This is a genomic window from Streptomyces sp. NPDC003035 (genome assembly GCF_042888285.1).
Lineage (GTDB): Bacteria > Actinomycetota > Actinomycetes > Streptomycetales > Streptomycetaceae > Streptomyces.
In genome coordinates, this window is the sequence record NZ_JBIAPJ010000001.1 from 273,501 (window position 1) to 328,374 (window position 54,874).

General features: G+C 72.6%; 54 protein-coding genes and 1 pseudogene (2 of these 55 only partly in view). 33 read left to right on the forward strand and 22 right to left on the reverse strand.

The genetic code is table 11. The annotated features are described in order from the left end of the window. The 3 genes from ACFYV5_RS01135 to ACFYV5_RS01145 form a co-directional block, all read right to left on the reverse strand. A protein-coding gene (locus ACFYV5_RS01135; protein ID WP_389162843.1) for a DUF692 family multinuclear iron-containing protein crosses the window boundary here: on the reverse strand, positions 1-491 show its start. Its footprint begins 1,096 nt before the window's first position; the window shows 491 of its 1,587 coding nt (coding positions 1-491); it begins with the start codon at positions 489-491; its stop codon lies off the left edge, out of view. Between the two features lie 110 nt (positions 492-601). Beyond that, on the reverse strand, positions 602-1,387 hold the full coding sequence (locus tag ACFYV5_RS01140) for a DUF4142 domain-containing protein (protein WP_389162846.1): 786 nt from the start codon (positions 1,385-1,387) through the stop codon (positions 602-604). 79 nt (positions 1,388-1,466) lie between these two features. After that, on the reverse strand, positions 1,467-2,180 hold the full coding sequence (locus tag ACFYV5_RS01145; RefSeq protein WP_389162849.1) for a peptidyl-tRNA hydrolase: 714 nt from the start codon (positions 2,178-2,180) through the stop codon (positions 1,467-1,469). An 82-nt stretch (positions 2,181-2,262) separates the two neighbouring features. Between ACFYV5_RS01145 and ACFYV5_RS01150 the strand changes: the two genes are divergently transcribed. Genes ACFYV5_RS01150 through ACFYV5_RS01165 form a run of 4 tightly spaced genes read left to right on the forward strand, consistent with a single transcriptional unit; the run spans position 2,263 to position 4,668 of the window. Further along, complete coding sequence (locus tag ACFYV5_RS01150) at positions 2,263-2,940, forward strand: AIM24 family protein (protein ID WP_355106413.1); 678 nt, start codon at positions 2,263-2,265, stop codon at positions 2,938-2,940. An 8-nt stretch (positions 2,941-2,948) separates the two neighbouring features. After that, a complete protein-coding gene (locus ACFYV5_RS01155) occupies positions 2,949-3,824 on the forward strand; it encodes an ATP-binding cassette domain-containing protein (protein WP_389162853.1) in 876 nt (291 codons plus the stop codon). Beyond that, on the forward strand, positions 3,821-4,471 hold the full coding sequence (locus ACFYV5_RS01160) for an ABC transporter (RefSeq protein WP_389162855.1): 651 nt from the start codon (positions 3,821-3,823) through the stop codon (positions 4,469-4,471). The genes ACFYV5_RS01155 and ACFYV5_RS01160 overlap by 4 nt, the downstream gene beginning before the upstream one ends. 14 nt (positions 4,472-4,485) lie before the next feature. Then, on the forward strand, positions 4,486-4,668 hold the full coding sequence (locus ACFYV5_RS01165; protein WP_355106419.1) for a hypothetical protein: 183 nt from the start codon (positions 4,486-4,488) through the stop codon (positions 4,666-4,668). A gap of 12 nt (positions 4,669-4,680) precedes the next feature. Here the strand turns inward: ACFYV5_RS01165 and ACFYV5_RS01170 are convergent, their stop codons facing one another. From ACFYV5_RS01170 to zapE, 5 genes are all read right to left on the reverse strand, one after another. Beyond that, positions 4,681-5,553 (reverse strand): polysaccharide deacetylase family protein, encoded by an 873-nt coding sequence (locus ACFYV5_RS01170; protein WP_389164996.1) that lies wholly within the window; start codon positions 5,551-5,553, stop codon positions 4,681-4,683. Positions 5,554-5,591: 38 nt separating this feature from the next. Next, positions 5,592-6,500 carry a PPK2 family polyphosphate kinase gene (locus ACFYV5_RS01175; protein ID WP_389162858.1) on the reverse strand — a complete coding sequence of 303 codons (909 nt, stop codon included), beginning with the start codon at positions 6,498-6,500 and terminating at the stop codon, positions 5,592-5,594. An 87-nt stretch (positions 6,501-6,587) separates the two neighbouring features. Beyond that, positions 6,588-7,946, reverse strand: coding sequence for an alkaline phosphatase PhoX (locus tag ACFYV5_RS01180; RefSeq protein WP_355106423.1), 1,359 nt, complete (start codon positions 7,944-7,946; stop codon positions 6,588-6,590). Positions 7,947-8,075: 129 nt separating this feature from the next. Then, a complete protein-coding gene (locus tag ACFYV5_RS01185; RefSeq protein WP_355106425.1) occupies positions 8,076-8,504 on the reverse strand; it encodes an OsmC family protein in 429 nt (142 codons plus the stop codon). 34 nt (positions 8,505-8,538) lie between these two features. Then, positions 8,539-9,621 (reverse strand): cell division protein ZapE, encoded by a 1,083-nt coding sequence (zapE, locus tag ACFYV5_RS01190; RefSeq protein WP_355106427.1) that lies wholly within the window; start codon positions 9,619-9,621, stop codon positions 8,539-8,541. Between the two features lie 78 nt (positions 9,622-9,699). On the opposite strand from zapE, the gene ACFYV5_RS01195 reads away from it, so the two are divergent. The 6 genes from ACFYV5_RS01195 to ACFYV5_RS01220 all read left to right on the forward strand — a co-directional run bounded on the left by ACFYV5_RS01195 (position 9,700) and on the right by ACFYV5_RS01220 (position 14,561). Continuing rightward, positions 9,700-10,479, forward strand: a complete 780-nt coding sequence (locus tag ACFYV5_RS01195) for a pyrimidine reductase family protein (RefSeq protein WP_355106429.1) — start codon at positions 9,700-9,702, stop codon at positions 10,477-10,479. Between the two features lie 106 nt (positions 10,480-10,585). Beyond that, on the forward strand, positions 10,586-11,056 hold the full coding sequence (locus tag ACFYV5_RS01200; protein WP_355106431.1) for an indole-3-glycerol phosphate synthase: 471 nt from the start codon (positions 10,586-10,588) through the stop codon (positions 11,054-11,056). Between the two features lie 158 nt (positions 11,057-11,214). After that, positions 11,215-12,606 (forward strand): UDP-N-acetylmuramate--L-alanine ligase, encoded by a 1,392-nt coding sequence (gene murC / locus ACFYV5_RS01205; protein WP_389162862.1) that lies wholly within the window; start codon positions 11,215-11,217, stop codon positions 12,604-12,606. A gap of 25 nt (positions 12,607-12,631) precedes the next feature. Next, positions 12,632-13,063 carry a peptide-methionine (R)-S-oxide reductase MsrB gene (gene msrB / locus ACFYV5_RS01210; RefSeq protein WP_389162865.1) on the forward strand — a complete coding sequence of 144 codons (432 nt, stop codon included), beginning with the start codon at positions 12,632-12,634 and terminating at the stop codon, positions 13,061-13,063. 104 nt (positions 13,064-13,167) lie between these two features. Further along, positions 13,168-13,980, forward strand: coding sequence for an alpha/beta fold hydrolase (locus tag ACFYV5_RS01215; protein WP_389162867.1), 813 nt, complete (start codon positions 13,168-13,170; stop codon positions 13,978-13,980). Further along, positions 13,977-14,561: an NAD(P)H-dependent oxidoreductase gene (locus ACFYV5_RS01220; RefSeq protein ID WP_389162870.1), complete on the forward strand. Its 585-nt coding sequence runs from the start codon at positions 13,977-13,979 to the stop codon at positions 14,559-14,561. Before ACFYV5_RS01215 ends, ACFYV5_RS01220 begins: the two co-directional genes overlap by 4 nt. Positions 14,562-14,564: 3 nt before the next feature. Here the strand turns inward: ACFYV5_RS01220 and ACFYV5_RS01225 are convergent, their stop codons facing one another. Further along, positions 14,565-15,806 carry a benzoate/H(+) symporter BenE family transporter gene (locus tag ACFYV5_RS01225; RefSeq protein WP_389162873.1) on the reverse strand — a complete coding sequence of 414 codons (1,242 nt, stop codon included), beginning with the start codon at positions 15,804-15,806 and terminating at the stop codon, positions 14,565-14,567. A gap of 88 nt (positions 15,807-15,894) precedes the next feature. Between ACFYV5_RS01225 and ACFYV5_RS01230 the strand changes: the two genes are divergently transcribed. The 5 genes from ACFYV5_RS01230 (at position 15,895) to ACFYV5_RS01250 (ending at position 21,334) form a co-directional block, all read left to right on the forward strand. Further along, on the forward strand, positions 15,895-17,202 hold the full coding sequence (locus tag ACFYV5_RS01230) for a TerD family protein (protein WP_389162876.1): 1,308 nt from the start codon (positions 15,895-15,897) through the stop codon (positions 17,200-17,202). 410 nt (positions 17,203-17,612) lie between these two features. Continuing rightward, positions 17,613-19,925 (forward strand): nitrate- and nitrite sensing domain-containing protein, encoded by a 2,313-nt coding sequence (locus tag ACFYV5_RS01235; RefSeq protein WP_389162879.1) that lies wholly within the window; start codon positions 17,613-17,615, stop codon positions 19,923-19,925. Next, complete coding sequence (locus ACFYV5_RS01240) at positions 19,922-20,341, forward strand: roadblock/LC7 domain-containing protein (protein WP_389162882.1); 420 nt, start codon at positions 19,922-19,924, stop codon at positions 20,339-20,341. Before ACFYV5_RS01235 ends, ACFYV5_RS01240 begins: the two co-directional genes overlap by 4 nt. Beyond that, complete coding sequence (locus ACFYV5_RS01245) at positions 20,341-20,751, forward strand: DUF742 domain-containing protein (RefSeq protein WP_389162885.1); 411 nt, start codon at positions 20,341-20,343, stop codon at positions 20,749-20,751. Before ACFYV5_RS01240 ends, ACFYV5_RS01245 begins: the two co-directional genes overlap by 1 nt. Then, positions 20,738-21,334: an ATP/GTP-binding protein gene (locus ACFYV5_RS01250; protein WP_355106451.1), complete on the forward strand. Its 597-nt coding sequence runs from the start codon at positions 20,738-20,740 to the stop codon at positions 21,332-21,334. Before ACFYV5_RS01245 ends, ACFYV5_RS01250 begins: the two co-directional genes overlap by 14 nt. A gap of 9 nt (positions 21,335-21,343) precedes the next feature. Here ACFYV5_RS01250 and ACFYV5_RS01255 read toward each other — a convergent pair whose 3' ends face one another. Together ACFYV5_RS01255 and ACFYV5_RS01260 are read right to left on the reverse strand one after the other, a co-directional pair. Continuing rightward, on the reverse strand, positions 21,344-21,589 hold the full coding sequence (locus ACFYV5_RS01255) for a DUF397 domain-containing protein (RefSeq protein ID WP_389162888.1): 246 nt from the start codon (positions 21,587-21,589) through the stop codon (positions 21,344-21,346). Then, positions 21,586-22,425 (reverse strand): Scr1 family TA system antitoxin-like transcriptional regulator, encoded by an 840-nt coding sequence (locus ACFYV5_RS01260; RefSeq protein WP_389162892.1) that lies wholly within the window; start codon positions 22,423-22,425, stop codon positions 21,586-21,588. The genes ACFYV5_RS01255 and ACFYV5_RS01260 overlap by 4 nt, the downstream gene beginning before the upstream one ends. A gap of 146 nt (positions 22,426-22,571) precedes the next feature. Here ACFYV5_RS01260 and ACFYV5_RS01265 point away from each other — a divergent pair, with 146 nt between their 5' ends. Further along, positions 22,572-23,066 carry an ATP-binding protein gene (locus ACFYV5_RS01265; RefSeq protein WP_389162895.1) on the forward strand — a complete coding sequence of 165 codons (495 nt, stop codon included), beginning with the start codon at positions 22,572-22,574 and terminating at the stop codon, positions 23,064-23,066. An 18-nt stretch (positions 23,067-23,084) separates the two neighbouring features. Here ACFYV5_RS01265 and ACFYV5_RS01270 read toward each other — a convergent pair whose 3' ends face one another. Then, positions 23,085-23,477: a VOC family protein gene (locus ACFYV5_RS01270; protein ID WP_389162898.1), complete on the reverse strand. Its 393-nt coding sequence runs from the start codon at positions 23,475-23,477 to the stop codon at positions 23,085-23,087. 48 nt (positions 23,478-23,525) lie between these two features. Between ACFYV5_RS01270 and ACFYV5_RS01275 the strand changes: the two genes are divergently transcribed. The 3 genes from ACFYV5_RS01275 (at position 23,526) to ACFYV5_RS01285 (ending at position 26,794) form a co-directional block, all read left to right on the forward strand. Next, positions 23,526-24,161, forward strand: a complete 636-nt coding sequence (locus tag ACFYV5_RS01275; protein WP_389162901.1) for a nucleoside/nucleotide kinase family protein — start codon at positions 23,526-23,528, stop codon at positions 24,159-24,161. A 63-nt stretch (positions 24,162-24,224) separates the two neighbouring features. After that, entirely contained in the window at positions 24,225-25,130 is a 906-nt protein-coding gene (locus ACFYV5_RS01280; protein WP_389162904.1) for a poly-gamma-glutamate hydrolase family protein, read from the forward strand. Positions 25,131-25,270: 140 nt separating this feature from the next. Further along, complete coding sequence (locus ACFYV5_RS01285; RefSeq protein ID WP_389162907.1) at positions 25,271-26,794, forward strand: serine/threonine-protein kinase; 1,524 nt, start codon at positions 25,271-25,273, stop codon at positions 26,792-26,794. Positions 26,795-26,837: 43 nt separating this feature from the next. Here ACFYV5_RS01285 and ACFYV5_RS01290 read toward each other — a convergent pair whose 3' ends face one another. Further along, positions 26,838-27,425 carry a hypothetical protein gene (locus ACFYV5_RS01290; RefSeq protein WP_355106466.1) on the reverse strand — a complete coding sequence of 196 codons (588 nt, stop codon included), beginning with the start codon at positions 27,423-27,425 and terminating at the stop codon, positions 26,838-26,840. Between the two features lie 310 nt (positions 27,426-27,735). Further along, positions 27,736-28,440, reverse strand: coding sequence for a hypothetical protein (locus ACFYV5_RS01295; RefSeq protein ID WP_389162910.1), 705 nt, complete (start codon positions 28,438-28,440; stop codon positions 27,736-27,738). A 76-nt stretch (positions 28,441-28,516) separates the two neighbouring features. On the opposite strand from ACFYV5_RS01295, the gene ACFYV5_RS01300 reads away from it, so the two are divergent. The 3 genes from ACFYV5_RS01300 to ACFYV5_RS01310 are packed head-to-tail and all read left to right on the forward strand — an operon-like array spanning position 28,517 to position 31,568. Continuing rightward, entirely contained in the window at positions 28,517-29,389 is an 873-nt protein-coding gene (locus tag ACFYV5_RS01300) for a LysR family transcriptional regulator (RefSeq protein WP_389162913.1), read from the forward strand. A 46-nt stretch (positions 29,390-29,435) separates the two neighbouring features. Continuing rightward, the gene (locus ACFYV5_RS01305; RefSeq protein WP_389162916.1) at positions 29,436-30,395 is read left to right on the forward strand and encodes a hypothetical protein; all 960 of its coding nucleotides are present in this window, start codon (positions 29,436-29,438) and stop codon (positions 30,393-30,395) included. A 39-nt stretch (positions 30,396-30,434) separates the two neighbouring features. Next, positions 30,435-31,568 (forward strand): aminopeptidase P family protein, encoded by a 1,134-nt coding sequence (locus tag ACFYV5_RS01310; RefSeq protein WP_389162919.1) that lies wholly within the window; start codon positions 30,435-30,437, stop codon positions 31,566-31,568. A gap of 27 nt (positions 31,569-31,595) precedes the next feature. On the opposite strand, the gene ACFYV5_RS01315 is transcribed toward ACFYV5_RS01310, so the two are convergent. The 4 genes and pseudogenes from ACFYV5_RS01315 to ACFYV5_RS01330 form a co-directional block, all read right to left on the reverse strand. Further along, positions 31,596-32,411, reverse strand: a complete 816-nt coding sequence (locus ACFYV5_RS01315) for a hypothetical protein (protein ID WP_355106476.1) — start codon at positions 32,409-32,411, stop codon at positions 31,596-31,598. Between the two features lie 164 nt (positions 32,412-32,575). Next, a complete protein-coding gene (gene treZ, locus ACFYV5_RS01320) occupies positions 32,576-34,327 on the reverse strand; it encodes a malto-oligosyltrehalose trehalohydrolase (protein WP_389162922.1) in 1,752 nt (583 codons plus the stop codon). 63 nt (positions 34,328-34,390) lie between these two features. Further along, a pseudogene (locus ACFYV5_RS01325) lies at positions 34,391-35,040 on the reverse strand (GNAT family N-acetyltransferase); the annotation flags it as partial. 73 nt (positions 35,041-35,113) lie between these two features. Next, entirely contained in the window at positions 35,114-35,860 is a 747-nt protein-coding gene (locus ACFYV5_RS01330) for an NADPH-dependent F420 reductase (RefSeq protein ID WP_389162924.1), read from the reverse strand. 133 nt (positions 35,861-35,993) lie between these two features. Between ACFYV5_RS01330 and ACFYV5_RS01335 the strand changes: the two genes are divergently transcribed. Next, entirely contained in the window at positions 35,994-36,827 is an 834-nt protein-coding gene (locus ACFYV5_RS01335) for a helix-turn-helix domain-containing protein (protein WP_389162926.1), read from the forward strand. Positions 36,828-36,864: 37 nt separating this feature from the next. On the opposite strand, the gene ACFYV5_RS01340 is transcribed toward ACFYV5_RS01335, so the two are convergent. After that, the gene (locus tag ACFYV5_RS01340; RefSeq protein WP_389162928.1) at positions 36,865-37,236 is read right to left on the reverse strand and encodes a DUF6223 family protein; all 372 of its coding nucleotides are present in this window, start codon (positions 37,234-37,236) and stop codon (positions 36,865-36,867) included. A 211-nt stretch (positions 37,237-37,447) separates the two neighbouring features. Here ACFYV5_RS01340 and ACFYV5_RS01345 point away from each other — a divergent pair, with 211 nt between their 5' ends. The 5 genes from ACFYV5_RS01345 (at position 37,448) to ACFYV5_RS01365 (ending at position 43,618) form a co-directional block, all read left to right on the forward strand. After that, positions 37,448-38,575 carry a sensor histidine kinase gene (locus ACFYV5_RS01345; protein WP_389162930.1) on the forward strand — a complete coding sequence of 376 codons (1,128 nt, stop codon included), beginning with the start codon at positions 37,448-37,450 and terminating at the stop codon, positions 38,573-38,575. Then, positions 38,572-39,246, forward strand: coding sequence for a response regulator (locus tag ACFYV5_RS01350; RefSeq protein WP_389162933.1), 675 nt, complete (start codon positions 38,572-38,574; stop codon positions 39,244-39,246). The genes ACFYV5_RS01345 and ACFYV5_RS01350 overlap by 4 nt, the downstream gene beginning before the upstream one ends. A 68-nt stretch (positions 39,247-39,314) precedes the next feature. Continuing rightward, positions 39,315-39,863: a DUF1707 and FHA domain-containing protein gene (locus ACFYV5_RS01355; RefSeq protein WP_355106490.1), complete on the forward strand. Its 549-nt coding sequence runs from the start codon at positions 39,315-39,317 to the stop codon at positions 39,861-39,863. A 108-nt stretch (positions 39,864-39,971) separates the two neighbouring features. Then, positions 39,972-42,248, forward strand: a complete 2,277-nt coding sequence (locus ACFYV5_RS01360; protein ID WP_389162937.1) for an MMPL family transporter — start codon at positions 39,972-39,974, stop codon at positions 42,246-42,248. Between the two features lie 302 nt (positions 42,249-42,550). Next, complete coding sequence (locus ACFYV5_RS01365) at positions 42,551-43,618, forward strand: cytochrome P450 (protein WP_355106494.1); 1,068 nt, start codon at positions 42,551-42,553, stop codon at positions 43,616-43,618. Here ACFYV5_RS01365 and treY read toward each other — a convergent pair. Continuing rightward, entirely contained in the window at positions 43,575-45,947 is a 2,373-nt protein-coding gene (gene treY / locus ACFYV5_RS01370) for a malto-oligosyltrehalose synthase (protein WP_355106496.1), read from the reverse strand. The genes ACFYV5_RS01365 and treY overlap by 44 nt on opposite strands. Positions 45,948-46,037: 90 nt before the next feature. On the opposite strand from treY, the gene ACFYV5_RS01375 reads away from it, so the two are divergent. Next, complete coding sequence (locus tag ACFYV5_RS01375; protein WP_389164999.1) at positions 46,038-47,240, forward strand: MFS transporter; 1,203 nt, start codon at positions 46,038-46,040, stop codon at positions 47,238-47,240. Positions 47,241-47,665: 425 nt separating this feature from the next. On the opposite strand, the gene glgX is transcribed toward ACFYV5_RS01375, so the two are convergent. Further along, a complete protein-coding gene (gene glgX, locus ACFYV5_RS01380) occupies positions 47,666-49,786 on the reverse strand; it encodes a glycogen debranching protein GlgX (RefSeq protein ID WP_355106498.1) in 2,121 nt (706 codons plus the stop codon). 136 nt (positions 49,787-49,922) lie between these two features. Between glgX and ACFYV5_RS01385 the strand changes: the two genes are divergently transcribed. The 4 genes from ACFYV5_RS01385 to ACFYV5_RS01400 all read left to right on the forward strand — a co-directional run bounded on the left by ACFYV5_RS01385 (position 49,923) and on the right by ACFYV5_RS01400 (position 54,243). Further along, the gene (locus tag ACFYV5_RS01385) at positions 49,923-50,738 is read left to right on the forward strand and encodes a Tat pathway signal sequence domain protein (RefSeq protein WP_389162944.1); all 816 of its coding nucleotides are present in this window, start codon (positions 49,923-49,925) and stop codon (positions 50,736-50,738) included. A 33-nt stretch (positions 50,739-50,771) separates the two neighbouring features. Further along, positions 50,772-52,073: a copper amine oxidase gene (locus ACFYV5_RS01390; RefSeq protein WP_355106502.1), complete on the forward strand. Its 1,302-nt coding sequence runs from the start codon at positions 50,772-50,774 to the stop codon at positions 52,071-52,073. 109 nt (positions 52,074-52,182) lie between these two features. Further along, complete coding sequence (locus ACFYV5_RS01395) at positions 52,183-53,433, forward strand: SAV2148 family HEPN domain-containing protein (protein WP_355106504.1); 1,251 nt, start codon at positions 52,183-52,185, stop codon at positions 53,431-53,433. A gap of 87 nt (positions 53,434-53,520) precedes the next feature. Then, positions 53,521-54,243: a 3'-5' exonuclease gene (locus ACFYV5_RS01400; protein WP_389162948.1), complete on the forward strand. Its 723-nt coding sequence runs from the start codon at positions 53,521-53,523 to the stop codon at positions 54,241-54,243. 31 nt (positions 54,244-54,274) lie between these two features. Here ACFYV5_RS01400 and ACFYV5_RS01405 read toward each other — a convergent pair whose 3' ends face one another. Continuing rightward, positions 54,275-54,874: the 3' portion of an alpha/beta fold hydrolase gene (locus ACFYV5_RS01405; RefSeq protein ID WP_389162951.1), read on the reverse strand. The gene runs 231 nt beyond the window's last position; the window shows 600 of its 831 coding nt (coding positions 232-831); its start codon lies beyond the right edge, outside the window; it ends in the stop codon at positions 54,275-54,277.

A 54,874-nucleotide genomic window follows, 5' to 3' on the forward strand; every position in this document is an offset into this window, starting at 1 on the left:
TGGCCCTCCGTCAGCTCCTCACCAGGCCAGGAGATCAGCGCCGCGATGTTCTCCAGGGCCAGCGGAACCGGCAGCGCGTCCTGCGCGATCCGGACGTTCTCGCACAGCACGTCCAGCGCGTCCCACGTCCGCGGCACCGGCAGCAGGTGCCCCGCCTCCAGGACCGGCGTCGCGGTCAGCTCGCCCCCGGCCCGTACGAACGCGATGTGTTCCGTGACCAGCGGCGCCCCCAGCGCCTCCGCCGTCGCCGCCAGCTCCGCCAGCCGCCCCGCGTCCGGCCGGTCCGCGCCGCCGAGGCCCAGCGAGACCCCGTGCGGCACGACCGTCACCCCGCGCGCCCGCAGCCGCCGCAGCGACTCCGGGAGGTGGCCCGCGCACACGTTCTCCGCGACGACCTCCACCCAGTCGACGCCGGGCAGCGCCTCCACCGCTTCCGCGATCTCCGGCCGCCAGCCGATGCCGATCCCGAGTCTCGTCTCCCGTGCCGTCATCCCGTCCCCCTCCTTCAGTCCCAGACGTGATGGCCCGGCCGGATGCGTTCGAATCCCGTCGGGGGGACGTTCAGAGGTTGATTTGAGGTTCCCGCGCGCGGACGAGCAGGCTACGGCTGGGAATGCGGCGTCACGATCCCCGCCTCCGGCACCGGCCGCGACGTGAACGACTGGTCCGTCCCCGACGGCCGCACCGGCGAGGGCACGGCGGGCGAGGGCACCACCGGCGGCCCGGTCGGCGGCGCCGTCTTCCGGCCCGCCGCCTCGTTCGCCAACGCGTCGTGGTCGACCATCCCGGTCGCCTCCAGCATGGTGATGTGGTCAAGGACCGTCTGGTTCGCGTCGCTCGCCAGCTGCCGGATCAGCGTGTTGCGCGTGGTGTGCCGGACCTCCGCGATGAGCGCGAACACCTTGCCGTGCGCGTTGCGCAGCAGGTTCGCGAACTTCCGCTCGTACTCCTCCCCGCGCGCCGCCGTCAGCTCCCGCAGCCACCCCTGCTGCTGCTCGGTCGGCTGGTTCGGCAGCTCGACGCCGAGCTTCGCCGCCACGTCCCGGGCCCGCCGGTCCAGGTCCGTGTGGCCGACGACGAGGTGGTCGCCGCACTCCACCATCGCCCGGCTCGGGGCGCGTTCGATGGCCTGCTGGCCGGCCGGGAGCTCCCAGAGGCCGGCCAGCCGCACCTTGACCAGGAAGTCCCGGTCGGTGGCCGACAGCGGCCCCCACTGCGTGGCCACGCTCGACGCGTTCAGATTCGCCTGGCCGGTTCCTGAGCGGTCGGCGTAGGACCAGACGGGGAAGGCGATCGCGCCGACCGTCGCGACGAGCGCCGCGATGATGAGTGCCGTCCCGTTGACACGTAGCGACAAGGTGTCTCCCGTACGTTCGATGTCGGTCATCGCAGACTGAACCGCCAACGGGGCAGCGGTTCAACCCACTTGGCGGTATCGGGAGATACGTACGGTGGGACGGTCGTGTTCAGTCGCCGAGCCGGTCGATCCGGTCGAGCCGGCCGAGTTCGGGGAACGCGGACACGACCGTGCACGAACCGGGCGCGATCTCCGTGAACCCGGCGTCCCGCACCACGGGCAGCCCGCTCGTGGTCAGCTCCGCCCAGCGCGCCGGATCGGCGGTCCGCACGGCCAGCGGGAAGCCGGCCTCACGCCACGCCTTGCGGTCCGCCTCCGGCATCGCCCACCACAGCAGCTGCGCCCCGTGCCCCGCCTGCGCCATCGCCTTGCCCGCGGACATGTCCAGGTCCGGGTTGAGCCACAGCAGCGCCGCCCCGGGCCGCGGGGCGGCGGGCGCGGCCGGGTCCTCCAGGTCGGTGCCCGACACCTGGAGCTTCGCCAGCTCCTTGGGCCAGCCGTCCAGCGGGACCGGCGGGAACACCCGTACCTCCGCGGCCGCGCCCGTCACCGTGATCCCCGGGAGCGCCTCCGCGCGCCGCCACTCCCCGCCGCGCGCCCGGCGCACGACCTTGCGGATCCGGGCGTCCTGCCAGTCGGTCATCACCTGCGCCCACTCCCCGTCGCCGTGTGCGCGGTCGTCGGCGAGGATCTCCAGGACGGCGCGGGCGGCCGTCTCGAGGGCGTCGGTACGGGCCGGGGGCTCGGCCCGCTCAATCCGTACCACCAGCGGCAGGACGAACTGGGGCTTCTCGTCACGGATGTTGGTCTCGTTGCTGCTCACCCGGCAAGTCTGCCACCGGCCGGACGAAGGCCCGGAAAGCGATTCTTGTAGGAATCGGAGGTTCCGGGACAGGATGCACCCCATGAAGAGCGATCTTTTTGCCGGCGAACACCTCGCCGAGGCCGCGACGTTCCCGGGCATGAGCCTGCAGAACGCCAAGTGCGTCAAGTACGCCGTCAACGGCGAGATGCAGGCCAGACAGGGCTCCATGATCGCCTTCCGGGGTGACCTCCAGTTCGAGCGCAAGGGCCAGGGCATCGGCGGCATGCTCAAGCGCGCCGTCACCGGCGAGGGCCTGGCGCTGATGGCCGTCCGTGGCCAGGGCGAGGCCTGGTTCGCGCACGAGGCGCAGAACTGCTTCATCGTCGAGATCGAGCAGAACGACGCGTTCACCGTGAACGGCCGCAACGTGCTCTGCTTCGACTCCACCCTCAGTTACGAGATCAAGACGGTGAAGGGCGCCGGCATGACCGGCGGCGGCCTCTTCAACAGCGTGTTCACCGGCTACGGCAAGCTCGCCCTGATCTGTGAGGGCACCCCGATCGTCATCCCCGTCACGCCGCAGGCGCCCGTGTGCGTCGACACCGACGCCGTCGTCGGCTGGAGCGACCGGCTCCAGACCTCGCTGCACCGCTCGCAGTCCGTCGGCTCGATGATCCGCGGCGGCTCCGGCGAGGCCGTCCAGCTGAGGCTGGACGGCGAGGGCTTCGTCATCGTGCGGCCCAGCGAGCTGACCCCGCAGAAGACGTCGTCCAGCTGAGCCCGGTGGTGCGGTTCGACGGAGTGGGGCGTCGTTACGGCCTGCGCGGGCCGTGGGTCCTGCGCGAGGTCGCGCTCGCCCTGCCCGCCGGCGCCCTCGTCCGGATCACCGGCACCAACGGCACGGGCAAGTCGACGCTGCTCCGCCTGATCGCGGGGATCGACGCGCCGACGGAGGGCAGGATCACCGGCCGGCCGCGCCGAACGGCGTACGTCCCCGAGCGGTTCCCGGCCGCCCTGCCCCTCACCGCACGCGGCTATCTGGTCCATCTCGGACGCGTCCAGGGACTCGGCCGGGAGGAGGCGGCGGCCGCGGCGGGGGAGTGGCTGGAGCGCTTCGGCGCGGGCGCCTTCGCCGGCACGCCGCTCGCCGAGCTCTCCAAGGGCACCAGCCAGAAGGTCGCCGTCGCCCAGGCCCTGCTCGCCGGTCCGGACCTCCTGGTCCTCGACGAGGCGTGGACCGGCCTGGACACGGGCGCGCGGCGGGAACTGGACCGCGCCGTCCGGGAGCGGGTCGCGGCCGGAGGAACGGTCGTCTTCGTCGACCACGACCCGCGGCGGCTCGCGGAGGAGGCCGGCACCGCGTTCACGGTGGAGGCGGGGCGGGTACGGCCCGGCCCTCGGCCGGACGCGGGCGTACGGCCCCGCGTACGGATCGTGGTCTCCGGCGGGGCCGGGCTCCCCGACGGGCTGCCGGGTTCGCCCGCGTACGAGCCGGTGTACGAGGCCGCGTACGAGGCTGGGTCCGGGCACGGCTCCGAGACCGGGCCCGACGGCGCCATGGCCGTCACCGTCGACGCGGCGCACTCCGACGGGCTGCTCCGGGCCCTGCTCGAAGCCTCCTGGCACATCCACGAGCTGCGGACCGAAGGCGCCCGGGTATGACCGCACTGCTCCGTTATCAGACCGACCTGCTCCTGCGCTCCCAGCGCTGGCTGGCACCGCTCCTGCTGTACGCGGTCTTCCTCGGCGTCGGCGTGCGCGCGGGGGAGCCCGTGCTCGGCGCCCTCGGCTACACGGCCGCCGCGCTGCTCCCCGTCACCGCGTGGGTCGTACGGATCTGCCTCGGCCAGGAACCGCCCGCCGCGCGCGGCGTGGTGGCCGCCGCGGCCGGACGGGAACGGGCGCACCTGGCGGCGGTCCTGGCCGCCGTGGCCTGCGCGGCGCTCCTGGGCGTCGTCGCCGTCCTCGGGGTGACGGCGGTGAGCGACCTCCGCGGGGTCGACCCGGTCCGGGCCGGGGCCGCGGGGCTCCTCGCCACCGCGGTCTGCGTCCTGACGGGCGCCGCCGTGGGCGTCCTCACCACCCGGCCGCTCGTCCGGTCCCGCGGCTGGTCGCTCGCGGCGCTCGTCCTCGGTTCGCTCCTGGCACTGGTGACGACCGGATCACCAGCGGCGTACGCGGTGACGGGCCTGGTCGGCGCCGCGCGCACGGCGACCGTCGGCATGCCCTGGCTCGCCCTCGCGGGAGCCCTGGCGCTCGCCGCCGCAGCGGTGGCGGTGAGCACCGGAGCCACCGCCCGGCGGGAGTGAGTACGCTCGAAAGCATGGACGAGGACACGTCGTACCGCGAGCAGGTGACTCCGGCGGCGACGCCGGCTGCCGAGGGACCGTACGCTGAGTGCGTGCTGTGCCGGAAGCCGACCGAGTACCCCGAGTCGACCAGGGGGATCACCCTCTGCCCGGTCTGCGAGTGGCAGGAGGCCGAGCGAACCGCCTGCTCGGGCTAGGGGGTGTCGTGCCTAGGTCGTGGCCGCCATCAGTTCGGAGACCTTGACGAAGCGGTAGCCCCTCGCGCGCAGTTCGGGGACGATCCGGCGGATCGCGTGCTCCGTGACGGGCGCGGCGCTGCGCGTGCAGTGCAGGACCACGAGCGAGCCGGGTTTCACTCCGTCGAGGACCTGCCGCGCGACCGCGTCGCCGTCCTTGGCGAAGGCGTCGCCGCTGACCACGTCCCACTGCACCGCCGTGACCTTCGCCGGGGCGAGCGCGCGCAGCGCCTCGTCGTCGTAGCAGCCGCCGGGGAAGCGGAAGTACGGCACGACATTGCGTGCCCCGGCCTTGCGGAACGCCTCGAAGGCGCGCCGTACGTCCCCGGCCATGTCCTGCTTCGCCACCGTCGGCAGGCCGTAGCAGGGTGAGGCGAAGGCGTAGTGGCTGTAGGAGTGGTTGGCGATCTCGAATCGGGGATCGGTGCCGATGGAGCGGGCCTGGTCCGGGTACTCCTCGGCCCAGCGGCCGGTCATGAAGACGGTCGAGTCGACCTTCAGCCGCCGCAGGGTCTCGATCAGCCGCGGGTTGTCGAAGCGCTCCCCGCCCGCCGCGCGTGGCCCCTGGTCGGCCGTCATGTCGGCGTCGAAGGTGAGCGCGACGACCTTCTCCCCGCCCGTGCGCCCCCGCTCGAAGACCGGCGTGAGACCCGCCGGGCCGGGTGCCATGGTGGGCGGCGCCTTGCGCACGGTCGCCGGTCCGGGCGCGGCGCTCGCGCTCGCGGGCGAGGACGGGGACGCGCTGGTGCCCGGCGCGGTGGGCGGGGCCTCAGGAGGTGTCGCGGTGTCGGCCGTGCCCCCGCCGCAGCCGACGAGAACGGCGCCCAGCAGAGCGAGCGCCGACATTCTTCGTACAGAAATGGTCACTCACGGAAACTAGCCGATCAAGAAGCGAGCAACCGCTTCCGGCACTCGGCCACGTCGAAGTCACCCTTCGGGTACTGCGGATCCAGGGCCTCCAGATGCTCCAGGAGCAGCGTGCTGATGGCCCAGTTGCGGTACCACTTACGGTCGGCCGGGACCAGGTACCACGGCGCCTCCGGTGTCGAGCACCGCTCCAGCGCCAGCTCGTACGCCCGCTGGTACGCGGGCCACAGCTCCCGCTCCTCGATGTCGCCCGGGTCGAACTTCCAGTGCTTGTCCGGGTTGTCGAGCCGCTTCAGGAGCCGGGCGCGCTGCTCCTCGTACGAGAGGTGCAGGAAGACCTTGACGATCGTGACGCCGTCGTCGGCGAGGGACTTCTCCCAGCTGTTGATCCGGTCGTAGCGGGGGCCGATCTCGCGGCGGGGCACCAGCTCGCGGACGCGGGCGATCAGCACGTCCTCGTAGTGCGAGCGATCGAAGATGCCGATCTCGCCCGGAACCGGCAGGGCCCGGGTGATCCTCCAGAGGAAGGGGTGGCTCCGCTCCTCCGCCGTGGGTGCCTTGAAGGACCGGACCCGGCAGCCGGCCGGGTTGAAGTAGCCGATCACGTGTTTGAACGTGCCACCCTTCCCGCTGGTGTCCATGCCCTGGAGGACGAGCAGCAGCCGGCGCCGGTCGCCGGCCGTGCTCGCCGCGTACAGACGCTCCTGGAGGGCGGCGAGACGCGGGGCCAGGAGCGTCGCGGCCGCGGCCCCCGACTCCTTGTCGGGCGGGCCGGCCGGAATCCGCGAGGAGGAGTACGAGGAGAGGTCGACCGGCTCACCGACGGGGAGGCGCAGCACGTCACGCAGGGCCGGGGGCCGCGTCGGCGAGGACCGCGGCGGCTCTTTCCCCGACGCCTCGCCCGTCTTCCCGCCCTGCTCCACCATGCTGCGCCCCTTCGGTCCGTGACCCGCCTTCCCCCGATCCTGCGACGGAATCGGCGGGCCCGCGAACCCGGCGCCGGTGCGCCTACGTCAGCACCACGGGCCCGTCACGGCGAACGTCGTGCCGGGGGAGTAGCAGTTGACGTACATCGTCTGCCCGTCCGGGGAGAACGTGACGCCCGCGAACTCGCCCCACTCCGGGGCGTCCGGTGTCCCGATGTTCTGCGCCCCGCGTGCCACCGGGTACACCTCGCCCTTCCGGCTCACGCCGTACACGTGCTGCGCGCCGTCGCCGTCCTCGGAGACCATCAGGCCGCCGCTCGGGGCGAGGCAGATGTTGTCCGGCGACTCGCCGGGCAGCTGGATGTCCGTGCTCGGGCCGAAGACCACGACGAGCGTGAGGCGGCGCCGGTGCGGCTCGTACTTCCACACCTGGCCGAAGTGGGTCGCCGCGGACCCGTCCTTCGCGCGGGCGAAGCTGGAGACGAAGTACACCGCGCCCCCACCCCAGTAACAGCCCTCCAGCTTCTGCGCGTGCGTGATTCCCTTCGGCCCGAAGTCCTGGAGCCGGATCGGGGTTTCGACCGCCAGCGGATCCGGTACGGGCACCCATTCGACGCCGTCGAAGCGCGCGCCGGTCTCCTGGATCACGGAGAGGTCGGGCACGCCCGGCACCCGCATGGCCTCCAGGGCCCCGCCCGCGCGCAGCGAACCGTGGCCGCCCAGCGGCTTCTCCGGCAGGAAGCGGTAGAAGAGCCCGAAGGGCTTCTGGAACGCGTCCTCCGTCTCGTACACGATCCCGCTGCGCGGGTCGACGGCGATCGCCTCGTGCTGGAAGCGGCCCATGGCGGTGAGGGGTACGGCTCCGGTGCGGCGCGGGTCGGCGCCGTCGACCTCGAAGATGAAGCCGTGGTCCTTGGTGTAGCCGTTGGTCCCGGCCTTGTCCTCGGTCTCCTCGCAGGTCAGCCAGGTGCCCCAAGGGGTGTGCCCGCCCGCGCAGTTCACGGCGGTGCCGGCGATGGCGACGCGCTCGCCGAGGACGTTGTTGCGACCGTCGAGCTCGAGCGCCGTACAACCGCCCTTGGCGGCGGGGTCGTACGTCAGCCCCTCGACGGTCGGGACGCCTATCTTCCCGGTGACCCGGTTCTCGTGGTTACGGACGAGGTGCACGCGCCCGCGGCGGCCGGCGAAGGCGCCCATGCCGTCGTGGTTGCTGGGGACCGGGCCTTCGCCGGAGCGCAGGGGACCGCCCTGGCGGGAGAGGACCTTGTAGCGGAAGCCCTCGGGAAGGTCGAGGAGCCCGGCGGGGTCGGGGATCAGCGGGCCGTAACCGGCTCGCTCGCTCGCCGCGGCGCTTCCCGCGAAGAGTTCGCCGAGCGCGCCCGAGAAGGCGATACCGGCGACGGACGCGCCGGTGCGGGACAGGATCTGACGTCGTGTTGCGGACATGAGGCAACAGCTCCCCTGTTGGCGGACAGGCAGATGTGACGTGTGACCCGCATGTGTGTATCACGCACTGTGGTGACACGTGAACCATGCGGGTCGACACGGCCTCATGGGACGTGAGGGATCAGACGATCAGACGAGCTCGGCGGTGAGCGTGATCGTCGTTCCCGCCAAGGCCTGGCTCACCGGACAGTTCTTCTTGGCGTCCTCGGCGAGCTCCAGGAACTTCTCCTTGTCGAGGCCCGGGACGTTGCCGCTGACGGTGAGATGGCTGCCCGTGATGCCCTGGCCGGGCACGAACGTGACATCGGCCTTGGTCTCCAGGCTGGCCGGCGGGTTGCCGGCCTTGGCCAGGATGTTGGAGAACGCCATGTTGAAGCAGGAGGAGTGCGCGGCGGCGATCAGCTCCTCGGGGCTGGTCCTGCCGTTCGCCTGCTCGTCGGTGCGGGCCGGCCAGGACACCGGGTACGAGCCGATGCCGGAGGAGTCGAGGGTGACGACGCCCTTGCCGTTGAGGAGGTCGCCCTCCCAGACGGCGTGGGCGGAACGGGTTGCGGCCATGATGAATCCCTTTCGATCGGGTATGGCCCCCAACCTACTGGTCCACCAGTCCCTTTGCGTCGCGAGCGAGTGCGGTGAGCCGGGAGATCGCCCGGAAGTATTTCTTCCGGTACCCGCCCTTCAGCATCTCTTCACTGAACAGCCGGTCGAAGGGGAGGCCGGAGGCGAGCACCGGGACCTCGCGGTCGTACAGCCGGTCGGCGAGGACGACGAGCCGCAGCGCCGTCGACTGGTCCGGGACCGCCTGCACGTCCGTGAGGCAGACCGCGCTCAGCCCGTCGGTGAGCGCGCCGTACCGGCTGGGGTGGACCCTGGCCAGGTGGTCGAGCAGATGCGGGAAGTCGTCGAGCGAGGAGCCCGGCGTCGCGTACGCCGCCTTCGTCACCTGCTCGTCGGAGTACGGCGCCGGCGCCTCGGGCAGCCCGCGGTGGCGGTAGTCCTCGCCGTCGATCCGCAGCGGGCGGAAGTGGGCGGAGAGGCCCTGGATCTCGCGCAGGAAGTCGGCGGCGGCGAACCGGCCCTCGCCCAGCTTGCCCGGCAGCGTGTTGGAGGTCGCGGCCAGCGCCACGCCGGCCTCGACGAGCCGGCTGAGCAAGGAGGAGACGAGGACCGTGTCGCCCGGGTCGTCCAGCTCGAACTCGTCGATGCAGAGAAGCCGGTGTCCGCTGAGCGTCCGCACGGTCTGCTGGAAGCCCAGCGCGCCCACCAGGTTCGTCAGCTCCACGAACGTGCCGAAGGCCTTCAGCTCCGGCGCGGCGGGCGTGGCGTGCCAGAGGGAGGCCAGCAGGTGGGTCTTGCCGACGCCGTACCCGCCGTCGAGGTAGATCCCGCGCGGGCCGGTGGGGGCGGTGGCCTTCTTCGCGAACCAGCGGCTCAGCACCGGACGCTTGCCGGCGCCGGTGGCGTGCGCGCCGCCGAGGCCCTCGGCGAAGGAGCTCAGGGCCTTGACCGCGTCCGTCTGGCTCGGCTGGTTCGGGTCCGGTATGTACGTGTCGAAGCGCACCGAGTCGAAGCGCGGCGGCGGGACCATCTCGGCGACGAGACGGTCGGCGGGGACGTGGGGCTCCCGCGCGCAGAGGGAGACCGGGGCCGCTTCGGTGGAGGCGGCTTCGGTCATGACGCGCGGGGCGCGGGGGGCATGAGAGGCACGGGTCGACACAGTTCCCCACTGTAAGCGCCGTGTCAGACTGCGAGGATGCGACGCCTGTTCCCTGTGACGGACATGACAGCCGACGACGCCTCCGCCCCGGACCGGGAGTGGTCCCTCGACGAGCTGGCCGACCTCTACCCGTACCCGGAGCTGCCCCCGGACGGCCGCTGGCTGCGCGCCAACATGGTCTCCTCCCTCGACGGGGCCGGTCAGCACGACGGCCGCTCCCAGCCCCTCTCCTCCGACACCGACATGCGGATCTTCGGGACGCTGCGCGGCCTCGCCGACGTGATCGTGGTGGGGGCGCAGACCGTACGTCAGGAGGGGTACCGGCCGGCCCGCGCGCGGGACGCGTTCGCGGCCCGCCGGGCGGCCGCCGGACAGGGCCCGGCGCCGGTGATCGCCGTGGTGAGCGCCTCCCTGGACCTGGACTTCTCCGCTCCGCTCTTCACCGAGCCGCTGGTGCCGACGCTGGTCCTGACGGGCGCCGCGGCGCCCGCCGAGCGGGTGGAAGCGGCCGTGAGGGCGGGCGCGGAGGTGGTGATCGCGGGCGACGGCCCCGGGGTGGAACCGGCCCGCGCGGTGGAGGCGCTCGCGGAGCGCGGGCTGCGGCGCCAGCTGACCGAGGGCGGGCCCCGGCTGCTCGGCCAGTTCGTGGCGGCGGGCGTGCTCGACGAGCTGTGTCTGACGGTGTCGCCGACGATGACGGCGGGCACCGCGCAGCGGATCGCGGGAGGCCCGCCGGTGGACGTCCCGAAACGGTTCGCCGTGGCGTCGGTGCTGGAGGAGGCCGGGTTCCTCTTCACCCGCTACCGTCGGATCTGACAAACGGCGGAATTTGTCGTTCCGGTTAGCTTCCGCTGGGCACACTTACCCCCGTAGACCCCGTGCGGGCACGGGGAAGGATGGTTTCCGCAGAAGGGCTCCTGAGGTGTTCACAAGCGTTCTGATGATCGAGAAGCCCCTCACGTCCGTCGACGTGGAATTCGTCACCACCCTGCACGGCGACGAGGGCGTGTCCTTCATCGTGCTGATGCAGCCCCGTGGTGACCAGGCCGATGTACTGCTGCGTGCCATCGACGACGTCGCCCTGGGCGAGCTGAAGGAAGCGGCCCGCGAGGGCGAGGAACCGGAAGGAAAGGCGGCGCGCGTCCCCGCGGAGGCGGCCCTGGAGCACTCCCTGCAGGCCCTTCGGCAGGCCGGCTGCGAGGCGGTCGGACAAGTGGTCGAGGACCACCCCCTGGACAAGATGAAGGCCGTCGTCGACGAGTCGGCGGCCGACGAGGTGATCGTGCTGACCGCCCCGCACTACGTGGAGGAGTTCTTCCACCGGGACTGGGCCTCCCGGGCACGCCACAAGGTCGGGGTCCCGGTCCTGAAGCTGTTCGCGCACAGCGAGTGACGTACGGCGCGTGACGCACGCCGGGTGACCTGACGTGCCGTGACGTACCGCGAGTGACGGAGGCCGCCCGGACGGCCCTGGGCACGGTGCCCGGGGCCGTCCGGGCGAAGCACTAGGCTGGGGCCCTCCTGTACGTCGCACCCCGGGGAGAGATCCGCATGGCACCCGCCATCCCTGCCGCCATGGAACGGCCGCACTTCATCGGCATCGGCGGTGCCGGAATGTCGGGCATCGCGAAGATCCTCGCCCAGCGCGGGGCCAAGGTGGCCGGCAGCGACGCGAAGGAGTCCGCGACCGCCGAGGCGCTGCGCGCCCTCGGCGCCACCGTGCACATCGGGCACGCCGCCGCCCACCTCGCCGACGACACCAGCGCCGTCGTGGTCTCCAGCGCCATCCGCGCCGACAACCCCGAGCTGGCCCGCGCCGCCGAACTCGGCATCCCGGTCGTGCACCGCTCCGACGCGCTCGCCTCCCTCATGGACGGCCTGCGCGCGATCGCCGTCGCCGGTACGCACGGCAAGACCACGACCACCTCCATGCTGGCCGTCGCGCTCACCGAGCTCGGCCTGGACCCCTCGTACGCCATCGGTGGCGACCTCGCGGGCCCCGGCACCAACGCCCGGCACGGTGACGGAGCGGTCTTCGTGGCCGAGGCGGACGAAAGCGACCGGAGCTTCCAGAAGTACGACCCCGAGGTCGCGATCGTCCTCAACGTCGAGCTGGACCACCACGCGAACTACGCGTCGATGGACGAGATCTACGAGTCCTTCGAGGCGTTCACCGCCAAGATCCGCCCCGGTGGCACCCTCGTCGTCGGCGAGCACGCGGGCGCCCGCGAGCTGGCCGGCCGCGTCACCGGCCGCCGTGACCTCCACATCGTCACGGTCGGCGAGTCCGAGACCTCCGACGCGTGGATCCGGAAGATCGTCCCGAACGGCATGACCAGCGAGGTCACCGTCGTCATGGACGGCGTCGAGTACGTCTTCACCGTCTCCGTCCCCGGCCGCCACTACGCCCACAACGCGGCGGCCGCCCTCGCCGCCGGTGCCCGCGTGGGCATCGACCCGGCGGAGCTGGCCCGCGCCCTCACCGCGTACACCGGTGTCGGCCGGCGCCTCCAGCTCAAGGGCGAGGCGGCGGGCGTCCAGGTCATCGACTCGTACGCGCACCACCCCACCGAGATGACCGCCGACCTGGAGGCCATGCGCGGCGCCGCCGGAGGCTCCCGTCTGCTGGTCGTCTTCCAGCCGCACCTCTTCTCCCGCACCCAGGAGCTGGGCAAGGAGATGGGCGACGCGCTCGCCCTCGCCGACGCGTCCGTCGTCCTCGACATCTACCCGGCGCGCGAGGACCCGATCCCCGGCATCACCAGCGAGCTGATCATCTCGGCGGCCCGTGCGGCCGGCGCCGACGTGACGGCGGTCCATGACAAGGCGACCGTCCCGGACGTCGTCGCGGGAATGGCCGGGCCCGGTGATCTCGTTCTGACGATGGGCGCGGGCGACGTCACGGACCTCGGCCCGCGGATCCTCGCCCACCTGTCGAAGTAGAGGTCGAGATAGAGGGAGTGAGCCGATGTCGTACGACGTCGAGAAGCCGGACGAGCAGTGGCGCGCGGAGCTGAGCCCGGCGGAGTACCAGGTACTGCGCCAGGCGGGCACGGAGCCCGCGTTCCGGGGCGAGTACACCGACACCACGACCAAGGGCGTCTACTCCTGTCGGGCGTGCGGCGCGGAGCTCTTCACCTCGACCGAGAAGTTCGCGTCGCACTGCGGATGGCCGTCGTTCTACGACCCGAAGGACAGCGACGCCGTCGAACTGATCGAGGACCGCTCGTACGGAATGGTCCGCACCGAGGTGCGGTGCGCGCGCTGCGGCTCGCATCTGGGCCATGTCTTCGAGGGTGAGGGCTACCCGACCCCGACGGACCAGCGCTACTGCATCAACTCGATCTCGCTGCGGCTGACGCCTGAGACGGAGCCGGAGACGGAGCCGGGCAAGGGCTGAGCCCCCGCCGTTCCGTTGTCCCGAGTGGTGCCTGTACCGTCCCGTTCCGAAGATCACGGGGCTACGGCAGGTGTGCCGCAGCGATGAACGGGGTGGGGTTCCGCATGGAGAAGGTGTTCTCGGCCGACGGCACGGCCCTCGCGTACGAGCGGCGGGGCTCCGGCCCCGTCGTGGTGCTCGTCGGCGGCGCCTTCATGACGCGGGGCGACTTCGCCCCCCTCGCGGGCCTGCTCGCCGACCGCTTCACCGTGATCACGTACGACCGCCGGGGCCGCGGCGACAGCGGGGACAACGCCCCGTACGACGTGCGGCGTGAGGTCGAGGACCTGGACGCGCTGATCGGACGCGTGGGCGGCGAGGCCATGGTCTTCGGCATGTCCTCCGGGGGCGTGCTGGCGCTGGAGGCCACCTCCCGGGGCAGCGCGGTCTCCCGACTCGCCCTCTACGAACCGCCGTTCGTCGTCGACGCGACCCGGCCGCCGCTGCCCGCCGACTACGTCGCCCGCCTGGACGACCTCGTGGAGCAGGGGGCGTACGGAGATGCCGTCGCGTACTTCATGACCGCTGCCGTGGGCTTGCCCGCCGAGGTCGTCGAAGGGATGCGGCAGGCCCCCTTCTGGGCCGGGATGGAGTCCACCGCCCGCACCCTTCCCTACGACGGCTGGATCATGGGCGACACCATGTCGGGCCGTCCCCTGCCCGCCGACCGCTGGCGGTCCGTGACGATTCCCGTCCTCGTCGGCAGCGGCGACGCCGGCGCGGCGCACATGCTGGGAGGCGCCAGGGAACTCGCCGCACGCGGGGACAACTACACCCTGCACACCTTCCCCGGCCAGGACCACGCCATCGACCCGACGCTTCTCGCCCCGGTCCTGACCGGCTTCTTCACCGCCGGTACGGAGCGGCAGAGCTCATGACGCACGTCCATGTCGTCTACGCGCACCCGAGCGAGCGGAGCTTCACGCGCGAGGTGCTCGACGCGTTCCTGGGCGGGCTGGACGCCGCCGGGCACACGTACACGGTCTCGGACCTCTACGCGATGGAGTTCCGCTCCGAACTCACGCGCGAGGAGTACGAGCGCGAGTCCGGCCACCGCGCCGACGCGCCCGTCCCCTCCGACGTCGCCGCCGAGCATGCCCGGCTGGACGCCGCCGACGCGTGGGCGTTCGTCTACCCCGTGTGGTGGGCCGACTGCCCCGCGCGGCTCAAGGGCTGGTTCGACCGGGTGTGGACGGTCGGGTTCGCGTACAAGCCGGCGCGGCTCCGGGTGGCCCGGCACGCGCTCGCGCTGTGCACGGCCGGGTACACCGTCGCCGAGCTCGAAGCCTCCGGGTGCCACCAGGCGATGCGGACCGCCATGCTCACCGACCGTATCGGGCCGCGGGCGAGCACGAGCGAGTTCGTCGTCCTCGGTGGTTCGGCGACCCGCGCCGAGGAGTGGGCGGCCCTCAAGGACGAGCACCTGGCACGGGCGGCGGAGTTGGCGCGATCGGTCTGAGGCTCAGCGGTTCTTCGCCTCCTCGGGCGTGATGTCTTCCGGCTGCGCGCCGGAGTTCTTCCGGGACCGGCGGCGGGCCAGGTCGCCCACCGCCAGCGTCAGGACGCCCGCCAGCAGGCCCCAGAAGGTCGAGCCGATCCCGAAGAGCGTGAAGCCGGACGCGGTGGCGAGCAACGTCACCACGGCCGGCTCGCGCAGCCGCTCGTCCAGGAGCGCCGAGGTGAGCGAGCTGCCGATGGTGCCCAGGAGCCCGATGCCCGCGATGCCCAGGACCAGGGCCGGCGGCATCGCGGTGAGGAGCCAGCCGACCGTACCGCCGAACAGACCGACGAGAAGGTAGAAGACGCCCGCCCAGACGCCCGCGACATAGCGCTTGCGCGGGTCGGGGTGGGCGGCCTCGCCGCTGCAGATCGCCGCGGTGATCGCGGCCAGGTTCAGACCGAAGCAGCCGAACGGCGCGAGGACGGTGTTGACCCCGCCCGTCCAGGTCAGCAGGGGCGAGATGGGCGTGGAGTAACCGGCGTTGCGCAGGACGGCCACACCCGGCAGATTCTGCGAGGCCATCGTCACCGCGAAGAGCGGCAGACCGACCCCGACGAGGACCTGCCAGCTGAACTCGGGGCGGACGAAGGACGGTTCGGCGAGCGTGAGCGCGAAGCCGTCCAGCTTCCAGGAACCCTGCCACGCGGTCGCCGCGATCCCGGCGACGAGCGCGCCGACGACCGCGTACCGGGGGAACCAATGCCGGCCCGCCAGATAGGCGAGGAACATGGGAACGGCGATGAGGCCGTCCCGCTCCATCTGCGTGAACAGCTCGGTGCCGAACTGGAGGAGCACCCCGGCGAGCAGCGCGGAGGCGAGCGGGACCGGAATCCGGTTCATGATCCGCTCGAACCAGCCGGTGACCCCGCTGATCACGATGAGCACACCCGACAGCAGGAACGCCCCGACGGCTTGCGCCATCGTCACCCCCTGCAGCCCGGTGGCGAGCAGGGCGGCGCCCGGCGTCGACCAGGCCGTGACGATGGGCGCGCGGTAGCGCAGGGAGAGGGCTATGCAGGTGACGCCCATGCCTATGCCCAGGGCGAAGACCCACGAGGTGAGCTGCGCGGAGGTGGCCCCGGCGGCCTTGGCAGCGGTGAACACCACGGCCACGGAGCTGGTGACGCCGATGAGCATGGCGAGGAAGCCGGCCGAGACGGCGGTGGGGGGCGCGGCGGCCCGCAGGCGTCGTATGAAGGCCATGGTCGGGCCATCCTGGCACACCGCGTGCCTTGCCTCTCGGGCCCTCGTGGCCGGAAGATCCCTCAGTGATCGATTTCGGGGAGGGGAAATGATCAAGGGAGCCAACGCCTTCGTTCCGACGGTGCCGTTGCGGATCGCCGTACGGGCCGGGCTGGATGTCTCGGCGTTGCTGTTGACGGAGACGGGCAGGGTCCGGGGGGACGGGGACATCGTGTTCCACGGTGCGCCGGTCCATCCGTCGGGCGCGGTACGGATGCTGGGGGAGGAGAACGGCACGGCGTGGCTGGAGGCCGGCCTCACCGCGGTCGAGGAGGAGATCGTCCGCGTCCTCGTGGTCGGGTCGACGGAGAGCGGTGCGCTGCGGGACGTGGACGGGCCGTCGGTGGAGGCGTTCGCACCGGACGGCACGTCGGTCGTGCGGTACGAGGTGACCGAGGCGGGCGGCGAGACGGCGATGGTGCTGGCGGAGCTGTACCGGCGGGCGGGGGGCTGGAAGTTCCGCGCGGTGGGCCAGGGGTATGTGAACGGCCTCGCGGGCCTGGTGGCGGACCACGGCGTGGACGTGGCGGACGAGGCCCCGGTGCCGTCACCGTCGCCTGTTCCGTTCCAGCCGCCGGCCCCTGTGCCGGTCGCCCCGGTCGCCCCGGTCGCCCCGGTCCCGTTCCAGGTGCCGGCGCCCACGGTGACGGCTCCACAGCCCGTGCCGGGGACGGTTGCGCCGGAGTGGTCGTTCGGTGCGGTCTTCGAGCCGTACACGCAGACCGGCCGGGACAACGACGTGATCACCGTGGACGGGCTCCCGCCGGGGCCGGTCGTGGTCGAACTCGCCATCCGGGGTGACGGATACACCGGCCTGTGGCCCCTCACCCGGTTCAACAAGGAGGGAGACACCCTCGTCAACAGCACCGAGGAGGACTTCCAGGGCCGACTGCTCGCCCACGTCCCCGGCAACGGGCTGCTGCGTCTGCAGCTGAAGGCGGAAGGCCCCTGGCAGCTCCGGGTGCTGCCGCTGGCATCGGCCCGGCGTCTGACGGAGGAACAGCTGGAGAGCCGCGGTCCCGACGTCCTGCTGCACACCGGGGGAACGGCCGACCTCGCCCTCCACTACCGAGGCGACGACAACCTCATCGTCAACCTCTACGAACTGGCCGGGCACGACGACCCCACGACCCTGCCCAGGGACGAGAACGTCGTCAACGAGATCGGCAAGCGACGGGAGACCGTACCGCTGCCCGAGGGCCCGCTCATCGTGCACATGGAGATGGCGGACGGCCCGTGGCGGGCCAAGCTGAAGCGGGTACAGCCCTACAGCGGGCCGCGGAACGACGACGGCCTGGCGAACGTGACCGACATCCGCAGCGCCCAGAGCGGCCGGTCGTGGTGGGGCAGACGCTGACCGACCGACCGACCGACCGACCGACTGCCCCGCTCCCGCCGCGACGAACGGCGGGGGCGGAGAGCAGGTCAGGTGTGGGTTCGCGTAGACGAGCTGACGGGCCGACATCCGTACGAAGAGAGATACCGGTTGGGTTCCGATACGGAATCCTTCGGGCAACGCCCCCGGCTCCCGTTACCACGCATCAAAGTCGGAATCAATCCCTCCGATTACCCGGTGTGGCTGGTTATGATCCCTGCGCACATACCGTCGAAGCCGGATCGGGCGTATCCCCCGCCGTCCGCACCCCAGGATCGCGCGCCTGTCCGGTCGGCGGCCCGTCCCCATGCCTCCTCCGCTCCCGAGGGCTGATGTCTCCCATAGAACCTCATGGCGCACCCGTGCGGTCGGCGGCCCGTCGACGACGTACCGTGCGCCTGCGCACGCTGCTCATCTGGCTGGCGGTCGTCCCCATCCTGGCCATGGGCACCCAGGTCCTCGTGATCGCCGGTCAACTCCTTGAGAGGTCCCAGCACCTGCGCGCCGATGTGGCGGCCGGTGAGCGGTACGGCGCACCCCTGTACACGCTCATGACCGACCTGCAGGCCGAGCGGAGGATGACCGCCGCCCGGTGGGCCGGCGCGTCCGTGTCCGAGAACGACCTGCGGGACCTGCGCGCCGCCACGGACCGGTCGGCGGCCGGGTTCCGCGCGCTCGTGCCCGCCGGCCCCGAGGCGGCCGCGCATGGGGACAGCCACAACGAGGACGGTCACCTCCAGGAGGTGGCGAGCGGCCTCGGCGACCTGGCCGCGTACCGCGAGCGCGCCGACACCCGCAGCAGCAGCGCCCACGGCGCGATCGCCTATTACACCGGTCTGATCGACCAGATCGTCCGCGTCTACCAGGACGCTTTCAGCCACAGCGAGGACGGGGAACTGGTCGAGGAGAGCCGGCCGCTGACCGCGATGTTCTCCGCCTTCGAGATGGTGGCACGCGAGGACACGCTCCTCGCCCTCGCCGAGCCCTCCAGAGAGCTCAGCCCCACCGCCTTCGGCGAGTTCGCCAACGCCGTCGGAGCCCAGCGATACCTGTACGACACGTGGGTCGTGCCCTATCTGCCGGCCGAGGAGCAGGCGTCCTACGCCCGGCTGACGGGCTCGGACGCCTGGCGTACCAAGACCGCGATCGAGGACGCCGTCCTCTCCGAGCACAAGGACCTCGACTCCAGCAGCGGCGTGAGACTGCCCCGCGAGATCGCCGCCTGGCCGGCCGCGCACAAGGAGGTAGCCGCCGGCCTCGCCGCGCTCAACGCCGAGCGGTCGCGGGCCGTGGTCGCTCGCGCCGACGCCAAGGCCGCCGAGCTCGAAGCCGAGGTCACCTGGCTGATCGCGGGAAGCGGTGGAGCGCTGGTGCTCGTCGTGCTCGTCGTCGTCCTCACCACCCGCTCGGTGCTGCGCCGCCTGCGCGACCTGCACGAACGCACGGTGACCGTCGCCGAGAGAACACTGCCGGACGTCGTCGACCGACTGCAGCGCGGGCAGAGCGTGGCAGCCGACGCGCTGCCGACGGTCGGCGGAGAGCGGGACGAAGTGGGGCGTATCAGCGACGCGTTCGCCCGTGTCGTCGCCGTATCCGTCGACGGACACCGGCAGCTCGCGGCGGAGCGTCACGGTTTCGGCATGTTCGCCGCCGGCATCGCCTCGCGCACCGGAAACCTCGTCAGCCGCCAGCTGAGCCTCACCGAGGACCTCCAGGACGCCTTCGGCCACAACGAAGCACTCCTCGCCCAGCTGATGAAGTCCGACCAGTTGACGGTGGGCATGCGGCGACAGATCGAGAACCTGCTCATCCTCGCGGACGGCGAGATCCCCGACCCGCACACCGAGCCCATGCGCGTCGCCGACCTGCTGCGCGAGGCGGCGGCCGAGGTCGAGGAGTTCCGGCGCATCGAGCGGCATGCCCTCGACGAGATCAGCGTGGAGCCGCGGGTGATCAGCCAGGTCAGCCACCTCCTGGCCGAACTCCTCGACAACGCCACCCGCTTCTCCCCGCCGAGGTCGAAGGTCGTCATCCGCGCCGAAGCCGTGGCGGACGGGCTGTCCGTCGAGATCGAGGACCGTGGGCCGCGCGTGACCGCCGAGCGCTACGAGGAGATGAACGGCCGCCTGCACACGGCCCCGCCGTACTCCGTCCTGGCGGAGAACGCCCACCGGCTCGGACTCTTCGTGGTCGGCCATCTCGCCGAGCAGCTGGGGGCCACGGTCACGCTGCGCCGCTCGGTCTTCGGAGGCACGTCGGCGGTGGTGATCCTGCCCAGGGACCTGCTGGTACGGACGGAGTCGACCACGGAGCCCGGACGGGTGCCGTCAGGTGAGGCGGTGCCGCCCTCCCTCCCCGCGCCACCGGCCGTCCCCGCGCCGCGTCCGCCGGTGGAGCGCAAGCCGGAGCTGGTCCTGCACACGGGCGCCGGTCTGCCGACCCGCCGGGTGGCGGAGCGGGCACCCGAGGGGCCGGGCGTCACCCCGGACGGCATCCCGGGCGTCACCCCCGACAGCCCCTCGCGCCGGGCCCTCCCCGAGCGCGTCCCGCAGACCCACATCGCCGAGCAACTCCGCGCGCCCCGCGCACCCGAGGAGGCCGTCGTACAGGACGAGGCGACCCCGGAAGAGGTCGCCGACGCCTGGGCGGACTACGAACACGGGACCCAGACAGCCGAAGAAGAGCTCCGACAGGATCAGCCATGACGACGACACCCAACACCGCGACATCCGACAGCGCGATCTACAGCGTCCTGGACAACAACCTGAGCAGGATCGCCGGCATCCAGGGCGCCGTGCTCCTGTCCAACGACGGCATCATGCTCAGCGCCTACCTGTTGGAACGGGACCGCGCCGAGCGGATCGCCGCCGCCTCCTCCGGAGTCGCGGCCACCATGAAGGCGATCTCCCGGGAGGTCGGCGGCGGCCGGGTCATCCGCCAACTTGTCGAGATGGACGAGAGCTACCTCTGCATCGTCGGCTGTGGCGAGGGCAGCACGCTCATCGTGGTGACCTCCCGCAAGGCGCGCCTCGGCGAGCTGGGCGGCGAGGCCGTACGGACCGCGCAGGCGCTCGGCGAGTGGCTGGGCACCCCCGAGCGCGCCCAGACGCCGAGCTCGTAATGCCGGCCGAGCCGGGCGAGCCGGCCGAGCCGCACGAGCCGGGCGAGCCGCACGAGCCGCGGCGCGGAAGCCGGCGCCGTACGCGGCTGTACGCCCTGACCGATGGACGTACAGCCGCGGCCCACACCGTCCTCACCATGGACACCACCATCACGGCGGCGGTGCCCGCGGACGCCCACGGCGGTCTGCCCACGGAGTGGCAGGCCGTCCTCGCCCTGTGCGCGCCGCCGAACGGGAGGGCGGTCGCCGAGATCGCCGCGCGGATGAGGATCCGCCTCACCCCGATGACGCTTCTGCTCGGCGAACTCGCGGACCGTGGGCTGATCCACCACCAGCCGCCCCTGGAGGCGGCCGCGACCACCAACGTCCACCTGCTCATGAGAATCAGGGACAACCTTGCCCGGATATGACACCCCTGCCGACGATGTCACGGCCCCCGTCAAGATCCTCATCGCCGGAGGATTCGGCGTCGGCAAGACGACCCTGGTCGAGACGGTCTCGGAGATCGAGCCGCTGCGTACGGAGGAACGGCTGACGGCCGCGGGCGTCGGCGTCGACGACCTCGACGGCATCGAGTCCAAGACGGTCACCACGGTGGCGATGGACTTCGGCCGGATCACCCTCACCGACGCCGGAGTCGTCCTGTACCTGTTCGGAACACCGGGCCAGGAGCGCTTCTGGTTCATGTGGGACGACCTGCTGAACGGGGCGCTCGGGGCGATCGTCCTGGTCGACACACGCCGCCTGGACCGCAGCTTTCCGGCCGTCGACTTCTTCGAGAGCCGCGGGCTTCCGTTCGTGGTCGGCGCGAACTGCTTCCACGGCGAACAGCACTACACCGCCGAGGAGATCGGAGCGGCCCTGCACCTGCGCGACCCGAACACCCCCATCCTCATGCTCGACGCCCGCTCCCGGGACGACGTGCGCGGGGCCCTGCTCTCGCTGCTCGACATGCTGATCGCCCGGGCGGACGGGACCCGGGCGACCGTCTGAACCGCGGGGTCACCCGACCGCGAGGGAGGCGACGAAGTCGGTCCAGGTGACGGGGCCGAGGGCGAGCTGGGGGCCCTGGGGGTTCTTGGAGTCGCGTACGTGGACGGTGGTGGGGCAGGCGGCGACCTCGACGCAGTCGCCGCTTCCGCCGCTGCTGTAGCTGGACTTGTGCCAGGAGAGGGCGACTTCGACGCAGTCGTCGCCGCTGCCGCCGCTGTAGCTGCTCTTGAACCAGGCCAGTTCTGTGGTGCTCATGTAGCTCCTCGCATCTGCCGCAACAGGCTCCGGGAGTCTTCCAGAGTAAGAGCCTGTGAGCGCATCCTGGCATACCGCATCTGGAGGATGCTGACCACTTTGGGGTCGGAGACGAACTGGCCGCTCTCCTGCCCCTCGCAGTAGCCGAACCACCGGTTGTCCGGGGTCTCCAGGAGCCGCATGGGCCCGTCGAGTCCGGCGTGATGCCCTCGTGTCTTCGGCATGATCTGCATCTCGACGTTCCGCCGCGTGCTGAGTTCGAGAATGTGGTCGATCTGCTCCCGCATCGCCTCCGTGCCACCCGTGGGACGTTCGAGGACGTGCTGCTCGACGATGAAGCTGTACGCCGTGTTCGGCCGCTCCGTCAGTAACCGCTTCCGTTCGAGCCGGGCGACGAGCTGCGCCTCGATCTGCTCGTCCCCGAGCGGCGGCCGCTGCTCGGCGAACAGCTCGTGTGCGTACGCCTTCGTCTGCAACAGGCCCGGCACGAGCCGGTTCTCGTACGTGTACAGGCTCAGCGCCTCCGCCTCCAGCTTCGCCCACTGGCGGAACCAGCTCGCCAGCCCCGGCTGCCGCGACAGATGCTTCGCCGCCGCCCTGATCACCCCGAACGCGTCCAGGACCTCCTCCGCCCGGTCCACGAAGTCCGCCGGCGGAAACCGCCGCCCCTGCTCGATCGAGGCCACCGTCGGAAGCGAGTACCGCACTCTCGGCGCGAACTCCTCCTGCGTGAGCCGCGCCCGTTTGCGGAAGGTCTTGACCACCTCGCCGAAGGACTTCAAGCTGTCCGACGCCTCGGGCTCGCCGCCGCCGTTCGTCGTGTACCCGTCCGTCATCCCGTACACCTCCCGTGCCCCACCACCCCAACCGGGCCATGGTTACGGGCCGTTACCGGTACTGTCCACCCTCCGGACCCGTACGCTCACGCAGCGTACGGGTGGCTGACCTGGCAACCCGCCCCCGGCCTCGCCACATTGATCACATGACCTCCCCCCTGACCCATCAAGAACCCGTCACCGTACGTGTGTTCACCCAGCGCTTCAGCTCCACCCCACGCGGCGCCCGACTCGCCCGGCGCCTTGCTCTCCACCAGCTCGACCGCTGGGGCGTCCCGCACGGAACCGCCGCCTCCGACACCGCCGCGCTCCTCGTCGCCGAGCTCGCGGCGAACGCCGTCACCCACGGCCGGGTCCCCGGGCGGGACTTCGAGCTGACGCTCACGCACACGCCCGGGCGGCTTCTCCGCATCGACGTCTCCGACACCCGTACCGAACGCCGTCCGCCGGCCCCCGGCGCCCTCACCGGACCCGCGCCGCTCGGCGACGCCGGGCGAGGTCTGCTGATCGTCGAGGCCCTGGCCTCGCGCTGGGAGGTCCGAGACCGCGTCCCTGTCGGCAAGACGGTCCGCGCCGAACTCGACCTCTCCAGTCATCGGAGCGGGTCCTCGTATCCGCAAACGGCGACTCCCCGCCACTGAGGCGCACCGCCAGGCCGGTCAGGGCGCCGGCTGCAGCAGGTCCCAGCGGTTGCCGTACAGGTCCTCGAAGACCGCGACCGAGCCGTACGGCTCGTGGCGGGGCTCCTCCAGGAAGCGGACGCCGGACGCGGTCATCCGGGCGTGGTCGCGGGCGAAGTCGTCGGTGTGCAGGAAGAAGCCGACGCGGCCGCCCGTCTGGGCGCCCACGGCGGACTCCTGGGCCGGGCCCTTCGCGCGGGCCAGGAGGAGGCCCGTACCGGCGGGGCCGCCCTTCGGGCGGACGACCACCCAGCGGGAGCCGTCGCCGCGGTCGGCGTCCTCGGCGAGTTCAAAACCGAGGGCGTCGGTGTAGAAGGCGATGGCCTCGTCGTAGTCACGGACGACGAGGGTCACGAGAGCGATGAAGGACATGACTTCGAGGTTATACGTATGACTCCACCGGTGCCAAACGGTGGGAGAATGCGGCCCATGGACGCCCAGCTGCTCGCCGAGCTCACCGCCCGCGCCCGGCTCCTCGCCGTTCCCGGCCGGCGGCGGATCCTGGGGCTCGCCGGGGCGCCCGGGGCCGGGAAGTCCACGCTCGCCGCCCGGCTCGTCGCCCGGCTCGACGGGCTCGCCGCCCTTGTGCCGATGGACGGATTCCACCTTGCCCAGCGCGAGCTGGAGCGGCTCGGGCGCGCGCGGCGCAAGGGGGCGCCCGACACCTTCGACGCCGTCGGGTACGCCGCGCTTCTCGCCCGGCTGCGCGCCCCCGAGCCCGGCACCACCGTCTACGCCCCCGCCTTCGACCGCGCGATCGAGGAGCCCGTCGCCGGCGCGATACCCGTGGCCGCCGACGTCCCGCTCGTGATCACCGAGGGGAACTACCTGCTCCACGACGAGGGCCCCTGGGCCACCGTCCTGCCCCTCCTCGACGAGGCCTGGTACCTCGAACTCGACGACCACCGCCGCGTGCCCCGCCTCGTCGAACGCCATGTCCGCTTCGGCAAGGACCCGGCCCACGCCGAACGCTGGGTCCGGGACTCCGACGAGTCCAACGCCCGGCTCGTCGCTCGCGGCCGCGACCGCGCCCACCTCGTCGTCCGGATGAGCTGATGAGCTGATCCCATAAGCCGACCCGCCCCGAGCCGTCGCCCGGCCTTCGGAGATGATCGCCGCATGAATCACACCAGTCGGCGTACCCTCCTGACCTCCATGGCCGTCGCAGCCGCCGGCCTGCCGCTGATCAACGACCTCGCCGGGAACGGCAGTACGGCCGCCGCGGCCACCACCGCGGACAACTTCCCCTCCAACACGGCGCTGTACAGCAGCACCACGTACCAGGAGGGCGTCCACTGGATGCGGCGCTTCCGCACCCACCCCCGGGCCGAACTCTTCGACAACGTGAGCGCCGCGAGCGACCCCGTCCGCAGCACGGCGATCATCGCGCCGCACGGCGGTGGCATCGAGGCGGGCACCAGCGAACTGTGCCTCGCCGTCGCCGGATACACCCCGGCCGGGGCCGGTACCGCCCCGGTGGCCCTGACCGGAGTGCCGCAACGCGACTACTGGATGTTCGAGGGGCTGGCCTCCTCCAGCGCGCTCCACGTCACCTCGACCCACTGCGACGACCCGGCCGCGCTGGCCGTCTGCGGCGCCAACCTGTACGCCGTCTCCCTGCACGGCTTCACCCCGCAGGCGGGTACCCCGGCGAAGCAGATCCTCATCGGCGGCCGGGACACGCGCCTGATGCGCAACCTCGCGGCGGCCTTCGCCGGGCACGGGTTCACCACCGGGAACAGCGACGCCGCGCGGGACGTCACCGTGCTCCTCGCGGGCGTCGACTCCCCGCTGAACGGGGACGACCCCGAGAACATCGTCAACCGCACGCGTACGGGAGCCGGCGCCCAGCTGGAGCTGTCCACCGAACTGCGCAAGGCGATGTTCGGTGATTTCACGAGCGCCTCCGGCCGCCGGACGACCGCCGGCGTGGGATCCGCCGACGAGGCCCACTTCTGGAACGGCTTCGTCGGCGCCGTACGCGAAGCCGTCCACCAGCACGAACTCGGCCGCGCCGCCCAGTAGCGGCGGGCGGCACTTCCCCGGCGGTCTGACCACGCGGTACCCAGCACCCCTACGTGACGCCAGAGGGTGAGGTCGACCATACTGGCGCGCGGCATTCCAGCCGGGGGGCTGGGGACGCATGGGGCGGGACGGGGGCGGCAATGGATCTGCCGGAGCATGTGGGCCACTACACGGTGGAGCGCGAGCTGGGCGCGGGCGGCATGGGGACGGTGTACCTGGCACGTTCCCGAGGCGGACGCACTGTGGCCGTGAAGGTGGCCCGTTCCGAGCTGGCTGCCGATCCGCACTTCCGTGCCCGGTTCCGCGCGGAGGTCGAAGCCGCCCGCAGGGTCGGCGGGTTCCACACCGCGCAGGTCGTCGACGCCGACCCGGACGCGGCTGCACCGTGGCTGGCGACCGCCTACATCGCCGGGCCGACGCTCTCGGACCTGCTCGCCGACCAGGGGCCGATGGACGAGCCCGCGCTCCGTCTGCTCGGTGCGGCGTTGTCCGAGGCGCTGCAGGCCATTCACGACTGTGGTCTCGTCCACCGTGATCTCAAGCCGGGCAACATCATCATGGCGGACGACGGGCCGCGGGTGCTCGACTTCGGGATCGCCCGGGCTCTGGAATCGTCCCGGCTCACCTCTACCGGAGCAGCTTTCGGCACCCCTGGTTTCCTGGCCCCCGAGCAGGCGCAAGGACTCGAAGTCAGCCCGGCCGCCGATGTGTTCGCGTTGGGTGCGGTGCTGGTCGCGGCGGCGGGTGGCAAGGCGTTCGGAGAAGGTACTCCGATGGGGCTGATGTATCGGGCGGTGCACGAGCAGCCGGACCTGTCCGACGTCCCCCAAGGCATCCGACCGGTGGTTGCCGCCTGTATGGCCAAGGACCCGGCGCAACGGCCGACCCCGAAAGCGCTGCTGAACCTGTTCGTCCCCAGCACCGCTCCGCGGCCGACGGAGGTGGTGCATTCGCTGACCCTGCCGGATGCGGGCGTACGCCCCTCTCCGGCACCAGCACCGCCACCGACGCCTGGGGCGGCGACCGCGCCGGGCGACGGGGGCGTCCACAGTGCCATGACCGTTGCCTCCCTGCCGGGCACCGCGCCCCGGCCGAGGAAGAAGAGGCGCACGAAGCTCTATGTCGCCGGAGCCGTGATCGTGCTCGGCGGTGCGGGCTACGGAGGCTATGAGTTCTCCGACGCGTCCTTCCCCGACGCCACGCACGAACTCATCGTGCCCAAGACCCTGCTGGGAGGCGCGTACGCACACGACGGCCATTCGTCTCTCACGCCGGACGGGCCTTCGGACGGCTTTTTCGAGAGGGACGTGAGGAGTTTCACCGTCACGTACGCCGCCACTGCCGAGGCCCGTAAGTCCGAGACGGTGGAAATCTGGGGCGAGTTCGGCCGGTTCAAGTTCGTGGAAGCGAAACGTGACAGCCTCATGCATTCCTCGGAGAGGGGTGACGACACCGTCGTCGAGCCGGCCGTCACGAAACGCGTCCCGGGCGCGGACGTGGACTTCCGCTGCGAGGCGACGACCAAGCAGACCCAGTGCGCGTGGGGAGACGCCAACACCAGGGCCGTGGTGACGTTCGACCCCACCGTCACCATCGAACGTGCGGCGGCGGAGACCCACAAGATACGCAACGACATACGCAGGCCGTTCGCCCGCGGCTCCTGACGGCGACCAAGCGAGCGCTGCCCCTTGCCGGTGTTCCCGGCTTTCAGTTGAAGATGTCCAAGAAGTCCAGCCAGGAGCCCCGATCGTCGGCGGGGCGGGGCCGCATCGGGAGCGGATCCGGGTAGGTCTCCACTGCGGCCCTCGCGCGGACGATGTCCGGCCCGCCGCACGCCGCGACGGCGAAGGCGCCGAAAACCTTGGCGAACGCGGCCGGGTCGCGGAACTCCACGCCGAACGCCCGGCCGTCCCGCAGCGGGACCCACACCACCCGGTCGAACCGTCTCCATTCCCCCACCGGCTGGTCGTCCGCGGTTGACCACCCCTCCAGCCACAGCCGCGCCACGTGCAGCAGGTTCACCTTCTCCATCGGCAGCCGCTTGCGCCGCACTCGCAGTTCACGCGTCGTCAGCTCGACACGCTGGTCCTTCTTCGGGTACCAGACGACGCCGATCCCGAACGGCACCCACAGCAGGATCCCGATCATCGGCAGGACCAGAGCGTCGCCCCACGACCGGAGCAGCCCGCCGTCCAGCAGGTACAGGGCCCCGAAGACCACAATCCACTTCGCCGTCATCCGCCAGAACCCGGTGCCCTGCCGGTACAGGACCCGCCGCTTCCCCGTCATCGCCATGCCCGCACGCTATCGGCCGCCCCGCAGCTCACCGTATGCGCCCTTCGCCACCGCGGGGGGCGGGCGGCGCGATGTCCTGGACCTGGGGGGTGTCTTGTCGATCAGGCCGGGCTCGCGTGCCCTGGCACCGCGTCTCGCCGCGTTGTCGTCGGTCGCCAACTCCCCCGTAGCCCTTCGGGCACGGGAGGTGCCCCCACCGCGTTGTCTCCCTCCTCCGCCTTGCGATCCGTCCCCTCGGCCCTGGCGGGCCTGGGGAGACCCCATGCACCAGACCCCGCTCCCTGATCCGGCCTGATCGACAAGACACCCCCTAGTGCTCCACCGCCGCCCGCGCCAGCGCCCGTACGATCGGGTGCGGGCGCGAGCCGTCGCCCGCCAGTTCCGGCTGGAAGAGCGTCGCCAGGAAGAACGGGTGTCCGGGCAGTTCCGCGATCCGGACCCCGCCCTCCTCGTCCTCGCCGGTGAACCGCAGGCCGTGCGCCCGCAGCGTGTCCAGGTGGCGGCTGTCCGGGCCGTAGTTGCAGTGGTACCGCTCCGTCGTCCGCTCGGCGCCGAGCACGGACTCGGCGAGCGAGCCCGGCGTCACCCGCACCGCGCCCTCGTGGCCCACCAGCGAGCAGGCGAGCGGTGCGATCAGCAGGTCGTCGCCGGCCGCCGCCGGGTCGTTCTCGGCGTGTGCGGCGCCGGTCAGGCCGCAGACGTCGCGGGCGAACTCGAGCAGCGCGTGCTGGAAGCCGCCGCAGGTGCCGAGGAACGGGATCCCGTCCTCGCGCGCCGTGCGGATCGCCGCCAGCGCGCCCGCCTCACTCGCGTACGGACTTCCCGGCAGCACCCACACCGCGTCGAAGCCCTTCACCGCGCCCGGCGCCTCCGCGTCCCCGGTCGGGATCCAGTAGGCGTCGAGCACCAGGCCGTCGCGCTCGGCCAGCGCGTCCAGCAACAGAGGGATGCGGACATGGGACTTCACGTGCGGGGAACGGTCGCCGACCAGGGCGATACGAGCTGTCTTCGTCATGCCGACCATGCTGCTCGACCGCGATGTTCACGTCCAACGATGATTCCTGCACTCTCCATCGTGAACACTTATGGCCATGGACCCGCACCTCCTGCGTACGTACGTCACCGTCGCCCGGCTCGCCTCCTTCTCCGAGGCCGCCCGCACCCTCGGCTACACCCAGTCCGCCGTCTCCCAGCACATCGCCGCCCTCGAGAACGACCTCGGCCTGCCGCTCCTCGGCCGCCGCCCCGTCGTCCCCACCCCCGCCGGCGAGCGTCTCCTCGAACACGCCGGGTCCCTCCTGCTCCGCCTGGACGCCGCCCGCGCCGACCTCGCCCGGTTCGCCGCCGAGCCCCGCGAGACGCTGACCCTCGCCGCCGCCCCGCTCGCCCTGCGGCCCCGGACGCTCGCCGCCCTGCCCGCCTCCGGCGTCACCCTGCGCACCCTGCCCCGCGACGAGGTGCCGGCCGCCGTGGCGACCGGAGCCGCCGATCTCGGTCTGGTCGACGGACTCGCCGCGCCCAGCGACCCGTTGCGGCTCCCCGACGTCGCCCCGCTCACCGCCGTGCGCGTCGCCGAAGAGCCGCTCGCCGTGGTCCTGCCCGCCGGCCATCCGCTCGCCGGGCGCGCCGGGCTGCGCCTCGCGGACCTCGTCGACGCGCGCTGGCTCGACGCCCCCGACGCCGGATTCCCGCTCGACCGGCTGCGCGCCGTGCACGGCGGGCCGGCCGGCCATGGCTTCCGTACCGCCCTGCTCTACGAGGGCACCGACACCCGCACCCTCGGCGCCCTGGCCGCCGCCGGTCACGGCCTGACGCTGCTGCCGGTCTCCCTCGCCTCCGCGATCGCGGGAGCCGTCGCCGTACCCCTGACCGCGCCCCGCCTCGCGCATCGCACCGAACTCCTTCACACCGGGGCGGAACCGGTGGCCTCCGCCGCGGAGTTGGTCCGCCGACTGCGCGTATGACGTCTCGCCCCTAGGCTGTTCCTCAAGCGACGGAAGGCGGACGGACGTGGGGTTGTTCCGACGAGGACCCAAGCGGGACGGCGACGAGGTGCCCAGGGACGCGGAGTTCTCCTACTTCTCGGAGCGGGAGGCCGCCCTCTTCCGCAGCCGGGTCCGTGAGGCCTTCGCCGAACTGGGCCTGGAAGTCACCGTCTACGCCGACCTGGTGTGCGACGCCGACGGACGCAAGTTCGGTCTCGGCAACCTCGCCGCCGTCTGCCACAACGACCGGCGCGGTCCGCGCGCCTGGCCCGGCCTCATCCGCCGGCACGTCGGCCTCGTCCTGCGCACCATGGACGGCCCCTCCGCGCTCGACACCCTGCGGCCGGAGCAGATCCGCGCCCAGCTCTACCCCCGCGTGGTCAGCGGCGACGGCATCGACCCGGGAACCTTCGGCTACGCCCGGAGCGTCGCGCCCGGACTGTACGAGATCCTCGCCCTCGACCTGCCGGAGAGCGTCATGATGCTCACCGACGAGGCCCTCGAACCGCTCGGCGACCTCGACCAGCTGCGCGACCGGGCGCTCGCCAATCTCCGCGGGCTGCCCGTCGAGGGCCATGAGACGGTGCGGGACGCCGACGGCATGTGCTTCGAGGTGCTCCTCGGCGACTCCTTCTACACGGCGAGCCGCGTCCTCGACCTGGACACGGTCGTACGGCGTGTCACCGGGCAGCCGCTCGGCGAGCACGGGGCCCTGGTGGCGATGCCGTTCCGGCACCAGCTCGCCTTCCACCCGATCCGCGACACCACGATCGTCCCCGCGCTCGGCGCGATGGCCTCCTTCGCCGCCTCCGGCTACGCGGACACGCCGGGCTCCATCAGCCCGTACGTCTTCTGGTGGCGCGGCGGTACGCTCACCCAGCTCAGCGACCGGGACGGGGACGGCGGAGATGTGCGGATCGTCGTCGGCGAGGACTTCCACGAGCTGCTCGAACGCCTCATCGCCCAGGGTCCGGACCCGCGCTGACGGGTCGCGTCCGCCGTCCGTGGGCGGCAGGATGACCCCATGTCGCGATCGACCGCACCCGCTCCGTTCACCGCCGAGGACTACCGCGCCCGGATGGCCCGCGCCGCCGAGGCGGCGGCGGACGCCGGACTCGCCGGAATCCTCGTCGCCCCCGGCCCCGACCTGGTGTATCTGACCGGCTATCAGCCGACCGCGATCACCGAACGGCTCACCGCCCTCGTCGTCGCGGCGGGCCGGGAGCCGGTCCTCGTCGTACCGACGCTGGAGGCCCCGGACGCCGAGAAGGCCCCGGGCGCCCCCGCGCTCACCCTGCGGGACTGGACCGACGGCACGGACCCGTACGACGTCACGGCTCCTCTGCTCGACACCCGGGGGCGCTTCGGCGTCAGCGACAACGCCTGGGCGATGCACCTCCTCGGGCTGCAGAAGAAGCTGCCCTCCACCTCGTACGTCTCGCTCACCGAGGCGCTGCCGATGCTGCGGGCAGTCAAGGACGCGCACGAACTGGAGCGGATCGCCGCCGCGGGCGCGGCCGCCGACGAGGCATACCGGGAGATCCTCACCGTCCGCTTCGCGGGCCGCAGGGAGACCGAGGTCGCGGCCGACCTCGCCGCCGCGCTGACGCGGTCCGGCCACTCCCAGGTCGACTTCACCGTCGTCGGATCCGGGCCCAACGGCGCCAACCCCCACCACGAGGCGGGGGAGCGGGTCATCGAGCGCGGCGACATGGTCGTCCTCGACTTCGGCGGGCTCAAGCACGGATACGGCTCCGACACCACCCGTACCGTCCACGTCGGCGAGCCGACCACCGAGGAGCGGCGCGTCCACGACGTGGTGCGGGAGGCCCAGCAGGCCGGCTTCGAGGCGGTCCGGCCGGGCGTGGCCTGCCAGGAGGTGGACCGGGCGGCCCGCCAGGTGATCACGGACGCCGGCTACGGCGCGTACTTCATCCACCGCACCGGCCACGGCATCGGGGTCACCACGCACGAACCCCCGTACATGATCGAGGGCGAGGAGCGGCCGATCGTCCCCGGCATGTCCTTCTCCATCGAGCCGGGCGTCTATCTGCCGGGCCGCTTCGGCGTGCGCATCGAGGACATCGTGACGGCGGACGAGGACGGCTCGGGCCGCCGGTTCAACAACACCCCGCGCGAGATGGCCATCGTCGAGTAGGTGGCAGCGGAGTGGTCGGTCGAGTGGTCAGGTCGTGCGCGTACCGCCCTGGTCACAGGGGAGCGTGGCCGCCGGGTGGTCCGTGGTGAAGTCCTCGGAGATGTCCCGCGCCGTCTCCCGCATGGCATCGCCCGTGATGCGGATCTGTCCGGTGAAGGGCCGGTCGATGTCCTGGATCAGCAGCAGGGAGCCGGTGAACAAGACCGCCAGGGTGGACAGCAGGAGCAGATGCGCCGGACCGCGCTTGCGGGGCAGGCCGAACGCGAAGGCGCCGACCGTGGCGGCGAGCGACACGACCATGAACCAGTAGACGACGGTGGGGATCGCGGGGGACGCCTCGCCGAGCCGGGCGTGGCGGGCCTGGGCCCGTTCGTCGTCGGCCTCCACCAGCGCGTCGAACGTCGGGTCGCCCCGGTGGGCGAGGTCCTTGAAGGACTTACGGAACTCGGTGGACCACACGGAGGCCCGGGGCGAGGCCTCACCGCCGTCGTCCGCCATCGAGGGCCACTCGACGGTCTCGATGGCGCGCGCGTAGCAGACCGCGGCGGCCTGCAGCCGCTCCCGCTGCGGCTCGGGTGCGTAGTCGGCCACCTCGTAGAGCTGGTCGACCCGCCGGGCCTCCGTGTCGACGGCCTCGCCTGCCGCGCCGAACGACTCGGCCGCGACGACGATGACGAAGGCGACCAGCAGGACGGCGAGGGTCTCCAGCGGGCTGATGAGGTCGCTGACGGACGCCTCGGAGTCCTCCTGCTCGTCCGCCGTGCGGAGACTGCGGACGCGGTTGGCGACGAGGCCGACGGCCAGGGCGACGGCCATCGCGGCGATGGTGACGAGCGTGGTCATGCGCGAGTCTCCGTACGGCGGTCGACGTAGGGGACGCCCCCCACCCGCCACAGCCCACCACGGGACGGGTGCCTCGCGCCGCAGACAGGCAGGCCCATGATCCAATCGGCCCACAGGGCTCAGCCCATAGCGCTCAGCCCGCCGGGCTCACCCGTCCGCCGGGCTCACCCGTCCGTCAGGACCACCGCGCACTCGGCCGGCAGCCGCAGCAGCCCGTCCGCGCCCGGCGCCTCGACCGGCTCCCAGGAGGCGAGGACCCGGTCGCGGCCGTTCGTGCCGAGCGGGATCTCCGCCGGTTCCTTGCCCAGGTTGACCGCGATCCGCAGCACGCCCCGCCGGAACGCCAGCCAGCGCGCGTCCTCGTCGAACGCGACCCGGACCGCGGCCAGGTCCGGGTCGGTGAGGTCCGGCAGGGTGCGGCGCAGCGCGATCAGCTCGCGGTGCCAGGCGAGCAGCCGGTTGTGCGGGGCGCGTTCGCGTTCCGTACGGTCCAGGACGGAACGGTCCCGGGTGGCCGGGTCCTGCGGATCGGGAATGTCCTCCTCCGCCCAGCCGTGCGCCGCGAACTCCCGCCGCCTGCCCCGCCGTACCGCCTCCGCGAGCTCCGGGTCCGTGTGGTCGGTGAAGTACTGCCAGGGCGTGGTCGCCCCCCACTCCTCGCCCATGAACAGCATGGGGACCGAGGGCCCGGTCAGGACGAGCGTCGCCGCGCAGGCGAGCAGCCCGGGGGAGAGGGTCTCGGAGAGCCGGTCGCCCAGCGCCCGGTTGCCGATCTGGTCGTGCGTCTGGGCATAGCCCAGGAAGCGGTGCGCGGGGGTGCGGACCCGGTCCACCGGCCGGCCGTGGCGGCGGCCCCGGAAGCTCGAGTACGTACCGTCGTGGAAGAAGACATGGGTCAGCGACTTGGCGAGCGCGGCCAGCGGGGCGCGCGCGAAGTCGACGTAGTAGCCCTGGGACTCGCCGGTGAGCGCCGTGTGCAGGGCGTGGTGGAAGTCGTCGTTCCACTGGGCGTGGATGCCGAGGCCGCCCGAGACGCGCGGTGTGGTGGTCCGTGGATCGGCGAGGTCCGACTCGGCGATCAGGAAGTGCTGGCGGCCCTGCTCCCGCGCCAGCTCGTCCACCGCCTCCGACAGCTCCTCCAGGAACGTCAGGGCCCGGGTGTCCGCGAGGGCGTGCACCGCGTCGAGGCGGAGCCCGTCGATCCGGTAGTCCTGCAGCCAGGCCAGGGCGCTGCCGAGCAGATACGCGCGGACCTCGTCCGAGCCCGGCGCGTCCAGGTTCACCGCGGCGCCCCACGGTGTGTGGTGCGTGTCCGTGAAGTACGGGCCGAAGGAGGGCAGATGGTTCCCGGACGGGCCGAGGTGGTTGTGGACCACGTCCAGGACCACGCCCAGGCCGAGCCCGTGCGCCGTGTCGACGAACCGCTTCAGCGCCGTCGGCCCGCCGTACGGCTCGTGGACCGCCCACGGCGCGACGCCGTCGTACCCCCAGCCGCGTGTCCCCGGGAAAGGACACAGCGGCATCAGCTCCACATGGGTGATGCCGAGACCGGCCAGCTCCCCGAGCCGCTCGGCGGCCGCGTCCAGGGTCCCGTCGGGCGTGAAGGTCCCGACGTGCAGCTCGTACAGGACCGCGGCGCGCAGCCGCAGCCGCGGTGCCTCGTTGAACCAGACGTACGCGGAGTGGTCGACGACCGCGCTGAGCCCGTCCGGGCCGTCCGGCTGGCGGCGGGACCGGGGGTCGGGCAGCACGGGCCCGCCGTCCAGCGCGTAGCCGTAGCGGTCGCCGTCACCGGCCGCCACGACCCCCGTCCACCAGCCGTCCCGCTCGGCGTCCCGCTCCAGAGGGTGCCCGGTGCCGTTCAGCTCCAGCGTCACCCGGTCACGGGCCTGCGGGGCCCACACCTCGAACAGCAACGGTCGATCCCCTCGTCGATGGACCACACGCAACGACAGCGACTACGGCGTCCATCCTGGCAGTCAGGAACCCGCCACGCCCGGCGCGTCCCGGACGAAGGTGATCGCCCGCTCGAAGGTCATGTAGCCCGTGCGGGCGAAGGCCCTCGCCATCGGGACATCGGCCAGGTCGGTCGCCGCGCGGATGCGCGGCACCTGCTGACCGGCCGGCACGCGGGTGCCCGCCGCCAGGATGTCGTCGATGTATCCCTTGCCACGGTGGGCGGGGAGTACACCGATGTCGTCGTGCTTCTCCGCCGCCTCGCGCGCCGTGCGACCGGAGGCCAGGTCGGCCCGGCCGCGCGCGTCGAGCGTGCCCTCCGCGACGAGGTCCTCACGGTCCCGTACGGGGCGGAACTCCAGCCGTCCCGTCGGCTCGGGTACGGGGTGCCGGGACGCCACTCCAGGCGGAGCCGCTCCACCAGCGGACGGGCGCCCGAGCGCTCGACCACGCCGAAGAGCGTCTCCAACCGCTCGCGGGTCTCTGGCACCTCGCGCCAGTCCGGCGGCAGGAACCGGCCGAACTCCGGAAGTGCCGCACGGGCCGCACGGGACGCGGGTGACCCGTGTGCCGTGCCCGTCGGTACGACCGCGGCGGTCACCGTCTCCAGGAGACGCAGCCCGATCTCGGCACGCTCCTCGGCGGGCAGTTCCGGGTCGAGGTCGAAGAAGTTGAAAGCGTCAGTGATCTTCTCGGTGCGGTCCGGGCTCTGTCTCCGCGCTCGCGCTCACAGCTCGCGCCCGCGGTCAGTCGTCGCTCGGAAGCCTGGCCTCGCCCGCCGGCAGGCGCACCGCGGTCTCGACGAGCGCGCCGACCTGCGCCGAGGACACGGCGATGCCGGGTGTTCCGAGCGTCCAGCGGAGGAAGGCGTCGACGCTCATGGCCGGCACGTCGCCGAGGTAGGGCCTGATGTACACCGGTGTGTTCGGTTCGCTGCGCCAGCTGTCGGCCAGCGTGCCGATGTCCACCGCGTCGTACCCGAGGGCGTCCAACAGCTCGGTGGCCTCGGCCTTGGCCTCCGCGTCGTCGCCGGCGACGGGCAGGGCGCTGCGGTCCGGCGCGACCGTGGGCCGGGCGAGGGAGAGGAGCTGATGCGGGGTGATGTTGTTGAACGCCTTGACGACCCGGGAGCCCGCGAGCCGGCGCTGCATCAGAGCACTCGACGTCAGTGCTCCCGCGTCCAGTTCGGCGAGGTGGCCGTCCCGCTCGGGGTAGTAGTTCGACGTGTCCAGCACCGTCTTGCCGGCCAGGGCATCGGCCGGAAGCTGTCCGTACGCCTTCAGCGGGACGGCCGCCACCACCAGATCCCCGGCGCGTGCCGCCTCCGCCGGTGTGGCCGCTCGGGCACGTCCGCCCAGGTCGGCGACGAGGCCGGCGAGGCTCTCAGGGCTCCGTGTGTTGCTGAGGACGACCTCGAAGCCTGCGGCGACGGCAAGGCGGGCAACGGAAGAACCGATCATTCCGCTTCCGATGAGTCCGAGTGTGCGGGACATGACGTCTCCTCTGGGTACGCGTGGATGGCTCGCCCGACACAGCCTGGAACCGCCGCGCCCGCCCGACCAGGCCCGTGTTCTGCGTACTCACGGCGTGATCACCCGCCGCGAGGCGCGGTCGTAGGGTGGTCGTGTGGACGACCGGACCGAGTTGAGAGAGTTCCTCACATCACGCCGTGCGCGGCTGCGCCCGGAGGACGTCGGTTTGCGCGACTACGGCGGAGTGCGGCGGGTCGCGGGGCTGCGGCGCGAGGAGTTGGCCCGGCTGGCGGGCGTGAGCATCGCCCACTACACGCGGCTGGAACAGGGCAGGGGTGACAGCGTCTCGGACGAGGTCCTGGACGCGGTCGGCGCCGCGCTGCGGCTGGACGCGGACGAATCGGCGTACCTGCGCCGGATCGCACGGCGTCCCGTGCCATGTGCCGACGACGCGGGCCCGTCGGAGGATGTTCCCGCCGGCCTCCGCCACCTGCTGGAGTCGTTCGTGATGACGCCGGCGCTGCTGGTGGGTCGGCACACCCAGATCATGGGCTGGAACCGGCTCGCCGTCGCGGTGTTCGGCGACTTCCCCGCGCTGCCGGAGGACCGCCGCACGCTCTCGCACCTGCTGTTCACCGAGCCCCACTCGCGCGAGCTGTTCCGCGCGGGCTGGGAACGGGTGGCGGCGGAGCACGTGGCGCATCTGCGGGTTCTGCTCGGGCGGTACCGCGGGGACTCCGGGCTCGCGGCGCACATCGAGCAATTGCGGGCGCTGAGCGAGGACTTCGCGCGCATGTGGGCTGAGCGCACCGTGGCGCGGGCCCGGTCCCAGGTGTACGTACTGCACCACCCGGTCGTCGGCGAACTGACCCTGCACGGCGAGCGCGTCTCGCTGCCCGACGCGCCCGTGTGCTGCGGCCTCGACCTGTTCGCCGCCGAGCCGGGCTCGGCCTCCGAGAGGGCGCTGCGCACCCTCGGAAGCCCGTGAGCCCGTGAGCCCGTGAGCCCGTGAGCCCGTGAGCCCGTCAGCCGGCCGGTCGGGCGGTGCGGCGGGAACGGGCCATGCCCAGAGCGCCGATGGCCACGCCGACCAGCCCCACCACCAGGGCCACCACGCCCCCGCCCAGCCCGTTGCCGGTGCCGAGGCCGCCGTCGGACGTGGTCACGACCACCGCACCGAGCACGATGCCGAACAGCCCCGTCACCAGGGCTGTGACACTGCCGCCCCGCCCCGGGCCTCTGCCGATACGGCCGGTGGAGCGGGCCAGGGCCAGCCCGCCGACGACCACGCCGGCCAGCGCGACCAGCGCGGCCGTGGTGGCCCCGAGCCGTCCGGCGCTCATGGTGGTGACATCGGCCGCGACGGCCGGTGCCGCGAGCAGGAATCCGACTGACATGGGGTGCTCCTTCTGCTGCTTCTGGTACTTCTGCTGCTCCGAGGGACACCCCGAGCTTGTCCGCCGGACCCACCGCCGGTCGTCCCCCGGACGCGGACACTTCGCGTACCGCGGACGCCGCAGAAGCCGCGCACCTACCGCGAACGCGGTAGCCGTCCGCTCCTCCGTGGGCAGGACTCGCCCGCGCGGACACCCCGGCTAGGGTGCGCGCATGAGCAGAGGACGGTACAAAGTCCCGGCCGGGGTCGGAGACTGGGTGATCGCCGTCGGTGTGGCGGCGACGCTGTTGGTCACCGGCGTGTCCGGGCACCCCTCCGGCACGGGCCTCGACCTGCTCGGCCTCTCGCTGCTGGCGGCCGGCGGCCTGGCGCTGGCCGCGCGCCGCCGCGCTCCGGTTCCCGTCCTGGTCGTCACCGGGCTGTGCGCCGTGGGGTACCAGGCGGCCGGTCTCGATGTCCCCGTCGTCGCCTACCTGTTCGCGGTGTACGCGGCCGTACGGGCCGGCCACCGCACCGTCACCGTGGTGGCGAGCGTGGCCATGCTGGCCGCTCTCCCCCTCGCGGCCCTCGCCTCGGGCCTGCACGACACCGGTGAGGCGTTCGCGCAGGCGCGCGGCGCGCTCGAGCTGGCCTGGCTGATCGCGGCCGGCGCCGCGGGGGAGGCGCTGCGGCAGGCCGAGCGGCGGGCGGACGAGGCCGAGCGCACCCGGGAGGAGACGGCCCGCCGCCGCGCCGACGAGGAGCGGCTGCACATCGCGCGGGAGCTGCACGATTCGCTCACCCACCAGATCTCGGTCGTCAAGGTGCAGGCCGAGGCCGCCGTCCATGTGGCGCGCAAGCGCGGCGAAGAGGTGCCGCAGGCCCTGCTGGCGATCCAGGAGGCCGCGCGTGAGGCGACCCGGGAACTGCGCGCGACGCTGGAAGCGTTGCGCGACGACGACACCACACCGCCGCACGGGCTCGACCACATCCCCGAACTGGTGGAACGCGCCCGGACGACCGGCCTGGAGGCGACGCTGACGATAGCGGGCCGCCCGCACGACGTGCCGGCGGCCGTGGACCGGACCGCCTACCGGATCGTGCAGGAGTCCCTGACCAACATCGCCCGGCACGCCGCCGCCACGACCGCGTCCGTCCACATCGACTACCGGCCGGACGTCCTCGCCGTACAGGTCGACGACGACGGCACGGCAACCGCGGGCTCCGCGCCGACGCCCGGCGTCGGGCTGCTCGGGATGCGCGAGCGCGTCACCGCCCTCGGTGGTCGTCTGCGGGCGGAACCGCGCGACGATCGGGGCTTCACCGTCCGGGCCGAACTTCCCGTGGAGCGAACGTCGTGATCCGTGTCCTGCTCGTCGACGACCAGCCGCTCATCCGCAGCGGGTTCCGCGCGCTCCTCGACCTGGAGGACGACATCGAGGTGGTGGCCGAGGCCGCCGACGGGAAGCAGGGCCTGGAGCTCGCCCGCAGGCACCTGCCCGACATCGCCCTCGTCGACATCCAGATGCCGGTCATGGACGGCATCGAGGCGACCTGGCAGATCGCCGCGGACCCGGCCCTGGCCGGGGTACACGTCGTCGTCCTCACCAACTACGGCCTGGACGAATACGTCTACGACGCGCTGCGCGCCGGCGCGGCCGGATTCCTCGTCAAGGACATCGTGCCGGAGGACTTCCTGCACGCCGTACGCGTCGCCGCGCGCGGCGACGCCCTGCTCGCTCCCTCGATCACCCGCAAGCTGATCGACCGGTACGTCTCCCGGCCGCGCGACACCGGCACCGGGGCCGGCACCGGCACGGCGCTGGCCGAGCTGACCGACCGTGAACGCGAGGCCGTCGTCCTCGTCGCGCACGGCCTGTCCAACGACGAGATCGCGGGGCGCATGGTGATCACCCCCATGACCGCGAAGACCCACATCAACCGGGCCATGGCCAAGCTCCACGCCCGCGACCGCGCGCAGCTCGTGGTCCTCGCCTACGAATCCGGCCTGGTGGCCCCGCGCGGCTCCTGACGCGCCCTCCGGGGCCACCACGGGCCTTGTTCTGGACACTTCGGGCCCCTCGGCCCGACAATCACGGTGTGACGACGCCTTTCGAGTTCCCCACGCACTCCGCTCGGCTCTCCGACGCCGAGCGGGACCGTGCGCTGGTGCTGCTCCGTGAGGGTGCCGCGCAGGGCAGGCTCTCGCACGACACCTTCCTGTTCCGGATGGAGCGCGCGCTCACCGCACGCCGGCCCGACGAACTGGCCCTCCTCACCGCCGATCTGCAGACCGAGTCCGGCTGGACGCGGCGGGTGGTGGGGGCGGTCGAGAAGATGTCCGCGTTCACGGCCAGGGTCGGTCGCGCCTGGCAGGCCGAGCGGCTGCCGAAGCTGCTGCTGCCCGAACCGGGTCCGTACCCCCTGCGGATCGGCCGCGACCCGGCGAACGGACTGCGGCTCAGCCACGAGACGGTCTCCCGGCTGCACGCGGAACTCTCCCTCCAGGGCGGCCTGTGGGTCCTGCGCGACCTCGGCTCGACCAACGGCACGAGCGTCAACGGGCGCCGGGTCACGGGCGCCGTCGCCGTGCGGGCGGGCGACATGGTCGCCTTCGGGCAGATGTCGTTCCGGCTCTCGGTCCGCTGAGCGACCGGGCCCGCTCAGGGACTTCCCCTACGGGTGGGGCTAACCCCCCACCCGTACACCGGAGTCCACCAGTGACCGCGTACCGCCTCCGACGGGAGGCTGACCGGCATGAGAACAACGGGTCAGCAGTCCCCGGGCAGAGTCCCGGTCACGGTCCGAACGGCGCGATGGTGTGCCACGCACCCTTGGAAGGCCATCGCCGGCTGGGTGCTCCTCCTCGCCCTGTGCGTCGGCGCGGGGGCGGCCGTGGGCACCAACAAGGGCTCCTTCGCCGACTTCTGGATCGGTGAGGCCGGGCGGGCCGAGGCCCTGGCCTCCGACAGCGGGCTGACGCCGCCGCCCGTCGAGCAGGTGCTGATCGAGCGCGGCGGCCGGGCGGGTGCGAAGGAACGCGCGGCCGGGGAGGAACGTGCGGTCGCCGGACAGGAACGCGCCGCGGAGGAACCCGGCGTGGAGGAACCAGCCGGGAAGGACCTCGCGGCCGCCGCCGGTGAGGTCCGCCGGCGGATGGACGGCCTGCCCGCCGTCGAGTCGGTCGGCGAGCCGGTCGCCGCCCGCGACGGCGAGGCGCTGCGGATCGCGGTCACCCTGCGCGGGGACCGGGAGACCGCGAAGAAGGACGTCGACGCCCTCCTCGCGCAGACCGCCGCCGTCCAGCGGGCCCATCCGGGTCTGCGGATCGAGCAGACGGGCAGCGCCTCGATCTCCGTCGCCGTCAACGACAAGCAGGGCCAGGAGCTCCAGCGGACCGAGCTGATCAGTCTCCCGGTCACCTTCCTCATCCTCTTCGTCGTCTTCGGCGCGATCCTCGCCGCCGGTGTCCCCGTCCTGCTCGCCCTCTTCTCCTTCGCCGGCGCGGTCGGCCTGTACGGGCTCGCCTCCTGGGTGTTCCCGGACGCGGGCGGCGCGGCGCTCAGCGTGATCTTCATGATGGGCATGGCCGTCGGTGTCGACTACTCGCTCTTCTACCTCAAGCGGGCCCGGGAGGAGCGCGAGCGCTCGGGCGGCACGATCTCCCACGCCCGCGCCGTCGAACTGGCCGCCGCGACCTCGGGACGGGCCGTGGTCGACTCCGGCCTCGCCGTCGCCCTCTCCCTCGCCGGTCTGTACCTCGTCGGGGACGTGATCTTCTCCTCGATCGCCACCGGGGCGATCCTCGTCACGCTGGTGGCGGTCGGCGGTTCGCTGACCGTACTGCCCGCCCTGCTGGCCACGCTGGGCCACCGGATGGACGGCGGCCGGCTCGCCCGCCGACGCCGCTCGGGCGGCGAGGGGCGTCTGTGGGCCAGGTTGCTGCGGCCCGTCGTACGCCGACCGCTGGTCGCCCTGATCGCCGGTCTCGTCGCCACCGTCGCGCTGGCCGCGCCCGCGCTCGGCATGAAGCTCGGCACCGAGGGCAAGGAGACCTTCCCGGACAGCGTCCCGGCCGTCGCCGCGTACGACCGGCTCGTGGCCGCCTTCCCCTCGGAGGGGCCCGCGCATCTCGTCCTCGTACGGGGTGCGGACCCGGCTGCTCCGCTGGCGCGGCTGGCCGAGGCCACGCGCGGCGACACGCTCTTCGCCCAGGACCGGGCGCCGGTGCTGCGGACGGCCGGGGACGGGCGCACGGCGCTGCTGGCCCTGCCCGTTCCGTACGCCGCGAACTCGGCCGAGGCGAGCCGCTCCCTGGAGAAACTCCGCGGGCAGCTGCTGCCCGCGGCCGTCGAGGGTGTGCCGGGGCTGCGGTGGGCCGTGTCCGGGGAGATCGCGGCGGGCGCCGACTACGCGGCGCATCAGGAGCAGCGGTTGCCCTGGGTGATCGCGTTCGTCGCCCTCGCCACGATGGCGATCATGTACGCGGCGTTCCGCTCGGTCGTGATGGCGGCCCTCGGCACGCTGCTCAACCTGGCGGCGGTGCTGGTGGCCTGGGGTGTGCTCACCCTGGTCTTCCAGGGGACCTGGGCGGAGGGGCTGCTCGGCTTCGAGTCGCTGGGCTTCGTCGGATCCCGTACGCCGCTGATGGTGTTCGCGATCCTGGTGGGGCTCTCCACGGACTACCAGATCTTCGTCGTCAGCCGGATCCGGGAGGCTGTGGGGCGCGGGGTGCCGACGCGGCAGGCGGTGGTCGACGGGATCGCCGGTTCGGCGAGCGTGGTGACGAGCGCGGCGGTGATCATGGTGTCGGTCTTCGTCAGCTTCCTGTTCATCGACCGCATCGAGATGAAGCAGATCGCGGTGGGCCTGACGGTCGCCGTCCTCTTCGACGCGATCGTGCTGCGCGCGGTGATCCTCCCCTCGGCGATGGCCCTCCTGGGCGAGCGCGCCTGGTGGCCGCGCCACCCGACCGGGGCGCCGGCCCCGGGGGCCCGGTCGGGAGCGGTGGCCGGGGACAAGGCCCTGGCCTGAGCCCGCAGACTGCCGCCGGGGAGCCGGAACGGCACGCACCGACGAGCGGAGGGGGCGCGACTCCGGCCGCCGCGACTGGTCACGGGCGTCCGTCGTGGGCCGCATGGCCCTGGCCGCGGCGCTCGGGCCTGCCGGTCGGCCGCTGCGGCCGGTGCTCGCCCCGCGAGACCGCGATGCGGTGACTCTGGGAGCAGCGCCGCCCCCGCGGCAGGTTCACCCGTTCGGCGGTATGAGGGCTGCGGTGGTCCTCGCCCGGTGGTGGGGTGGGGAGACGCACTCACGGTGGACCGACAGGGGGCGCGATGAGCGACGAGTCGAACGCGGGCATACGACGGGACGGCTGGGCGGCCCTGCCTCCCATGCAGCCCGCGGCGCCCCCGCGAACGTGGGTCCCGGGCGGCACCGGCGCCGGGCGGGTCCGGTCCGACGGGCCCGCCGTCGCCGAGCGGTCACCGAGCCGGACCGTCGCGCCCAGCCCGCTCGACCCCGGCGCCGCCCGGGACCCGCACCGCGTCCACCGGGTCCTGCGCGAGGAGTTCCCGCTCACCTACGACCCGCTGCTGCGCGCCTGGGTGCTCAGCCGGTACGCCGACGTCGCCACCGCCCTCACCGACGCCCGCTTCACCCACGGCCACCGCCCCGGCGACCCGCCCTGCGCGCAGACGCACGCCGACGTCGACGAGGCCGAGCTCCGGAGCGTCACCGCCCGCACCGCCTTCGTCCTCGCCCGCCGCATCGCCGAACGCCCCCGCGCCGACCTGGTCGCCGACTTCTGCCACTGGCTGCCCGCCGGCACCGTCGCCGCCGCAGTCGGCGTGCCCTACCGGGACATGATGCGCCTGGTCCGCGGCCGCGCCGCCTCCGCGCTCGCCGGCCAGTGCACCGGCCAGATCTCCGTACGGGAGAAGGCCCTCGCCTCCTTCCTCGCCAACGTGCTCGTCGACCCGGACCGCGCGGCGGCCCTCCGCGACGCACCGCCCGGACAGATCGCCCGCGCCTGGACCGAATCGCTGCGCCGCGACCCGCCCGTGCAGATCGCCGTCCGGCGCACCGCCGCCGAGGTGCGGGTCAGCGGCGGCACGATCCCGGCGGGGGAGTCCGTCGCCCTGCTGATCGGGGCCGCGAGCCGCGACCCCGAACGGTTCCGCGCACCCGACCGCTACGACCCCCTGCGCGACGACCCGGGCCAGCTCACCTACGGCAGCGGCGCCTGCCCCGCCGTACTCCTCGCGGGGCTCGAGGCCGAGTACGCCCTGCGGGCGCTGCTCCACGCCATGCCCCGGCTCCGGCTCGCCGACGGCTTCCGGCCCGAGCCGTCCGGGCTCATCACCCGCGCCCCGCGGAGCCTTCCCGTACGTCCCGGCGGCTGAGCAGCGCCACCGGTCGCTCGTCGAAGAGCTCGGCGAGCTTCACGGCGCCGCCCGTGATCTCCCGTACGTCGTCCAGGAGATCGAACCACGGACCCGGCGGCAGCGTCAGCTCCGTGTCCTGCCAGCCGCCCGCCTCCGCGAGGCGCAGCGGGAGCCGGGTCACGGCCGTGACCACCTCCGCCGAGGCGCCTTCGCCGCGGGCGAAGGCCAGACAGTGCGGCGCCGCCGCCCCGGCGGCGACGAGCGGCATGTAGCCCCCCGCCGCGCCGAAGAGTTCCGGATGCCGCCGGCGCAGCCGCAGCGCCGCCCGGACCACCGCCGTCTTGTCGTCGTCCGCCCCGATCGTGAACGGCTGCCGGTTGTCCGGGTCGACCAGCGCCCGGTACTCCCGCTCCGTCCCCTGGTAGAGCTCGGGCACACCCGGCATCGTCAGCTGGACGAGCGCCGCCCCCAGCATCTGCGCCCGGATGTGCGGCTCCAGGGCGAACGCCGCCTCGGACGCCGCCCGCAGCGGAATCCGGCCGGGCCCGGCCGCCACGAACTCGGCCACGGCCCGCTCGTACACCGGATCGGGCTCGGTCCAGCTGGTGTGCAGTCCCGCCTCCCGTACGGACTTCAGCACCGCCGGACCGAGCCGGTCCGCATCCGGCGTGCCGAAGCCGAACGCGGTCTGCCACGCCGTCCACGCCAGATGCGGATCCGGCGCCGGCACCCCGGCCACCTCCTCCAGCAACGCCGCCCAGACCGCCGGGCACTGGGAGAGGACCGCGATCCCCGCCCGCACGTCCGCGCTGCGCTTGGTGTCATGCGTGGACAGCACCGTCCCGGTGGCCGGCCAGTCCCGGGCCAGCCGCAGGCAGTACGCGTGGAATTCCTCGGGCGCGACGGCGGGCCTGCCGGGGTCGCCGCCGACCTCGTTCGCCGACAGGAGCGGTGTGTAGCGGTAGAAGGCGGTGTCCTCCACGGACTTGGCGCGCAGCGCGGAGGACGTCTGTGCGAACCGCGCCCGGAACGCCTGGTGTTCGGGGCCGTCCCCGAGCCGCCCCAGCGCCAGGTCCCGCACGGTGTCGACGGCCGCGGCCTCCTCCGGCACGGCGAAGGCCGCCTTCGCCCCACGGGCCGCGTCCGGGGTGAGGACCGCCTCGCCGCCGGTCCGGTAGGTGCGGTAGACCGGGACACGGACCAGGAGTTCGCTGATCGCCGTCCGCAGCGCCCAGGGCGCGTGGTCGCGCAGCTCCGGGTCGGCGGCGCAGATCCGCCCGGCGATCCGGGTGAGGGCGGCGGTCTCCGCGGCCAGTTCGTGCGTCACGACCTTGTACGCGGCGCGGCGGGCCGTCGCCTCCCAGATGCCGCCCCGGTCCCCGGCCCGCCCGACGAACTGCCGGTACACGTCCAGGAGCTCGTCGGCCCCGACGGCGTCCACGAAGACACCGTCCACGTACCGCAGGGCGTCGTAACCGGTGGTCCCCGCCACGGGCCAGGTCGGCGGCAGCGGCTCCGTACCGGTGAGGATCTTCTCCACCACCGTCCAGCACCGCCCGCCCGTCGCCGCGTGCAGCCGCTCCAGATAGCCCTCCGGGTCGGCGAGCCCGTCGGGATGGTCGATCCGAAGACCGTCGATCACCCCGTCCCGTACCAGCTCCACGATCTTGCCGTGGGTCGCGTCGAACACCTCGGGGTCCTCGACGCGCACCCCGATCAGGTCCGAGATGGTGAAGAACCGGCGGTAGTTGAGCTCGGTCCGGGCCAGCCGCCACCAGGCCGGCCGGTACCACTGGGCGTCGAGCAGCTCGGGCAGGGGCAGCCCCTCGGTGCCCGCGCGGAGTGGGAAGTCCTGCCCGTCCAGACGCAGCGCGCCGTCGGAGACCCGCATCCGCTCCCGTACCTCCGGCAGCCGCGCCGGCAGCACGGGCAGCAGGATCCGGCCGTCGCCCGCCTCCCAGTCGATGTCGAACCAGCGGGCGTACGGCGAGTCCGGGCCGTCACGGAGGACGGCGCGCAGCGCGTGGTTGTGCACGGGCGACATCGCCATGTGATTGGGCACCAGGTCCACGACCAGGCCGAGACCGTGCGACCGGGCGGTCGCGGCGAGTGCCCGCAGCCCCTCCTCACCGCCCAGCTCCCGCCGGATCGTGCGGTGGTCGGTCACGTCGTAGCCGTGGGTGGAGCCGGGCACGGCCTCCAGGACGGGGGAGAGGTGGAGGTGGGACACCCCGAGGCCGGCGAGATACGGGACCGCCCGCTCGGCGGCGGAGAAGGGGAACTCCGGCTGGAGTTGGAGCCGATAGGTGGCGGTGGGGACCGTCGGGGCGGTGAACGAGGACGTCATGCGAACGTACGTACCCGGCATGGAGGCTTCTGTGTCATCGCCTCATGCGTCCGTTCGTGTGCATCGCGTTACGTTCGGCCGATGCTTCGCATGTATCGCGACACCCTGTCGCTGCTCGGACCGGTGCTGCCGGTCGTCTCCTTCCTGGGGCGGCTGCCCACCGCCATGTGCCAGCTCGGCAGCCTGCTCCTGGTCGCCGAGACGAGCGGATCCCTGACGACGGCGGGACTCGCGGGAGGGGCGCTCGCGGCGGGGCAGACCGTCGCGGGACCGGTCATCGGCCGGCTCGCCGACCGGCGCGGACAGCGCGGCGTGGTCCTCGTGGCGTCCCTGGCCAACGCGGTGGCCGTCACGGCGCTCGTCCTCGCGGCGCTCGCGCACGCGGCGACCGGCTGGCTGATGGTCCTCGGGGCGCTCGCCGGAGCGACCGTCCCCCAGGTCGGGCCGCTCGCCCGGACCCGCTCGGTCGCCCTCGCCCGGCGCTCGGGCGGGGACGACAGGGTGGTGGGGACGGTGCTCTCCTTCGAGGGCACGCTCGACGAGGTCTCGTTCGTCCTCGGCCCGGCCCTCGTGGGCCTCGCCGCCGCGCTCGCCCACCCGGCCGCCGCCCTGTTGCTGGCCGCGGGGCTCCTGGCCACCTGCGGCACGGCGTTCGCCCTGCACCCGTCCGCCGGGGCGGCCCGGCCCACCACCACCCGTACGGCTGCCGCCGAACGGGGGCGGCTGCCGAGGTCCGCGTACGCCCTGCGGATCACGATGGTGCTCCAGGGCGCCATGTTCGGGGCCTCGCAGGCCGGGATCACCGCGCTCACCGAGAAGCTGGGGGTGCCCGCCCAGGCGGGGCTCGTCTACGCCGCGATGGGGGTGATGAGCGCCGCCGTCGGGCTGTCCATGGCCGCGGTGCCGGCGCGGATCGGGCTGCCGACGCGCTGGCGGGCCGCCACCGCCGCGCTCGTGGTCCTCTCCCTGCCGCTGGTGTTCGTCGACTCGCTGGTGGGGCTGTACGGGGTCGTCATCGTGCTCGGCGCCGCGTACGCGCCCCATCTGATCACCGTCTTCGGCCTCACGGAGCGGATCGTGCCGGCGTCCCGGCTCGCCGAGTCCATGGCGTTTCTGACCAGCGGGATCGTCGGCGGGCAGGCGCTCGCGCTCGCCCTGTCGGGCCGGCTGGCGGACGGGTATGGGGCGCCGGCGGCGTTCGCGGTGGCGGTGGCGGCGGCGGTCCTCTGCGCGGCCCTCTCCTGGACAACCCGCACCCGAGCCCCCCAACGGCCTCTGCTCCCCACTCCCTGACCGCCGACGCCTCGCATGCCGTGCCCCTGTGCCCCACCGGACCGGTGCGCCCCGCCACCTCCGTGGCCCTGCCCCCCGCCGGGGCGAGCCCGCCCGCCCGGCCCCATCCTCGCTCTCCCCGTTGTGGGCAACTGTCCCGCTGGGGCGGGACGGGTGGGCACACGGGACGGCGCCCTTGCCGGGCCCAGGCTCCCGGTGCCTGCGGTGCCCACGGGTGCGGCGCCGTCGTGGGGTTGTGCCCACCCGTCCCTCCCCCTAGGGCTTCGCCCTGGGGGGACCCCCATGCGGGACGATTGCCCACAACCGGCGGGGATGAGGGTGGGCACCGCCCAGCGGGACGATTGCCCACAACCCGGGGGGGGAGGGTCGGCACCGCCCCCGGAGCGCGTGGACGCGTCTCCCGGGGCGGGGCCCTGCACCGGGCCTTACGCCGGGCGGCGGAGGACCGTCAGGCTCAAGGGTGCCAGCGTCACCCGTTCGCCCGCCGCCACCTTCGGGCCCTCCTGCGGTGGGATGCCCTCCGGATGGGACGTGTCCACCACCACCCGCCAGGACTGGCCGTGGTTGATCGGAACCTCGAACTCCAGCTCCTGCGACGAGGCGTTGAACATCAGCAGGAACGAGTCGTCCGCGATCCGTTCCCCCTGCGGCCCCGGCTCCGAGATCGCGTTGCCGTTCAGGAAGACCGACAGCGCCTGCGCGTGCGCCGCCTGCCAGTCCCGCGCGGTCATCTCCTCCCCCTCAGGGGTGAACCAGGCGATGTCCGTGAGCTCGTCGTGCGTGCCCTCCACCGGCCGCCCGTGGAAGAAGCGGCGCCGCCGGAAGACCGGATGGTCCCGGCGCAGCCGCACCATCGCCCGGGTGAACTCGAGCAGCGTGCCGTCCGCGTCGCTGCCCGGTTCCGGCCAGCGCACCCACGACACCTCGTTGTCCTGGCAGTAGGCGTTGTTGTTGCCGCCCTGCGTCCGCCCGAACTCGTCGCCGTGGCTGAGCATGGGCACGCCCTGCGACAGCATCAGCGTGGCGAGGAAGTTCCGCATCTGCCGCTTGCGCAGCTCGATGATGCCGATGTCGTCCGTATCGCCCTCGGCGCCGCAGTTCCACGACCGGTTGTGGCTCTCGCCGTCCCGGTTGCCCTCCCCGTTCGCCTCGTTGTGCTTCTGGTCGTACGAGACGAGGTCGCGCAGCGTGAACCCGTCGTGGCAGGTCACGAAGTTGACCGAGGCGAGCGGCCGCCGCCCGTCGTCCTGGTAGAGATCGGACGAGCCGGTCAGCCGGGACGCGAACTCCGCGAGCGTTCTCGGCTCGCCGCGCCACAGGTCCCGCACGCAGTCGCGGTACATCCCGTTCCACTCGGCCCACTGTGGCGGGAAGTTCCCCACCTGGTAGCCGCCCTCGCCCACGTCCCAGGGCTCGGCGATCAGCTTCACCTGGCTGACCACCGGATCCTGCTGCACCAGGTCGAAGAACGAGGACAGCCGGTCCACCTCGTGGAACTGCCTGGCCAGCGTCGCCGCCAGGTCGAAGCGGAAGCCGTCGACATGCATCTCGGTCACCCAGTACCGCAGCGAGTCCATGATCAGCTGGAGCACGTGCGGGGACCGCATGAGCAGCGAGTTACCGGTGCCGGTGGTGTCCATGTAGTACCGGGGATCGTTGGCGAGCCGGTAGTACGAGGGGTTGTCCAGGCCCCGGAAGGACAGCGTCGGGCCCAGGTGGTTGCCCTCGGCCGTGTGGTTGTAGACCACGTCGAGGATGACCTCGATCCCCGCCTGGTGCAACGCCCGTACCGCCGACTTGAACTCCAGGACCTGCTGGCCCCGGTCGCCCCAGGAGGCGTAGGCGTTGTGCGGGGCGAAGAAGCCGATGGTGTTGTAGCCCCAGTAGTTCGCGAGGCCCGCGTCCACCAGCCGGTGGTCGTTGACGAACTGGTGTACCGGCATCAACTCCAGAGCCGTGACCCCCAGTTCCTTCAGATGGCCGATCACGGACGGGTGTGCGAGGCCCGCGTACGTCCCGCGCAGCTCCTCCGGAAGGTCCGGGTGGAGCATCGTGAGGCCCTTCACATGGGCCTCGTAGATCACCGTCCGGTGGTAGTCGGTGCGTGGGCGCCGGTCGTCGCCCCAGTCGAAGTACGGATTGACCACGACCGAGGTCATCGTGTGGGGCGCCGAGTCCAGGTCGTTGCGCGAGTCCGGCCGCCCGAAGTGGTAGCCGTACACCGCCTCGCCCCAGTCGATCGAGCCCGAGACCGCACGGGCGTAGGGGTCCAGGAGCAGCTTCGCCGAGTTGCAGCGCTGCCCCCGCTCCGGGGCGTACGGGCCGTGGACCCGGAACCCGTACCGCTGACCCGGCATCACTCCCGGCAGATAGGCGTGACGGACGAAGGCGTCCGTCTCGCGCAGCTCCACCGCTGTCTCCGAGCCGTCGTCGTGGAGCAGACACAGCTCGATTCTGTCGGCGGCCTCCGAGAAGACCGCGAAATTCGTTCCGGCGCCGTCGTAGGTGGCGCCCAGGGGATACGCCTGTCCCGGCCAGACCTGCATAGATACGACTCTTCCATTCTGATCCGGGTGTCGGAGTGCACTTCGGCCAGATCCTGCCCGAAAACGGGGCAACCTCCTAGGACTTCGGCCCGTCCTACCGGGTGACCAGCACACAAGGGGGAACAGAGGGGGAAGTGTGTACGAAATAGTGCGCCGCCATCTGGGGAAGGTGGTGGCGGGCGCGGCCATGGCGGTGACGGGGACCGCCGTCATGGTCGGGATCACCCTGCCGGGGACCGCGGGGGCCGACGACACCTCCCGGAGTCGTACCGCCGCGTCCGTACCGCCGCGGTCGGCGGACCCGTCCGACGGTACCGCGCCGGAGCCCGCGACCGTGGTCGCCGCACCGGCCGAGGGGGCGAAGGGAGTGGGCACCGACCCGCTCACCGACGACGAGCTGAAGCGGGCCGAGGCCCTGGCGCTGACCCCGCCGGCCGCCTCCGCGCAGCGCGACGTCGACGGCGGGCGGGGTCCCCAGCACCTCGCCACCGAGCTGGCCGATCCGCTTCCCGAGGAGATCGACGAGCCGGGCGCGCCGCGCCGCGCCGAGGTGCGTTTCTACGACTACGGCCGCGACGAGCTGATCACACGGACCGTCAACCTGGAGACAGGGAAGGTCGAGCACTCCGGCGTGCAGCGCGGGGTGCAGCCCTCGGCGCACCCCGAGGAGCTGCGCGAGGCCCTGAAGCTGATCCTCGCGAGCCCGCTCGGCAAGGGCGTCCGGGAGGACTACCAGGACGCCACCGGCAAGGCGCTGACCTCGCCGGACCAGCTCTGGTTCAACGGGGACGTCTACCGCACCTATCGCGAGGCGAAGGTGCCCGCGCAGCTCGCGGCGTGCGGGGAGCACCGGTGTGTCCGCCTCGTCACCAAGATCCTCAACGGCTCGTGGATCGACACCCGGAACCTGATCGTCGACCTCAGCGCCAGGACCGTCACGCGCGTCGGCTGACCACCGACCCGCCTACGAGGGAGTTCGTGTCTCATGCCCAACCCGTTCCTTCCGCGCGCCCGCAAACAGGGCGCCGTCCTCGCCGCGGCCGCGCTGCTCGGCACCGCCACCGCGGCCGCCGGCCCGGTGGGTTCCGCCACGGCGGCACCCGCACCGCCCCGCCCCGACTGCTCCGCCGCGTACCGGGTCGAACAGACCCTCGACGGCGGCACCACCTGGCGCATGTGCTGGCGCTACGACACCGACTCCGGGCTCGTCCTGGACAAGGTGACCTACCAGCCCAAGAGCGCGAGCGCCCCGATCCGCGTCCTGAACAGCGCCAAGCTCGCGCAGATCCATGTCCCCTACGACGACGGCAACGCCGAGTACGACGATCTGACCGGCGCCGGCTTCGGCTGGGGGCTGCAGAACCTGAAGCCGGCCGAATGCCCCGGCGGCACGATCACCACCGTCAAGGTGCCCGAGCTCGGCAACGTCAAGGGCCTGTGCACCACGACCCGGGCGCGCGGCCACGCGTACCGGATGGCCAACGACGAGGGCACCAAGGTCTGGCAGGCCCAGGGCAAGGACCTGCTCGTCTACACCGTCAACAAGGTGGCCTGGTACGAGTACATCACCGAGTGGCGGTTCTCCTCCGACGGGACGATCGCCGCCAACGTCGGCGCCACCGGCAGTCTGTCGCCGGGCGACTACAACGCGACCGACGGCCGCGGCTGGCCCATCGGCCCCGGCGCCCGCTCCTACGCCACCAGTCACGCGCACAACGTCTTCTGGCGGCTCGACTTCGGCCTCGACGGCAGCGTCAGGGACCGGATCGAGCAGTACGACTCCAAGGTCACCGCCCCGGCGGCCGGCGGCGGGGGCCCGACGGTGAAGACCACCCGCACTCCGATGACGAAGGAGTTCGCCGGGGACGCGAAGAACATGCGCTGGTGGCGGGTGGTCAGCGCCACCGGCAAGAACAAGGACGGCCATGCCCGCTCGTACGAGATCGTGCCCGGCCCCTCGAACACCCATGCGGGGCGCGGCTTCACGAAGCACGACGTCTACGTCACCCAGACCCGGGCCTGTGAGCAGTTCGCCAGCAACAACATTCTCGATTGTGGCCGAAACGCGCCGGACAGCGTGGACAAGTGGGTCAACGGCGAGACGCTGACCGACCCCGCCGTCTGGGTCAACATCGGGTTCCACCACATCGCCCGGGACGAGGACCAGCAGCCGATGCCGGTGCACTGGCAGGGCTTCCAGCTCGCACCCAGGGATGTCACCGCTATGAATCCGCTCACTCCGGCCGATCTCGCCCGGCAGAACGGCGCTCCGAATCAGGGGAGTTGAGCAAGGAGCCTGCCGATCCTGCTGCACCGCCTCCCGCTCCCGGAGTACCCTTCCTTGATCGTCGACAGACGGTCGGATCGGGCGTCCAGGAGCAGAAGGCGGTGCGCGGGTGAGCTCGGGAGGTCTGGAGCTGCCCCCAGGTGACGCGGGTCACGAGGGGGGCGCCGCCGACCCCGTGGAAGTCCCGCCCGGCGCGGTCTCCGTCGCCAGGCCGATGGAGATCGGGGCGGAGCTCGACTGGGGCGCCGAGGCGTGGAGCGAGGTGCGCACCCGCGCCCAGCGGGCGGGCAGGGCCTACATCTGGCTGAATCTCGTCGAGCAGCGGCTGCGCGCCGTGGTGGCCGCCGTACTGCGGCCGGTCTACGAGCCGGTGCACGGCGAGGACTGGGTGGTGGCCGCGGCCGGTCCGGCCGGACAGGAGTGGGTGCAGCGCGCCGTCGCCGTCCGCGAGGTCTCCCGGCGCAAGGGCTACCTCCTCGACCCGGCCGACGACAACGTCCTCAGCTTCCTCACCCTCCCGCAGCTGCGGGAGCTGATGGTGCAGCACTGGCCCTGCTTCGAGCCGTACTTCGACGACCGGCGCGAGGTCGAACTCGCCCTGGACGAGCTGGAGGTGACGCGCAACGTCGTCTCCCGCAACAGGGCCCTCTCGCTGACCGTGCTCGCCCAGTCCGAGCGGGCCTCCGCCCGGCTCCTGGAGATCCTGGGCAGCGGGGCGGGGGTGCCGTCCGCCGACCGGCTGCCGGTCGACGCGGTCGAGGACCTGGTCGGTGACCGGTACGCGGACGTGGTCTCCGTCCACCCCGACCGGGTGCGACTGCAGCGGCAGCTGCCGGCCGAGGACCTCTTCGGTGGGGCCCGGCGCCTCGACGCCACCGGGATAGGCCTGAACCTGCTGGTGCAGAACTTCTCCGGGCGGCGGCTCGTGCGCCTGGCCGAGTCCGGCTGCCGGATACGCCTGCTGTTCCTGAACCCGGCGAGCAGCGCCGTCAAGCGGCGCGAGCGCGAACTCGGTCTGAAGAAGGGCGAGCTGAGCCGCTCGGTGGAGATGAACATCCTCCACATGCGGCGGGTGCGCTCCCGGCTGCGCGATCCGGGTGCCTTCCAGATCCATGTCTTCGACGAGACGCCGCGCTTCACCGCGTACCTGGTGGACGGGGACGGGCCGGACGGCGTCGGTGTCGTCCAGTCGTATCTGCGGAAGGCGCGGGGGATGGAGGCACCGGTCCTGGTGCTGCGCGGGGGCGGCCGGAACCTGGTGCGTTCCGGACAGCAGGCACACGAGGGTGAATACGGACTTTTCGCAACGTACCGGGAGGAGTTCGAGTCGGTCTGGCTCGACTCCCGGCCGGTCTCCTGAGGGCGGGGTCCGTTGCCCGCGGGCCGTTGTCAGTGGCTCGTGCGAGGGTGTTCAGCACCACGGGGGAGATCACGTAAGGAGGACCCGATGGCTTGGCACGGGGAAGAGCTGGTCGGATTCGACCTGGAGACGACCGGCACCGAACCGCTGGAGGCGCGGATCGTGACGGCCTCGATCGTCGGCGTCCACGGCGGGCGTGTCGCGCGGCAGCGGGACTGGCTCGCCGATCCGGGGATCCGGATCCCGGCGCAGGCGTCCGCGATCCACGGCATCAGCAGCGAGCGGGCGGCCGCCGAGGGGCGGCCGGTGCGCGAGGTCGCCGACGAGATCGCCGCGACCCTGGCCGGGTACTGGACGCGGGGCGTCCCGGTCGTGGCGTACAACGCCTCCTTCGACCTGACGCTGCTCTCCGCCGAGCTGCGGCGCCACGGACTGCCCTCGCTGAGCGAGCGGCTTGGCGGCGCGCCCATAGGCCCGGTCGTCGACCCGTACACCATCGACCGGGCCGTCGACCGCTACCGCCGTGGGAAGCGGACCCTGGAGGCGGTCTGCGCGGAGTACGGCGTCGTCCTCGAGACGGCCCATCAGGCGGCGGCCGACGCGCTGGCCGCCGTGCGGGTGGCGGTCGCGATAGCCGAACGGCACGCGTCGGTGGCCGCGCTGACCCCGGCCGAGCTGCATGAGCGTCAGATCGGCTGGTACCGCCTCTGGGCGGAGGACTTCCAGGACTTCCTGCGCCGCAAGGGCAGCCCGGAGGCGGTCGTCGATCCGTCGTGGCCCCTGCGGGAGCCGGCCGCGGTGGCCGGCTGACCCGTAGGCGCTCGGTTCCGGACGGCTCCGGTCAGCCGATCGGGTTCTCCGCCAGGAAGTCCAGGAGCAGTGCGTTGATCTTCTCCGGCCGGTCCAGCTGGAGCCAGTGGCCGGCGTTCTCGACGCGCTCGTAGCGCCAGGTGCCGTCCACGTGCTTGCCGGTGCCGGTCATGGACCGCTCGGTGAGGAAGCGGTCGTCGGCGGACCAGACGCCCATGACCGGGCCCGGCAGCGGCGGGAGGGGGAGAGCCGGGCCGAACTGGACTTCGGGGGGCAGGGCCGCCCGGTAGATGTTCAGGGCGGCCGTCAGCGCGCCCGGCGCCCGCAGCGACTCGACGGTCGCGTCCGCGTCCGGGTGCTCGCCCAGCATCTCCCGGAGGTTGGCGAAGTCGTCGCGCGCGAGCCACTCCTCGGCGATGCCCGGGAACTGGAACAGGATCATGTACCAGGACAGCTGCTTCTGCTCGAAGCCCGCGTCGCGGAGGGAGGCCAGGTGGCCGACCGACAGGATGCTCAGGCTCGCGACCCGCTCGGGCACGGCCTGGGCGAGGCCCTGCACGATGCCTGAACCCCAGTCGTGGCCGACCAGATGGGCTCGCTCGATCCCCAGCCGTGCGAGGAGTTCGAGCAG

What these genes read in the sequence shown, in the direction of transcription:
- ACFYV5_RS01140 (WP_389162846.1), bottom strand. Translation starts at nt 1,387, where the DNA reads ATGACCGACATCGAACGTACGGGAGACACCTTGTCGCTACGTGTCAAC.
- ACFYV5_RS01150 (WP_355106413.1), top strand. Translation starts at nt 2,263, where the DNA reads ATGAAGAGCGATCTTTTTGCCGGCGAACACCTCGCCGAGGCCGCGACG.
- ACFYV5_RS01160 (WP_389162855.1), top strand. Translation starts at nt 3,821, where the DNA reads ATGACCGCACTGCTCCGTTATCAGACCGACCTGCTCCTGCGCTCCCAG.
- ACFYV5_RS01165 (WP_355106419.1), top strand. Translation starts at nt 4,486, where the DNA reads ATGGACGAGGACACGTCGTACCGCGAGCAGGTGACTCCGGCGGCGACG.
- ACFYV5_RS01170 (WP_389164996.1), bottom strand. Translation starts at nt 5,553, where the DNA reads ATGTCGGCGCTCGCTCTGCTGGGCGCCGTTCTCGTCGGCTGCGGCGGG.
- ACFYV5_RS01175 (WP_389162858.1), bottom strand. Translation starts at nt 6,500, where the DNA reads ATGGTGGAGCAGGGCGGGAAGACGGGCGAGGCGTCGGGGAAAGAGCCG.
- ACFYV5_RS01180 (WP_355106423.1), bottom strand. Translation starts at nt 7,946, where the DNA reads ATGTCCGCAACACGACGTCAGATCCTGTCCCGCACCGGCGCGTCCGTC.
- ACFYV5_RS01185 (WP_355106425.1), bottom strand. Translation starts at nt 8,504, where the DNA reads ATGGCCGCAACCCGTTCCGCCCACGCCGTCTGGGAGGGCGACCTCCTC.
- zapE (WP_355106427.1), bottom strand. Translation starts at nt 9,621, where the DNA reads ATGACCGAAGCCGCCTCCACCGAAGCGGCCCCGGTCTCCCTCTGCGCG.
- ACFYV5_RS01195 (WP_355106429.1), top strand. Translation starts at nt 9,700, where the DNA reads ATGCGACGCCTGTTCCCTGTGACGGACATGACAGCCGACGACGCCTCC.
- murC (WP_389162862.1), top strand. Translation starts at nt 11,215, where the DNA reads ATGGCACCCGCCATCCCTGCCGCCATGGAACGGCCGCACTTCATCGGC.
- msrB (WP_389162865.1), top strand. Translation starts at nt 12,632, where the DNA reads ATGTCGTACGACGTCGAGAAGCCGGACGAGCAGTGGCGCGCGGAGCTG.
- ACFYV5_RS01215 (WP_389162867.1), top strand. Translation starts at nt 13,168, where the DNA reads ATGGAGAAGGTGTTCTCGGCCGACGGCACGGCCCTCGCGTACGAGCGG.
- ACFYV5_RS01220 (WP_389162870.1), top strand. Translation starts at nt 13,977, where the DNA reads ATGACGCACGTCCATGTCGTCTACGCGCACCCGAGCGAGCGGAGCTTC.
- ACFYV5_RS01225 (WP_389162873.1), bottom strand. Translation starts at nt 15,806, where the DNA reads ATGGCCTTCATACGACGCCTGCGGGCCGCCGCGCCCCCCACCGCCGTC.
- ACFYV5_RS01230 (WP_389162876.1), top strand. Translation starts at nt 15,895, where the DNA reads ATGATCAAGGGAGCCAACGCCTTCGTTCCGACGGTGCCGTTGCGGATC.
- ACFYV5_RS01240 (WP_389162882.1), top strand. Translation starts at nt 19,922, where the DNA reads ATGACGACGACACCCAACACCGCGACATCCGACAGCGCGATCTACAGC.
- ACFYV5_RS01245 (WP_389162885.1), top strand. Translation starts at nt 20,341, where the DNA reads ATGCCGGCCGAGCCGGGCGAGCCGGCCGAGCCGCACGAGCCGGGCGAG.
- ACFYV5_RS01255 (WP_389162888.1), bottom strand. Translation starts at nt 21,589, where the DNA reads ATGAGCACCACAGAACTGGCCTGGTTCAAGAGCAGCTACAGCGGCGGC.
- ACFYV5_RS01260 (WP_389162892.1), bottom strand. Translation starts at nt 22,425, where the DNA reads ATGACGGACGGGTACACGACGAACGGCGGCGGCGAGCCCGAGGCGTCG.
- ACFYV5_RS01265 (WP_389162895.1), top strand. Translation starts at nt 22,572, where the DNA reads ATGACCTCCCCCCTGACCCATCAAGAACCCGTCACCGTACGTGTGTTC.
- ACFYV5_RS01270 (WP_389162898.1), bottom strand. Translation starts at nt 23,477, where the DNA reads ATGTCCTTCATCGCTCTCGTGACCCTCGTCGTCCGTGACTACGACGAG.
- ACFYV5_RS01275 (WP_389162901.1), top strand. Translation starts at nt 23,526, where the DNA reads ATGCGGCCCATGGACGCCCAGCTGCTCGCCGAGCTCACCGCCCGCGCC.
- ACFYV5_RS01280 (WP_389162904.1), top strand. Translation starts at nt 24,225, where the DNA reads ATGAATCACACCAGTCGGCGTACCCTCCTGACCTCCATGGCCGTCGCA.
- ACFYV5_RS01285 (WP_389162907.1), top strand. Translation starts at nt 25,271, where the DNA reads ATGGATCTGCCGGAGCATGTGGGCCACTACACGGTGGAGCGCGAGCTG.
- ACFYV5_RS01290 (WP_355106466.1), bottom strand. Translation starts at nt 27,425, where the DNA reads ATGGCGATGACGGGGAAGCGGCGGGTCCTGTACCGGCAGGGCACCGGG.
- ACFYV5_RS01295 (WP_389162910.1), bottom strand. Translation starts at nt 28,440, where the DNA reads ATGACGAAGACAGCTCGTATCGCCCTGGTCGGCGACCGTTCCCCGCAC.
- ACFYV5_RS01300 (WP_389162913.1), top strand. Translation starts at nt 28,517, where the DNA reads ATGGACCCGCACCTCCTGCGTACGTACGTCACCGTCGCCCGGCTCGCC.
- ACFYV5_RS01310 (WP_389162919.1), top strand. Translation starts at nt 30,435, where the DNA reads ATGTCGCGATCGACCGCACCCGCTCCGTTCACCGCCGAGGACTACCGC.
- ACFYV5_RS01315 (WP_355106476.1), bottom strand. Translation starts at nt 32,411, where the DNA reads ATGACCACGCTCGTCACCATCGCCGCGATGGCCGTCGCCCTGGCCGTC.
- ACFYV5_RS01330 (WP_389162924.1), bottom strand. Translation starts at nt 35,860, where the DNA reads ATGTCCCGCACACTCGGACTCATCGGAAGCGGAATGATCGGTTCTTCC.
- ACFYV5_RS01340 (WP_389162928.1), bottom strand. Translation starts at nt 37,236, where the DNA reads ATGTCAGTCGGATTCCTGCTCGCGGCACCGGCCGTCGCGGCCGATGTC.
- ACFYV5_RS01345 (WP_389162930.1), top strand. Translation starts at nt 37,448, where the DNA reads ATGAGCAGAGGACGGTACAAAGTCCCGGCCGGGGTCGGAGACTGGGTG.
- ACFYV5_RS01360 (WP_389162937.1), top strand. Translation starts at nt 39,972, where the DNA reads ATGAGAACAACGGGTCAGCAGTCCCCGGGCAGAGTCCCGGTCACGGTC.
- ACFYV5_RS01365 (WP_355106494.1), top strand. Translation starts at nt 42,551, where the DNA reads ATGAGCGACGAGTCGAACGCGGGCATACGACGGGACGGCTGGGCGGCC.
- treY (WP_355106496.1), bottom strand. Translation starts at nt 45,947, where the DNA reads ATGACGTCCTCGTTCACCGCCCCGACGGTCCCCACCGCCACCTATCGG.
- ACFYV5_RS01375 (WP_389164999.1), top strand. Translation starts at nt 46,038, where the DNA reads ATGTATCGCGACACCCTGTCGCTGCTCGGACCGGTGCTGCCGGTCGTC.
- glgX (WP_355106498.1), bottom strand. Translation starts at nt 49,786, where the DNA reads ATGCAGGTCTGGCCGGGACAGGCGTATCCCCTGGGCGCCACCTACGAC.
- ACFYV5_RS01390 (WP_355106502.1), top strand. Translation starts at nt 50,772, where the DNA reads ATGCCCAACCCGTTCCTTCCGCGCGCCCGCAAACAGGGCGCCGTCCTC.
- ACFYV5_RS01400 (WP_389162948.1), top strand. Translation starts at nt 53,521, where the DNA reads ATGGCTTGGCACGGGGAAGAGCTGGTCGGATTCGACCTGGAGACGACC.